The 57,671-nt window shown below is 38.4% G+C and carries 54 protein-coding genes and 2 tRNA genes (2 of these 56 cut by a window edge); 19 read left to right on the top strand and 37 right to left on the bottom strand.

The genetic code is table 11. The features are described from left to right. The 8 genes from murI to P1K33_RS04055 form a co-directional block, all read right to left on the bottom strand. A protein-coding gene (gene murI / locus P1K33_RS04090) for a glutamate racemase (RefSeq protein WP_284651609.1) crosses the window boundary here: on the bottom strand, positions 1-142 show its beginning. Its footprint begins 638 nt before the window's first position; 142 of the gene's 780 nt are visible here — the first part of the coding sequence; its start codon is at positions 140-142; the stop codon falls past the left edge of the window. 65 nt (positions 143-207) lie between these two features. Beyond that, the gene (locus tag P1K33_RS04085; RefSeq protein ID WP_284651608.1) at positions 208-708 is read right to left on the bottom strand and encodes an OmpH/Skp family outer membrane protein; all 501 of its coding nucleotides are present in this window, start codon (positions 706-708) and stop codon (positions 208-210) included. Positions 709-737: 29 nt separating this feature from the next. Continuing rightward, on the bottom strand, positions 738-1,739 hold the full coding sequence (locus P1K33_RS04080; protein ID WP_284651607.1) for an OmpH/Skp family outer membrane protein: 1,002 nt from the start codon (positions 1,737-1,739) through the stop codon (positions 738-740). 34 nt (positions 1,740-1,773) lie between these two features. Next, positions 1,774-4,545 (bottom strand): outer membrane protein assembly factor BamA, encoded by a 2,772-nt coding sequence (gene bamA / locus P1K33_RS04075; protein WP_284651606.1) that lies wholly within the window; start codon positions 4,543-4,545, stop codon positions 1,774-1,776. Then, positions 4,478-5,218 (bottom strand): undecaprenyl pyrophosphate synthase, encoded by a 741-nt coding sequence (uppS, locus tag P1K33_RS04070; RefSeq protein WP_284651605.1) that lies wholly within the window; start codon positions 5,216-5,218, stop codon positions 4,478-4,480. Before uppS ends, bamA begins: the two co-directional genes overlap by 68 nt. Positions 5,219-5,221: 3 nt before the next feature. Continuing rightward, entirely contained in the window at positions 5,222-5,908 is a 687-nt protein-coding gene (porG, locus tag P1K33_RS04065) for a type IX secretion system protein PorG (protein WP_284651604.1), read from the bottom strand. 164 nt (positions 5,909-6,072) lie between these two features. Then, positions 6,073-6,954 (bottom strand): NAD kinase, encoded by an 882-nt coding sequence (locus tag P1K33_RS04060; RefSeq protein WP_284651603.1) that lies wholly within the window; start codon positions 6,952-6,954, stop codon positions 6,073-6,075. 97 nt (positions 6,955-7,051) lie between these two features. After that, on the bottom strand, positions 7,052-7,711 hold the full coding sequence (locus P1K33_RS04055; RefSeq protein ID WP_284651602.1) for a CBS domain-containing protein: 660 nt from the start codon (positions 7,709-7,711) through the stop codon (positions 7,052-7,054). Positions 7,712-7,826: 115 nt separating this feature from the next. On the opposite strand from P1K33_RS04055, the gene P1K33_RS04050 reads away from it, so the two are divergent. The 6 genes from P1K33_RS04050 (at position 7,827) to clpX (ending at position 13,361) form a co-directional block, all read left to right on the top strand. Further along, positions 7,827-8,540, top strand: a complete 714-nt coding sequence (locus P1K33_RS04050; RefSeq protein ID WP_284651601.1) for a pyridoxine 5'-phosphate synthase — start codon at positions 7,827-7,829, stop codon at positions 8,538-8,540. Then, entirely contained in the window at positions 8,540-9,301 is a 762-nt protein-coding gene (locus P1K33_RS04045) for an alpha/beta fold hydrolase (RefSeq protein ID WP_284651600.1), read from the top strand. Before P1K33_RS04050 ends, P1K33_RS04045 begins: the two co-directional genes overlap by 1 nt. A gap of 5 nt (positions 9,302-9,306) precedes the next feature. Further along, positions 9,307-9,651 (top strand): phage holin family protein, encoded by a 345-nt coding sequence (locus P1K33_RS04040; RefSeq protein ID WP_284651620.1) that lies wholly within the window; start codon positions 9,307-9,309, stop codon positions 9,649-9,651. Between the two features lie 89 nt (positions 9,652-9,740). Then, the gene (gene tig / locus P1K33_RS04035) at positions 9,741-11,075 is read left to right on the top strand and encodes a trigger factor (protein WP_284651599.1); all 1,335 of its coding nucleotides are present in this window, start codon (positions 9,741-9,743) and stop codon (positions 11,073-11,075) included. 295 nt (positions 11,076-11,370) lie between these two features. Then, on the top strand, positions 11,371-12,057 hold the full coding sequence (gene clpP / locus P1K33_RS04030) for an ATP-dependent Clp endopeptidase proteolytic subunit ClpP (RefSeq protein WP_284651598.1): 687 nt from the start codon (positions 11,371-11,373) through the stop codon (positions 12,055-12,057). Between the two features lie 71 nt (positions 12,058-12,128). Beyond that, positions 12,129-13,361, top strand: coding sequence for an ATP-dependent Clp protease ATP-binding subunit ClpX (gene clpX / locus P1K33_RS04025; RefSeq protein ID WP_284651597.1), 1,233 nt, complete (start codon positions 12,129-12,131; stop codon positions 13,359-13,361). A 46-nt stretch (positions 13,362-13,407) separates the two neighbouring features. Here clpX and P1K33_RS04020 read toward each other — a convergent pair whose 3' ends face one another. Continuing rightward, positions 13,408-15,612, bottom strand: coding sequence for a TonB-dependent receptor domain-containing protein (locus tag P1K33_RS04020; RefSeq protein WP_284651596.1), 2,205 nt, complete (start codon positions 15,610-15,612; stop codon positions 13,408-13,410). Between the two features lie 279 nt (positions 15,613-15,891). Then, positions 15,892-17,418 carry a GH3 auxin-responsive promoter family protein gene (locus P1K33_RS04015; RefSeq protein ID WP_284651595.1) on the bottom strand — a complete coding sequence of 509 codons (1,527 nt, stop codon included), beginning with the start codon at positions 17,416-17,418 and terminating at the stop codon, positions 15,892-15,894. A 78-nt stretch (positions 17,419-17,496) separates the two neighbouring features. Here P1K33_RS04015 and P1K33_RS04010 point away from each other — a divergent pair, with 78 nt between their 5' ends. Continuing rightward, positions 17,497-18,312 carry a DUF2797 domain-containing protein gene (locus tag P1K33_RS04010; protein ID WP_284651594.1) on the top strand — a complete coding sequence of 272 codons (816 nt, stop codon included), beginning with the start codon at positions 17,497-17,499 and terminating at the stop codon, positions 18,310-18,312. A 41-nt stretch (positions 18,313-18,353) separates the two neighbouring features. Here P1K33_RS04010 and P1K33_RS04005 read toward each other — a convergent pair whose 3' ends face one another. Further along, on the bottom strand, positions 18,354-20,975 hold the full coding sequence (locus P1K33_RS04005) for an AsmA-like C-terminal region-containing protein (RefSeq protein WP_284651593.1): 2,622 nt from the start codon (positions 20,973-20,975) through the stop codon (positions 18,354-18,356). 177 nt (positions 20,976-21,152) lie between these two features. Between P1K33_RS04005 and folK the strand changes: the two genes are divergently transcribed. Next, complete coding sequence (folK, locus tag P1K33_RS04000) at positions 21,153-22,286, top strand: 2-amino-4-hydroxy-6-hydroxymethyldihydropteridine diphosphokinase (RefSeq protein ID WP_284651592.1); 1,134 nt, start codon at positions 21,153-21,155, stop codon at positions 22,284-22,286. Here the strand turns inward: folK and P1K33_RS03995 are convergent, their stop codons facing one another. The 3 genes from P1K33_RS03995 to P1K33_RS03985 form a co-directional block, all read right to left on the bottom strand. Beyond that, positions 22,287-24,404, bottom strand: a complete 2,118-nt coding sequence (locus tag P1K33_RS03995; protein ID WP_284651591.1) for a T9SS type B sorting domain-containing protein — start codon at positions 24,402-24,404, stop codon at positions 22,287-22,289. Between the two features lie 66 nt (positions 24,405-24,470). Further along, positions 24,471-25,001, bottom strand: coding sequence for an RNA methyltransferase (locus P1K33_RS03990; protein WP_284651590.1), 531 nt, complete (start codon positions 24,999-25,001; stop codon positions 24,471-24,473). A 97-nt stretch (positions 25,002-25,098) separates the two neighbouring features. Continuing rightward, positions 25,099-25,563 (bottom strand): DUF1573 domain-containing protein, encoded by a 465-nt coding sequence (locus tag P1K33_RS03985; protein ID WP_284651589.1) that lies wholly within the window; start codon positions 25,561-25,563, stop codon positions 25,099-25,101. 151 nt (positions 25,564-25,714) lie between these two features. On the opposite strand from P1K33_RS03985, the gene mutS reads away from it, so the two are divergent. The 4 genes from mutS (at position 25,715) to P1K33_RS03965 (ending at position 29,043) form a co-directional block, all read left to right on the top strand. Beyond that, positions 25,715-28,321, top strand: coding sequence for a DNA mismatch repair protein MutS (gene mutS, locus P1K33_RS03980; RefSeq protein WP_284651588.1), 2,607 nt, complete (start codon positions 25,715-25,717; stop codon positions 28,319-28,321). 144 nt (positions 28,322-28,465) lie between these two features. Next, positions 28,466-28,538, top strand: a tRNA-Gly gene (locus P1K33_RS03975). A gap of 12 nt (positions 28,539-28,550) precedes the next feature. Beyond that, a tRNA-Leu gene (locus P1K33_RS03970) sits at positions 28,551-28,636 on the top strand. Between the two features lie 56 nt (positions 28,637-28,692). Next, entirely contained in the window at positions 28,693-29,043 is a 351-nt protein-coding gene (locus P1K33_RS03965; RefSeq protein ID WP_284651587.1) for a YegP family protein, read from the top strand. Positions 29,044-29,120: 77 nt separating this feature from the next. Here the strand turns inward: P1K33_RS03965 and P1K33_RS03960 are convergent, their stop codons facing one another. The 3 genes from P1K33_RS03960 to P1K33_RS03950 all read right to left on the bottom strand — a co-directional run bounded on the left by P1K33_RS03960 (position 29,121) and on the right by P1K33_RS03950 (position 32,910). Beyond that, positions 29,121-29,327: a hypothetical protein gene (locus P1K33_RS03960; RefSeq protein WP_284651586.1), complete on the bottom strand. Its 207-nt coding sequence runs from the start codon at positions 29,325-29,327 to the stop codon at positions 29,121-29,123. Positions 29,328-29,485: 158 nt separating this feature from the next. Continuing rightward, complete coding sequence (locus P1K33_RS03955) at positions 29,486-31,630, bottom strand: S46 family peptidase (protein ID WP_284651585.1); 2,145 nt, start codon at positions 31,628-31,630, stop codon at positions 29,486-29,488. Between the two features lie 44 nt (positions 31,631-31,674). Then, positions 31,675-32,910 (bottom strand): 3-deoxy-D-manno-octulosonic acid transferase, encoded by a 1,236-nt coding sequence (locus tag P1K33_RS03950; RefSeq protein ID WP_284651584.1) that lies wholly within the window; start codon positions 32,908-32,910, stop codon positions 31,675-31,677. A 95-nt stretch (positions 32,911-33,005) separates the two neighbouring features. Between P1K33_RS03950 and P1K33_RS03945 the strand changes: the two genes are divergently transcribed. Genes P1K33_RS03945 through P1K33_RS03930 form a run of 4 tightly spaced genes read left to right on the top strand, consistent with a single transcriptional unit; the run spans position 33,006 to position 36,559 of the window. Then, positions 33,006-34,136 carry a DegT/DnrJ/EryC1/StrS family aminotransferase gene (locus tag P1K33_RS03945; RefSeq protein ID WP_284651583.1) on the top strand — a complete coding sequence of 377 codons (1,131 nt, stop codon included), beginning with the start codon at positions 33,006-33,008 and terminating at the stop codon, positions 34,134-34,136. Beyond that, entirely contained in the window at positions 34,137-34,577 is a 441-nt protein-coding gene (locus tag P1K33_RS03940) for a DUF8479 domain-containing protein (RefSeq protein ID WP_284651582.1), read from the top strand. Then, complete coding sequence (gene galE, locus P1K33_RS03935) at positions 34,578-35,591, top strand: UDP-glucose 4-epimerase GalE (RefSeq protein ID WP_284651581.1); 1,014 nt, start codon at positions 34,578-34,580, stop codon at positions 35,589-35,591. It begins immediately after the preceding gene. A gap of 47 nt (positions 35,592-35,638) precedes the next feature. Continuing rightward, positions 35,639-36,559 carry a DMT family transporter gene (locus P1K33_RS03930; protein ID WP_284651580.1) on the top strand — a complete coding sequence of 307 codons (921 nt, stop codon included), beginning with the start codon at positions 35,639-35,641 and terminating at the stop codon, positions 36,557-36,559. Positions 36,560-36,591: 32 nt separating this feature from the next. On the opposite strand, the gene P1K33_RS03925 is transcribed toward P1K33_RS03930, so the two are convergent. The 11 genes from P1K33_RS03925 to P1K33_RS03875 form a co-directional block, all read right to left on the bottom strand. Further along, positions 36,592-36,849, bottom strand: coding sequence for a hypothetical protein (locus P1K33_RS03925; protein ID WP_284651579.1), 258 nt, complete (start codon positions 36,847-36,849; stop codon positions 36,592-36,594). A 5-nt stretch (positions 36,850-36,854) separates the two neighbouring features. Further along, positions 36,855-37,535 (bottom strand): peptidoglycan DD-metalloendopeptidase family protein, encoded by a 681-nt coding sequence (locus tag P1K33_RS03920; RefSeq protein WP_284651578.1) that lies wholly within the window; start codon positions 37,533-37,535, stop codon positions 36,855-36,857. A gap of 9 nt (positions 37,536-37,544) precedes the next feature. Continuing rightward, entirely contained in the window at positions 37,545-37,928 is a 384-nt protein-coding gene (locus P1K33_RS03915; RefSeq protein WP_284651577.1) for a DUF3037 domain-containing protein, read from the bottom strand. Next, a complete protein-coding gene (locus P1K33_RS03910; protein WP_284651576.1) occupies positions 37,906-38,694 on the bottom strand; it encodes a HipA family kinase in 789 nt (262 codons plus the stop codon). The genes P1K33_RS03915 and P1K33_RS03910 overlap by 23 nt, the downstream gene beginning before the upstream one ends. A 77-nt stretch (positions 38,695-38,771) precedes the next feature. Beyond that, the gene (gene fabD, locus P1K33_RS03905) at positions 38,772-39,644 is read right to left on the bottom strand and encodes an ACP S-malonyltransferase (RefSeq protein ID WP_284651575.1); all 873 of its coding nucleotides are present in this window, start codon (positions 39,642-39,644) and stop codon (positions 38,772-38,774) included. A gap of 39 nt (positions 39,645-39,683) precedes the next feature. After that, positions 39,684-40,079, bottom strand: a complete 396-nt coding sequence (locus P1K33_RS03900; protein ID WP_284651574.1) for a hypothetical protein — start codon at positions 40,077-40,079, stop codon at positions 39,684-39,686. Positions 40,080-40,180: 101 nt separating this feature from the next. Further along, entirely contained in the window at positions 40,181-40,714 is a 534-nt protein-coding gene (locus P1K33_RS03895; RefSeq protein WP_284651573.1) for an NADPH-dependent FMN reductase, read from the bottom strand. Beyond that, entirely contained in the window at positions 40,711-40,941 is a 231-nt protein-coding gene (locus P1K33_RS03890) for a (4Fe-4S)-binding protein (protein ID WP_284651572.1), read from the bottom strand. Before P1K33_RS03890 ends, P1K33_RS03895 begins: the two co-directional genes overlap by 4 nt. Before the next feature lie 2 nt (positions 40,942-40,943). Next, positions 40,944-41,351, bottom strand: coding sequence for an OsmC family protein (locus tag P1K33_RS03885; RefSeq protein WP_284651571.1), 408 nt, complete (start codon positions 41,349-41,351; stop codon positions 40,944-40,946). Positions 41,352-41,353: 2 nt separating this feature from the next. Continuing rightward, positions 41,354-41,638, bottom strand: a complete 285-nt coding sequence (locus P1K33_RS03880) for a GNAT family N-acetyltransferase (protein WP_284651567.1) — start codon at positions 41,636-41,638, stop codon at positions 41,354-41,356. Positions 41,639-41,649: 11 nt separating this feature from the next. After that, positions 41,650-42,366: a pirin family protein gene (locus tag P1K33_RS03875; protein ID WP_284651564.1), complete on the bottom strand. Its 717-nt coding sequence runs from the start codon at positions 42,364-42,366 to the stop codon at positions 41,650-41,652. Positions 42,367-42,504: 138 nt separating this feature from the next. Here P1K33_RS03875 and P1K33_RS03870 point away from each other — a divergent pair, with 138 nt between their 5' ends. After that, positions 42,505-44,043: a T9SS type A sorting domain-containing protein gene (locus P1K33_RS03870; RefSeq protein WP_284651562.1), complete on the top strand. Its 1,539-nt coding sequence runs from the start codon at positions 42,505-42,507 to the stop codon at positions 44,041-44,043. A gap of 2 nt (positions 44,044-44,045) precedes the next feature. On the opposite strand, the gene P1K33_RS03865 is transcribed toward P1K33_RS03870, so the two are convergent. Genes P1K33_RS03865 through P1K33_RS03845 form a run of 5 tightly spaced genes read right to left on the bottom strand, consistent with a single transcriptional unit; the run spans position 44,046 to position 48,518 of the window. After that, on the bottom strand, positions 44,046-44,621 hold the full coding sequence (locus tag P1K33_RS03865) for a Crp/Fnr family transcriptional regulator (protein WP_284651560.1): 576 nt from the start codon (positions 44,619-44,621) through the stop codon (positions 44,046-44,048). A gap of 10 nt (positions 44,622-44,631) precedes the next feature. After that, the gene (locus P1K33_RS03860) at positions 44,632-44,958 is read right to left on the bottom strand and encodes a DUF6370 family protein (RefSeq protein WP_284651558.1); all 327 of its coding nucleotides are present in this window, start codon (positions 44,956-44,958) and stop codon (positions 44,632-44,634) included. A 3-nt stretch (positions 44,959-44,961) separates the two neighbouring features. Further along, positions 44,962-46,125 (bottom strand): formate-dependent phosphoribosylglycinamide formyltransferase, encoded by a 1,164-nt coding sequence (gene purT / locus P1K33_RS03855; RefSeq protein ID WP_284651557.1) that lies wholly within the window; start codon positions 46,123-46,125, stop codon positions 44,962-44,964. Between the two features lie 56 nt (positions 46,126-46,181). Further along, positions 46,182-47,366, bottom strand: a complete 1,185-nt coding sequence (locus tag P1K33_RS03850) for a pyridoxal phosphate-dependent aminotransferase (protein WP_284651555.1) — start codon at positions 47,364-47,366, stop codon at positions 46,182-46,184. A gap of 57 nt (positions 47,367-47,423) precedes the next feature. Beyond that, positions 47,424-48,518, bottom strand: a complete 1,095-nt coding sequence (locus P1K33_RS03845) for a fatty acid desaturase family protein (protein ID WP_284651553.1) — start codon at positions 48,516-48,518, stop codon at positions 47,424-47,426. A gap of 107 nt (positions 48,519-48,625) precedes the next feature. Here P1K33_RS03845 and rsmG point away from each other — a divergent pair, with 107 nt between their 5' ends. Further along, positions 48,626-49,255: a 16S rRNA (guanine(527)-N(7))-methyltransferase RsmG gene (gene rsmG / locus P1K33_RS03840; RefSeq protein ID WP_284651551.1), complete on the top strand. Its 630-nt coding sequence runs from the start codon at positions 48,626-48,628 to the stop codon at positions 49,253-49,255. A 31-nt stretch (positions 49,256-49,286) separates the two neighbouring features. Here the strand turns inward: rsmG and P1K33_RS03835 are convergent, their stop codons facing one another. From P1K33_RS03835 to P1K33_RS03820, 4 genes are all read right to left on the bottom strand, one after another. Beyond that, positions 49,287-51,581, bottom strand: a complete 2,295-nt coding sequence (locus P1K33_RS03835; protein ID WP_284651549.1) for a T9SS type A sorting domain-containing protein — start codon at positions 51,579-51,581, stop codon at positions 49,287-49,289. Positions 51,582-51,705: 124 nt separating this feature from the next. Then, entirely contained in the window at positions 51,706-53,334 is a 1,629-nt protein-coding gene (gene pruA, locus P1K33_RS03830) for an L-glutamate gamma-semialdehyde dehydrogenase (protein WP_284651548.1), read from the bottom strand. Between the two features lie 143 nt (positions 53,335-53,477). Next, complete coding sequence (gene apaG / locus P1K33_RS03825) at positions 53,478-53,864, bottom strand: Co2+/Mg2+ efflux facilitator ApaG/CorD (protein WP_283239450.1); 387 nt, start codon at positions 53,862-53,864, stop codon at positions 53,478-53,480. A 73-nt stretch (positions 53,865-53,937) separates the two neighbouring features. Next, positions 53,938-55,191, bottom strand: coding sequence for a type IX secretion system plug protein (locus P1K33_RS03820; RefSeq protein WP_284651547.1), 1,254 nt, complete (start codon positions 55,189-55,191; stop codon positions 53,938-53,940). Between the two features lie 189 nt (positions 55,192-55,380). On the opposite strand from P1K33_RS03820, the gene P1K33_RS03815 reads away from it, so the two are divergent. Then, positions 55,381-57,671 carry the 5' portion of a M16 family metallopeptidase gene (locus P1K33_RS03815; RefSeq protein ID WP_284651545.1) on the top strand. It continues 514 nt past the right edge of the window, so the window shows 2,291 of its 2,805 coding nt (coding positions 1-2,291); the start codon lies at positions 55,381-55,383; its stop codon lies beyond the right edge, outside the window.

The following is a 57,671-nucleotide window of genomic DNA, read 5'->3' as shown; positions in this document are numbered from 1 at the left end:
TTGACCTTTGACCGTAAGGCGCATTTTTGCTATCCGCGAGGTATATGGTATCTTCATGGGGAAGTAATTCGTGAATTTCTCTCCAAATGGAAGTACCGCCAACGCCGGAATCAAAAAGGCCTATAGGATTATTATTCGTCATAGAAGCAAAAGTAAAAAAAAACTGCTCAATATATTGAGCAGTTTTTAAAGTATATTTTTTAGATTTTAGAAACCTAAGTCTTTCTTAATATCAGCAGTCAAATCCGGACCATCAGCCAATAAAAGGTCAGCTACGTTTAATACGTATTGGTATCCTTTTGCTTTACCGATTTTAGTGATTGAAGCTTTAATTTTGTCCATTAAAGGTTTTACCAAATCAGATTCTTTCTTTTGTAATTCTTTTTGAGCATTATCTCTGTACTCAGTAATACGTTTTACCAAGTCTTGTACTTCTGTTTGACGAGTTGCGTTAACAGCATCTCCAACAGTTGAAGCTTCCTGGTCGTATTTTTTTATTTTATTTTGATATTCTTCAGCCATTGTTTTGTATTCCGCATCATAAGTGGCGCTCAATTTTTCCAATTGCTTTTGAGCATCTAACATCGCCGGCATTTTAGAAATAATTTCATTTACATCTACATGTGCAGTTTTAGCTTGAGCATTCATCGTGTAACTTGTTCCTAAAAACAATACAGTAGCTATTAGTAATGATTTCAATCTTTTCATTTTTTAAAGTGTTAATTAATATTTGTTATTTATTCTTCTTTTTTAGGTTCCCCTGTTTTTTCTTCTTTGGCTTTTTTAGCAGCTTCTCTGTCTGCGATAGCCTTTTTCTTTTTCTCTTCTAAAGCTTTTTTTCTGTCCTCTGTTGCTTTGGCTCTTGCGGCCGCTTTGGCTTCCTTAGAATTAGGGTCAAGTGCAGCGGTTGAGTCAGTTGCTTTTTTATCGGTTTCAGGAGTTTTTTTATCACCTGATGTTTTATCGTTAGCAGGAACCGTGCCATTCTTTTTGGCTTCTTTTTCGGCAGCCAATTGTTTGCGTTTTTCATCAGCAGCTAATTTCTTTTCTTCCGCCGCCGCTTTTTTATCAGCAATTAATTTTTCACGAGCTGCTTTCTTATCTTCCAGAACTTTTTTTCTGGCCGCTAATGCAGGATTGTCATCAACAGCATCTTCCAGCGCTTCTTTGGCTTCTTGAGCTTTGATTTGTTTTTCACTCATTTGCTCTCTTTTTTCAGCTCTGGTAATTGTTCTGACTACCTGATCGCTGATGTCATGTCTTTTGGCCGAAAACAACATGGTCAAATCGGATGACTTGTCAAAAACGAAATCATATTTTTTAAGCTCTGCAATATCCTGAACCGCATTGAAAACCTGATCTTGTATCGGTTTAACTAAAACTGCTTTTTGGGTCATCAAATCACCATTTGGGCCAAATTTCTTTTGTTGAAAATCTAACAATTCGTCTTCCTGAAACTTGATTTCTTCTTCACGCTCGTCGATTAACTCTTTGGTTAATAAAGTTCTTTCTGTCTTTAAAGCGTCTTTTAATTTTGCAATTTCAACTTTTTTAGCTTCAATGTCCTGCTTCCATTTTTGAGCTTTTTGCTCTAATTGGCTATTGGCTTCAGTATAATCGGGTACATTTTGCAGAATATATTCCATGTCAATGTAGCCAATTTTGATGCCTCTTGATTGTGCATTTGCTTGAAAAACAAAGGATAAAAGTAATATTGATATTGCAAAATATTTTTTCATACGATTATGATTTAGAAATATGTATCAAATATAATTAAAATTGTTGACCAATTATAAAATGTGTTTCCCAACCATTCTTTTCCGTTAAACCGGGAACAGCATCAAAACCATGCGCAAAATCTATGCCTAATAGACCAAATGCAGGCATGAAAATTCTAATTCCAAATCCCGCTGAACGTTGTAATACAAATGGATTGTATTCTTTGAACGTATTATATGATGATCCGGCTTCCACAAAAGTCAAGGCATAAATTGAAGCTGCAGCCTTAAGTGTTAACGGATATCTTAATTCTAAGGAGAATTTGTTATAAATTGTTGCACCGTCCTGATCTGACAACGACTGATTCGGATAACCTCTTAACTGAACTACTTCACGACCATCTAATGAAAAGTTGGCCAAACCATCTCCACCTAAAAAGAATCTTTCAAAAGGAACCAATCCACGACCACTGTTGTAAGCACCTAAATAACCAAACTCACCCAAAGCCCTTAATACTAAAGCTTTTGATTGTGTTCCGGCTAATCGGGTGTACCAGTCGGCTTTGAATTTCAATTTGTAATATTCTAACCAGTTGAATTTTTTCTGATCTACTTTTCCGCGATTTACATCCGCATCGTGATAATCGTCAACTCTTGCAATCCCGGTTGTGCTTGTTCCATCACTGTTTTGGACTGTAGTGGTTGCAATATAATCATCATTATTAATAAATACACCATCAACGCCAAAGTTATCATCAGTGTTTTCTGGAGTAGTATCAACATATTTCTTTTTGTAGGCTGCCTGATTTTCCAAATCGCTATAATTTATCCCGTTGAAAAGAGAGTATGGTAAAGTAAATTTGGCAGAGAAACTAAATTCAGAACCCGATGTTGGGTAAATAGGGTTTACCCCTTTATTATTTCTGCTTAATCCCAGTGTGAATGCTAAGTTACGGGATGAACCGTCACCAAAAGTAAATAAACCAGTGTTGTAATTGTTCAAATCATAGTATTGGAAACTAACAGAGTTTGAAAACACGAAGAAGTCATCCGGCACCGTTAATCTTTTGGCATAACCTACAGATAGCGAAGTAATGTTAAAGCTTTTGCTTCTGTCTACGTTAGAAGAACTTCCCGAGTATAAAAATTGCTTACTGTGTGATAATGAGGTCGAAAACTGGATTGGTTTTTTACCACCTAACCATGGTTCAGAAAATGACAAACTATACGTCTGGAAGAATGAACTGGCTTGTAAACGCAAGGATACTTTTTGCCCGTCACCCATTGGTAAAGGTTTGTATGCTTCCTTTTTAAACATGTTTCTGGCAGAGAAATTATTAAAGGATAAACCTAATGTTCCGATAAATCCACCACCGCCATAACCACCTTGGAGTTCAATCTGGCTTGATCCTTTTTCAACTACGTTGTATTCTATATCAACAGTTCCTGCTGCAGGATCTACGTTTTTGAATTTAGGTTCAATGGCCTCAGGATCAAAGAAACCTAATTGTCCAATCTCACGAATGGTTCTAACCAAATCTTCTTTGCTGTATTTTTGTCCGGGTTGTGTTCTTAATTCGCGGTAGATTACCCTATCGTTTGTTTTATCATTTCCAACTACAGTAATGTTATTGAAATAGGCAATTGGTCCTTCCAATATTCTGATTTCAAAATCAATCGTGTCATTGGCTGTTTTTACTTCCACCGCGTTGATGTTGGAGAACAAATAACCATTGTTTTGGTACAAATTGGTAATGTCATTTCCATCCGGTTTTGTTTTGTCGGCAATTCTTTTTTCCAATAAGACACCATTGTAAACTTCTCCCTTTTTGATTCCCAATATTCTGGCTAAAGCCTGATCTGAATAAACAGAGTTTCCTAAGAATTTGATATTACCGAAATAATATTTTCTTCCTTCTTCCACTTTAATATTAATGGCCAGTTTGGTCTTTTTGGCATTTAAGAATACCGAGTCAGATACAATTCGGGCATCTCTGTAACCTTTCTCTTTGTATTTGTCTACAATAGACGTTAAATCTTCCTTGTATTTATCCTTGATGAATTTGGATTTTTTAAACAGCCTGACAATATTAATCTGTTTGGTGTTTTTCATGGCACGTCTCAGTTTAGTATCCGAGAATTTTTCATTGCCTTCAAAAGTGATTTTTGAGATTTTCAGTTTGTCACCTTTGTCAATATTCACCAACATTTTCACCTGATTGCCTTCGGTAGTATCTGGCGTTGTAGTGATAAAGACTTTGGTTTTGTAGTAACCGTCTTTTTTATATTTGTTTTCGATATAATTTTTAGTGGTAGTAATCAGGTTTTCATTGACAATCTTACCTTTTGTTAAGCTGTTTTCTTTGATTAAATCTTCAGATTTGGCTTTTTTAACCCCTTGAATTTTTACATCGCTTAGTTTTGGAAGCTCGGCAATGTCAAGATCAAGCCAGATGCTGTCTCCTTCAGTTTTGTTTACATAAAAATCGATATCACTGAACAGTCCTAGTTTGCCTAATTTTTTGATGGCATTGCTGATTTCTTCTCCGGGTACGGTAATCTGCTGTCCTTTTTCCAAACCGGTAAAAGTAACTACGGTTTGCTCATTGTAACTAATTTTGCCATGTACTTTAACTTCTGCTAAAATGTATTTTCTGCCTTGTTCAAAAGGAACTCTGTCTTGGGCTTGTAATTGAAAAATACTTCCAAAAAACAAAAGAATTAGAAATATTTTTGATGTTTTAATCTGCACTGAAATTTTATTTAATTTGTTCACTTGTTTTTCCGAATCTTCGTTCTCTTTTTTGATAGCTGATGATGGCTTCATATAAATCGTCTTCTTTAAAATCGGGCCACAGTACGTCTGTAAAATAAAATTCTGCATAAGCTATTTGCCAAAGCAGAAAGTTACTAATCCTGTGTTCGCCACTGGTTCTAATCACTAAATCTACATCAGGTAGATTGTGCGTGTAAAGATGCTGATTAATAATTGATTCATCAAGTGAGTCTATCGAAATTATATTATTTTTAACTTTATCACTAATAATTTTAACAGCATTTAACAATTCCTCTCTCGAACCATAGCTCAGGGCCAGTGTCAGCGTCATTCGGGTATTGTTTTTGGTCTTTTCAATAACAGCTAAAAGTTCTTTTTTTGCAGTTGAAGGAAGCAAATCGATGTTTCCGATGCAGTTCAGTCTGATGTTGTTTTTCTGAAGTGTTTCAAACTCTTTCTTTAAGGAAGAAATCAGCAATTTCATCAAAGTGTCAACTTCCAATTTAGGACGGTTCCAGTTTTCAGTAGAAAAAGCATACAACGTAAGGTTTTCAATGCCAAGTTTGGCACAGGTTTCAACAGTTATTCTAACTGATTTGGTTCCGTTTTCATGGCCAAAAGCCCTTAGGAAACCTTTTTGTTTCGCCCAGCGACCATTCCCGTCCATAATGATGGCGAGATGTTTGGGTAAATTGTCCTTGTTTATTTTTTCTAGTAAATTCATTCTTTATTCTGCGCAATAACATGGTTTTTCGGTAAAGGTATACGTTAACGTAAGTCCTGTGAAAACATACCAGTCTTTGCTGTTTACATTGCCAAATTTCAATGGCGCTAAATTTTCATTCTTTGGAAAACTTCCATCCAAATTATCAGTGAAAGTATACCTTGCACCAACTTCCAAACCCAGTACAAAATGAGATGCGACATTGGTTTTAACACCAACAATCATCGGAATGGCAAAGGTACTTTCGGTATAATCCTTTTTGGTTTCTCCATTCACTACATACAATTCGTCGTAAGCGAAATAAGAAAGTCCGGTAAATACATATGGCGTAAATTTCCTTTTCAATATTTCATGCAGGTTGAAATCAAAAAAATTGAATTCCATACCGGCTGTAAACTCTTTGATATTATTTTTAAAGCTGTAACCTCTTAAATTCCTGGCCGGAACTTCTGAGTCTAAATCGTTTCCTGAAATGCTCGATTGCATATAGGAAAACCTATATGAATGTCTCGGGCTTTTGTTCCATTTATATAAAATCCCGAAGGCTGGTTCATTCGGAGAGATGTAATTCGTTTTACCGACATCTCCAATGAAGTTGCTCCCGCCAAGAAAAACGCCAATCTCATTGATTTGCGCATTCAAAATATTCTGGAAAACCAAACAAAAAAATAATACTAAAATCTTTTTCATTAAATTGAAAATAGCGTGCAAATATAATAATTCTCAGTACTTATATAGCATGAATTTCGGATTTCTGCCAAATAAAATAAAGTGCTGATAATTACTATTGTTAGCAAGGTTCTATTCTAAAACGATTTTTTTAGAATTGTAGTATAAAATGAAGTGAATTTTTTCTAATTTCTCTTGTCTTCTCCCCAAAGTAATTTGCTGCGAAGTGTCTTGAAAAATGTTTCTTCCGGGATTTCCACCATGTTAATGTGAAAAGGTGTTTTTTTGATTTTAATAACTGAATGATTGCTGACTAAAGTGATTCTGGAATCCAGGGAAACCAGGTATTGCTCTTCTCTTCCCGAAACTTTCAAAGTGATTTCGGTATCATCGGGAATGACCAATGGTCGTGCATTGAGATTGTGTGGCGCTATTGGAGTTATAACCAATCCTTTTACTTCAGGCGTTAAAATCGGTCCGCCACAACTCAAGGAATAACCGGTCGAACCCGTTGGTGTGGCAATAATCAATCCGTCTGCCCAATAAGAACTCAGGTATTCTCCATTCAGGGAAGTTTCAATAGTAATCATCGAAGTGGTGTCTTTTCGACTCACCGCTACTTCATTCATTGCAAAATTGATGTCGATTTCACCCCAATCAGGTGAATTTTCCATCGAGAGCAAAGCTCTTTCCGAAATGGTGTATTTTTTTTCTAAAACAATCTGTAAAAAGGATTCGATGTTTTCTTTTTGAACTTTGGCCAAAAATCCCAGTCTTCCGGCATTGACGCCCAAAATCGGAATCCCCGAATCGCGCACAAAAGTAACCGCTCTCAAAATGGTTCCGTCACCACCAATACTGATGAGAATGTCAAAACTCTTGTCTAAATCCTTGTGCGAAGAGAAAGTGTTGTATTGCTTTTCGACAATTTTTTCTTCATGTAATATTTTCAAAAACTTTTCTTCAATGACCAATTCCACATTGTTTCTGTTGAAAAAAACAAAAATATCCTTGATAATCGGTCGGGTGTCGTTTTGATAATATTGTCCGAAGATGGCAACTTTCATAGTAATAAGAATTAAGAATTAAGAATTAAGACTTCAGAACTGCAATTTCGATTTTTCAACCTTCTGCTTTCTGTCTTCTGCTTTCTGCCTTCTATTTTTACATATTTAAATATTTATCCAAGTATTCAGAACGCTCTTTCAGTGTATTCATATAATCATCTTCGTGGTGTTCCGAAACAATTTCATAATTATAGCGTCTGAACGACTGGATGATTTCATTCATGCCGCCCAAAGTAATTTTAATCGTTACCTGTACTTTTTCGGCATTGGCTTCCGAAACAAAAACACCCAATAACTTACCGTTGTTGCTTTCCACAATCTGTGTAATCTGACTCATCGAATAATCATTGGTCGATTTCTCCACGATAATGATGCCGCCGGTTTCTTTTAGGAATGGTGTTTCGTTTAAAAACTTAATCACGTCGGTGATTTCATAATAGCCGACATATTTATTGGTATCATCCAAAATCGGAACCAAATTGGCATTGTTACGGGCAAAAACCTCTAAAACATCCAGCCAAATCATTCCGTTTCTCACAAAAAAACCTTCCAGCGCATAGCGGTATTCGGAAATGGTTTTTTTGGATTCAAAAGTTTCAGCATCAACACCCGAAATGCAACCTAAATAAACGCCATGGTCCAAAACCGGAAAATGGGAATAAGTGCCTTCGGCAAAAAAATCCTGAATGTCCGCTACGGTTTCAGTACTCTTAAATGGTTTAAAATCGTTATTGATGTATTCCGAAAGTTCTCTCATGTATTCTTTTCTTTTAGCGACTGCAAAATAATCAAATTTTAGGACATTCGAACTTAGTTTTACTTTGTATTTTTGTAATCACATTTTTAAAAGATAAGTTTTATCAAAAATTGCCATGACAAAATTAAGCGTAAACATTAATAAAATAGCCACTTTGCGAAATGCACGCGGTGGAAATGTGCCAGATTTGCTGCAAGTAGCCAAAGACATTCAGCAATTCGGAGCCCAAGGAATTACCATTCATCCAAGACCCGATGAAAGACATATCCGTTATCAGGATGCGCGCGATTTAAAACCGATTGTCTATACCGAATTCAACATCGAAGGCAATCCGCAACACAATTTTATCGATTTGGTGCTCGAATGCAAACCCGAACAAGTGACTTTGGTGCCCGATGCAATTGGCGCGATTACGTCTTCTGCGGGTTGGGATACTATAAAATTTCAGGATTATCTAACCGAAGTAATCGCCGAATTCAAACGCAACGGTATCCGAACATCTATCTTTGTGGATCCGGTTTTAAATATGATTGAAGGTGCCAAAAAAACAGGAACCGACAGAATCGAATTGTACACCGAAGAGTTCGCTCATCAATATGGTTTGGGCAACAAAGCCGGAATCGAGCCTTATGTAAAAGCCGCCGTTTTGGCCAATGAATTGGAATTAGGCATCAACGCCGGACATGATTTGAGTTTGGACAATATCCAATTCTTCAAAGAAAATATACCGGGATTATTGGAAGTTTCTATCGGCCATGCCTTGATTTCAGAAGCATTGTATCTTGGTTTGGATAATGTTGTTAATATGTATTTAAACAAACTCAAATAATGTTGCACTCCAGAATAGAAGGCGAAGGCCAGCCGCTTTTAATCATTCATGGTTTTTTGGGAATGAGTGATAATTGGAAATCATTTGGTTCGCTTTATGCCGCCGAAGGATTCCAGACACACATGATTGATTTGCGCAATCACGGCAAAAGTTTTCATTCCGATGATTTCAATTATACGATTATGGCGAATGATATTTTGGAGTATTGCCAAGACCATAATTTGTCCAATATTTCCATCATAGGTCATTCTATGGGTGGCAAAGTAGCGATGCTTTTTGCTACAACTTATCCCGAAATGTTAGAAAAGCTAATCGTCGCCGATATCGGTCCGAAATATTATGCGCCGCACCATCAGGATATTTTAGCCGGATTGAATGCGGTAGATTTTTCCACAAAACCCGACAGAGCAACAGTAGAAGAAACCTTGTATCCGTTTATACCCGATTTTGGCACACGCCAATTCTTAATGAAAAACCTGTATTGGATAGAACCCGGACAACTCGCTTTCCGATTCAATCTGCCGGTTTTTAATGCCAAAATTGAAGTCATAGGAGAAGCGTTGCCAGCTGAAAATCATTTTGACAAACCCACAATGTTTATCCGTGGCGGCAATTCAAAATACATTTTAGACAGTGATGTGCCCGAAATCCAAAAACATTTTCCTAATTTTAAATTAGCAACAATTCCGAATGTTGGCCATTGGCTTCATGCCGAGAATCCGAAGTTGTTTTTTGAAGAGACTATTAAATTTTTAAAATAAAAATGATGAAACTACTCCTTAGAATATTTATCACTGCTGGTTTGGTAATGGCCATTGCCTACTTAATGAAGGGCGTAAGGGTTGATGAATTCACCACAGCCTTAACCGTAGCCATTGTTCTCGGGCTATTGAACTTTTTTGTAAAACCGATATTGGTATTGTTGACTTTGCCGGTGACGTTTTTTACACTTGGTTTATTTTTACTGGTCATTAACGCCATTATCATCTTGCTTTGTGACGAATTTGTCGACGGATTTGAAGTCAGTTCGTTCTGGACAGCGATGTTGTTCAGTGTTATTTTATCGCTTTCACAATCATTGGTTTTCCAAATTACAGGCGAGTCGAAATAAGACAGTTAAAATCAACAAAATAAACTTGGTTGGGTTGTAGAAATGTTATAATTTTGCAACCCAATTTTAGTATGTAAAAAACACAAGAAATGAACATCACAAGAAATAATGTAGACGCATTAAATGCTGTAGTTACTGTTGAAGTATCAAAATCGGATTACGCAGAAAAAGTAGAGAAAGTATTAGCAGATTATAGAAAAAATGCTGCTATTCCCGGTTTCAGAAAAGGAGCAGTGCCGATGAGTTTAATCCAAAAACAATACGGGAAAGCCGTTTTATTGGATGAAGTAAACAAATTGTTGCAAGATAATCTGAACAATTATTTAGTAGAAGAAAAATTAGATATCCTTGGAAATCCGCTACCAAAAGTAACCGAAGATTTCAACTGGGATTTAGAAGACTATAAATTTGAATTCGAATTAGGTTTAGCTCCTGAATTCAATGTGGATTTGACTGCGAAAAACAATGTTGTACAATACAAAATCGTTGCCGACGACAAAATGTTGAACGACCAGGTTGCCCGTATCCAAAAACAATACGGAAAACTAATCGCTAAAGATACAGTAGAAGAAGGAAATGACGTTTCGGGTGTTTTTGCCAACGAAGAAAAAGGCATCAACAACAGAACGACTTTGGCGTTAGACGTTTTTGCAGACAAGAAAACTGCAAAAGCTTTCATCGGTAAAAAAGTAGGTGATATAGTTACCTTAAAAACCAAAGGTTTATTTGATGATGATCACAAATTGATGGATTATTTAGCCGTTGGTCACGATGACGTTCACGGATTAGATGTTGAAGTAACTTTCACTATCGACGAAGTAACCACTCACGAACCGGCAACTTTAGACCAAGAATTATTTGATAAATTATTCGGGCCAAAAGTGGTAACTTCTGTAGCTGAATTAAAAGCCAAAATCAAGGAAGACGCCGAAAAGCAATTCGCGCAACAAGCAGACCAAAAATTCTTAAACGATGTGACTGAGTCATTAATCGCCAACACGAAGTTTGATTTGCCTGCAGGTTTCTTGAAAAAATGGATCCAATCAGCTGGTGAAAACCCATTAAGCGCTGAAGAAGCAGAAGCAGAATATGCCAAATCAGAAAACGGGTTGCGTTACCAACTAATCGAAGGAAAAATCATCACCGAAAATGGATTGCAAATCACTTTCGATGACTTGAAAGCGTACACTTCTGAAGTGATCAAAAAACAAATGGCACAATTCGGTCAAATGGATCCGTCTGACGAAGATGTTCAGGGAATCGTGGCACGTGTAATGTCAAACCAGGACGAAGTTCGTCGTTTGTCAGAACAGGTAATGAATGAAAAAATGCTAAATCTTTTCAAAGACAAAGTAAAAGCCAAGTCAAAAGAAGTAAGCTACGATGAGTTCATCAAAGCAATGTATGGTGAATTAAAACACTAATAATATATTTTACTATATTTGAGCGTCAAAGTAATTTGGCGCTTTTTTATTTACTGACGTCAGTTCGCTTTGCTCGTGTGAAGCTTTTTCCGGCTGTCCGCTATATCTTTTTATTGTTTGTCACCCTGAGCGCAGTCGAAGGGCTTTTCAACAAACAATAAAAAGGATGCCGCTTCCATCCGGGCTAGGGTTTTTAAGTTAAAGCGACACATTGTCACTTTTAAAAGAAGGCACGAACTTTGACTAACCAAAAGAAGAATTCATAACTTATAACTCTTAATTCATAACTAATAAAATGGACTACGGAAAAGACACGAGAGCTACGCTCGAACTGGCGAAGCAATTTAAAAAATTTGCTACCAAAAAACATGGCGTAAACAGTATGTATTACGATAAAATCGTAAGTAGCATGACACCTTATATTATTGAAGAACGCCAAATGAATATCTCGCAACTCGACGTATTCTCCCGTTTGATGATGGACAGAATCATCTTTATGGGAACAGGAGTTGATGATTATATGGCCAACATCATCCAAGCGCAATTGTTGTTTTTGGAAAGTGTTGATGCTTCAAAAGACATCCAAATCTATATTAATTCTCCGGGCGGAAGCGTTTACGCAGGTCTTGGGATTTATGATACCATGCAATACATCAAACCCGATGTGGCAACCATCTGTACCGGAATGGCAGCATCAATGGGTGCGGTTTTATTGTGTGCCGGTGCCGCCGGAAAACGGTCAGCATTACCACATTCAAGAGTGATGATTCACCAACCGTCAGGTGGCGCACAAGGTGTGGCAACCGATATGGAAATCAACTTAAAGGAAATGTTGAAACTGAAAGATGAATTATACCAAATCATTTCGCACCATTCAGGACAGCCTTTTGATAAAGTACACAAAGACTCCGAACGCGATTACTGGATGATTGCCGATGAAGCGAAGACCTACGGAATGATTGATGAAGTGTTAAGAAGATAAATTCAGAACGCAGAAAATAGAACGCAGAAAACATCTGCCTTCTTAAATCTGCCTTCTGCTAACTAAAAAAAATGGCAAAACAAGTTTTAGAATGTTCCTTTTGTGGACGAAAAAAGCCGGAGACCAATTTATTGATCGCCGGAATAAATGCGCATGTTTGTGATCGATGTATTGAGCAGGCACACGGAATAGTTTTAGAAGAATTAAAAGGATCGAGCGCCGCAAAGCAATCAGCCGATTTGGTTTTGAAAAAGCCAAAGGAAATCCGCGCATTTCTTGACCAATACGTGATTGGGCAGGATCAAACCAAAAAAGTAATGTCGGTGGCCGTTTACAATCACTACAAAAGATTGATGCAGCTCCAACATGAAGAAGATGTAGAGATTGAAAAATCCAATATCATTATGGTTGGCCAAACCGGTACCGGAAAAACATTGGTGGCCAAAACCATCGCCCGAATGTTGGACGTTCCATTGGCTATCGTTGATGCCACCGTATTGACAGAAGCCGGTTATGTGGGTGAAGATGTGGAAAGTATTTTGACACGTTTGCTACAGGCAGCCGATTATGATGTGCCAAAAGCAGAAAGAGGAATTGTATTCATTGATGAAATTGATAAGATTGCCCGCAAAAGCGACAATCCATCCATCACACGTGATGTTTCGGGTGAAGGTGTACAACAGGCCTTATTGAAATTATTGGAAGGAACAATGGTAAACGTACCGCCAAAAGGTGGCAGAAAACATCCCGACCAAAAATTCGTTGAAGTCAATACCAAAGATATCTTGTTTATTGCCGGTGGTGCTTTTGACGGTATTGAAAGAATCATTTCGAAAAGATTGAACCGTCAGGCGATTGGTTATTCCACTTCAAAAAATGCGGAAGGCATCGACAAAAACAATTTGTTGCAATATGTAATCCCGAAAGACATCAAAGATTTTGGTTTAATTCCTGAAATCATTGGTCGTTTACCGGTGTTGACGCACATGAATCCGCTAGACAAGGAAACGTTGAGAGCGATTTTGACCGAGCCAAAAAATGCGTTAATCAAGCAATATGAAAAGCTATTCGCGATGGATGATGTGAAATTCACCATTACCAATGAAGCTTTAGATTATATCGTGGAAAAAGCATTGGAATACAAACTCGGCGCCCGTGGATTGCGTTCGTTATGCGAAGCAATTCTAACCGATGCGATGTATGACTTGCCAAGTTCAGACGAAAAAGAACTCCACATCGATTTGGATTATACGCACGATGCGTTGACCAAAAACTTATTAAAGCGTTTAGAAATAGCATCATAAAAAAATCCCTCAACTGAGGGATTTTTTATTTTTATACATGCATTCCTTATTTCATAAAACCGCCACCGGATTGGTTTTTCTCGATGTTGATTTCGGTGTTCTCCTTTTTCAGGCTCAAATCACCAAAGTTGTAGGTCAATGATAATCTAAAGGTTCTTGAATCCTGCTTCTGATAGAATTTGGTCTCTAAATTGGTCGAAGAAACCAAAGCATTGACTTCGTTGGAATTGAAAACATCAAAACAATGCAATCCTATTTTCAGGTTTTTGTTCATGAAATCCTTGTTGAACGAAATGTCAAACTGCTGAATCGGTTTGGTGATTTGGTAAATTTCCCAAGTGCCTTTTGGCAAAATAAAATAGGACATCGAGTTTTTGATTCCCCATGGCAAAATGAATTGTGCCTGCGCTGAATAATTCAGGATAGGTTTGCTCTCAAACGAGAAATCATATCCTTCTGTGGTCGTTTTGATATAATTGACATTGAAGAAAATATAATTCATATTGTCCATGTTCGCCATACGCTTTTGGAATTCCTCTTTGCTTTTGAAGAAATAATCCAATGGAACCGGGAATGAGGCAAACAAACTCATCGTTTTTACTTTGTCAAACTGTTGGAAAGTTTGATTGCTCACCAATTCTCCCGGTTCTGCGGTGAAAATAAAATTGTTCCTGTCGCGTGCAATAGTGTAATTTCCACCCAAACTCACAAACTGAAAAGCCGTAAATTTTACCTCGAAATTGTCAAAAAAGGCCGGTTTTAGAAACGGATTTCCCTGCGACGAGTTGTATTGATCAAAGTTGGCAAAGTTATTCGGATCCAAAACATTGTAATCGGCTTGCTGTATTTTCTTCGAATAGGAAGCCGTGATGTTCATGTTCTCATTGAATTCATACATCGCACTGGCATTCGGGAAAAAGTTGGTATTCTTGAAATTCACTTCGGTTTCATCGCCTTCCTGAACGGCTGTTCGGTCTACATTATAATCCTCAAAACGAAGACCGGCGGTGAAATTGAACTTCTTGATTTTCTTTCTGGCTTCGACATAAAAAGCCAAATTGGATTCGGTATAATCAAAGTCAATTATGGAAGCAGCTGTTGTGTTCAGATTGTAAATCCCTTTGTCATCCACTTTGATGTAGTTGAACTTTCCACCGGTATTAACGGAGAAATTGGCTTTGTTAAACGGAATGGCAAAATCATATTTCAGGTAATAATTGGCCATATTAAAATCGACATCTCCGCTGTAAAACGCCGGAGTGCCATTATTTTCCCCAATGGAATTGGTCTTAGGTGAACGGCTGAAAAAGTTGCTGTAGGCTGTAATGTCTAAAGTTCGGCCAATCGTATCCAATTTGGTTTTGTATTGCAAACTCAACTCGTTGACGCTGTTTTTCATTTTGGACAAACTGGCATTCGAATAGTCAATTCCGGTGCCAACGGTTGTTCCGTCAGCAACAATGCGGTCATTCCCTAAATTGAGATTGTAATTGAACAACAAATTGGATTTTTCATTCAGTTTGTAATTCGTACCGGTTCTGAAATAGAAATTTCGATTGGTAAATTTGACTAAGTTTTTTTGCAGTAGGTGTTCATCTGGGTCAAAAGAGGTGAAGGTTTGATCGTTTTTGTTGTTGCTTTCACTATCGATATAATTGTAGCCAATCATCGTTTGCCAACTCAATTCCTTTACTTTTCCGTTCAATAAAATCTGCGGACTTGGCTTTTGGTATTGATTGAAATTATAGTTGATATTGAAACTGGCATTAATGCCTTTTTTGCGTTTGGTACTGGTAACAATATTGATGATCGATCCGCTGGAATCGGCATCATAAGAAGCGCCGGGATTGTATATCAACTCCACTTTTTCAATGGCATTGGCCGGAAGTGTGGCCAAATAATTTTGCAAATCGGTTCCGCTCAGCGAACTCGGAGCGCCATCTATATAAATGGTAACACCTTTACTGTTTAAAGTAATGGTTCCGGTTGGCGAAGTAATCACACCGGGAATTTTTTTCACCGCTTCGAGGCTGCTGCCGCTGTTTAGCATGGCATTGTCTCTGACGCTGATCGTCGTTTTATCGGATTCTACTTTGAGATACTGTTTTTTGTTGCCGTAAATGGTAACTTCTTTCAGTTCGTTTGTTTTTTCTGAAGTCGGCTTTGGAGTTTCAGTCGACTGACTTGGCGCTTCCTGCGCAAAAAGCATACTCGTGACGAGTAAGCATAGGGTAATGCTTATTGATTTCATTTTTGATTGATTTATGAACATCAGTAAAACTGATATCCGATTGATTGATGATGATTTTCTCCGATGCGCTCCGAACAATTCGGCTTCGCCTCGGGTGTCTCATAAGACTTTCAACCCAACCAAATGTTACAACAAAAAATAAAATTTAGCAGATATTTTTAAAAGCAGTGTTGTTCTTAGGCATTTCAATATTACATCTTCCCGGACCACATCTCAATCGGCGTGGGCCACAAGAAGTGAGAAAGCCTAGAACGAGTAATATAACAAGGAGTTTTTTCATTAGGAATTTACATTGTGTTGCATATTCATCAACTGTTCCAAATAATCTCGTTGATTCGAAAGCCGCGGAATCTTGTGTTGGCCGCCCAATTTGTTGTTCTCTTTGAGCCAATCGTAGAATAGGTTTTCCCGGGCAACATTGATTTTGAGTTCATTCAACGTCATATTATTGTAGCGTTTGGCTTCGTAATCGGAGTTGACCGATTGGATGTTTTCGTCCAATACTTTTTGAAATAAAGCGATATCTTCCGGATGTTTTTTGAATTCAATGATCCATTCGTGTGCGCCTTTTTCGCGGTCGTGCATAAAAATGGGCGCCACGGTATAATCTTTTACTTCACATTGTAAGGCCGAACAGGTTTTGGCCAAAGCCAAATCAGTGTTTTCGACCATTAACTCTTCGCCAAAAACATTGATATGGTGTTTGGTTCTTCCCGAAACCCTGATTCGGTATGGATCTAAGGAAGTAAAACGAACGGTGTCGCCAATCATATAACGCCACAAGCCGGCATTGGTGGTAATCACCATAGCGTAATTCTTGAACAATTCCACTTCGGAAAGTCGGACGATTTTTTGATTCGGTGTGCCAAAAGTATCCATCGGAATAAATTCGTAGAAAATGCCATAATCCAGCATCAATAATAAATCATTCGAATAATTCAAATCCTGAATGGCGAAAAAACCTTCAGAGGCATTGTAGATTTCATAATATTTGAAATCTGCTTTTGGCAAAATCTTTTTGTATTGCTCGCGATAAGGTTCAAAACTCACACCACCGTGAAAATACACTTCCAGGTTCGGCCAAAGTTCCATCATGTTTTCCTTACCCGATTCGGTTAAAATTCTATTGAGCAAAACCAGCATCCAGGAAGGAACTCCGGCAAAACTGGTTACATTTTCGGTTTTGGTTTCGTTGATGATTGCAGTGAGTTTGGTTTCCCATTCGCTCATCAAAGAGACTTTATTGCTTGGCGTACTGCTGAATTCGGCCCACATGGGCATATTTTCAATCAAAATGGCCGATAAATCGCCAAAAAAAGTATTGTTGTTTTCGTAAATCTGTGAACTGCCGCCCAAGCGCAAACTTTTGCCCAAAAACATCTCTGAGTTTTCGTTGTTGTTCAGATACATACACAGCAAATCCTTGCTGGCTTTGTAATGACAATCTTCGAGCGCTTCGTTACTCACCGGGATAAACTTGCTTTTGGCATTGGTGGTTCCGCTCGATTTGGCAAACCATTTGATAGGTGTGTTCCAAAAAATATTCTGATAACCTTGACGTGTTTCTTCAATCATCGGTTCCAAATCTTCATAGGAAGAAACCGGAATTCGTTCGGCAAAGGTTTGGTAGGATTTGATACTTTCGAAGTCATATTTTTTGCCCAAAACCGTTTCGTCACAATTCCGGATCAAATTCATTAACAGCTCATCCTGAACTTCATGCGGATATTTGAGAAACAACTCAATCTGGTGAATGCGCTGTTTCAAAACCCAGGAGGCGATAGAATTGATTATTGGAAAAGGCATTTTTTCAGTTAGGTGTTTGAGTTGTGGTTTATGAGTTATAACTTTACCAAATATAGGAAATAATTTTAAGAATAAAAGATGACTTACGAAGGCGTACTGACCAAAATGCAAACCGAATTCTCCAATCCTATCCAATATTATCTGGTGTTTGAGAATAGTTTTTTGAGCCTGAACCAATTATTGGACAAATCTTTGGAAATCTCTTTTCAGGGTTACCAATGTTTGAATTGTGGTAAAAAGAAAAAAATTTTCCGTCAGGGATTTTGTTATGATTGCTTCATGAGCAGCGCTGCAGCAGGCGATTGGATTATGAAACCCGAATTGAGTACGGCACATCTCGACATAGAAGACCGCGATTTGGAATACGAAAAGAAAGTCCAATTGCAACCACATATCGTTTATCTGGCATTGTCTAGCGAAATCAAAGTTGGCGTGACCAGAAAAACCCAAGTGCCAACGCGTTGGATTGACCAAGGCGCTGTTCAGGCGCTTCCGATTGTGGAAGTTCCGAATCGTTATTTGGCCGGAATTACCGAAGTAGCTTTGAAAAATCATTATGCCGATAAAACCAATTGGCAAAAAATGCTCAAAAACGAAATGCCTGAAGTTGATCTAATGGCTGAAAGATTAAAATTAGAAAATCTGATTCCGGGAGAAGTAAAGGAATTTTTTAACCCGAATAAGGATGATTTATATGAATTGCATTATCCGGTGTTGCATTATCTGAGCAAAGTCAATAGCCTAAATCTGGATAAATCACCTAATTTCTGCGGGAAACTCATCGGAGTGAAAGGACAATACCTGATGTTTGAAGACGGAACGGTTTTCAATGTCCGGACTTTTGAAGGTTATGTTGTGAAAATACATGTTTCAATAAAAAACCCTTTCTGTTGAGAAAGGGTTTACCTCGTCAGTTCACTTCGCTAGTGTCTTTTTTATTTCGTTGGCGCCGGTGTTGGCGTTGTCGTAGCCGGTTTTGGTTCTTCTTTTTTCTTTTTATTCCACAAGCCTTTTATCAAATCATTGGCTTTGGCTTTTACATCTTTTTTGACATCCGTTTTAGTCGTGTCAGATTTTGGTTTGGTCGCATTGGAAATCACATTCGTTAAGGCATCTTTTCCGCCGGAAACCAATTTGTCTTTCTGTTGTTTGACCAAATTATTGACCAACGACGTTGTGGCTTGTTTGACATCCGTTGTGATTTTTGGGTTTTTGAAATTACCGCCAAGAATAGCATTTACCGGAACATTTTCCACTTTTTTGGCATCCGCCGGAGACAATTTGGTAATCAAATTATTGGCTTCGGTTCCTAAATATTTCGCCGGAACATCAAATTTCAGATTGTAATTCATGTTTTGGTCAAAACCGTGCGTTCCGCCAATGGTTACTTTGATGTCCTGGTATTTTAAATCGAATGGTTTTACATTTACTTTTCCGTCTTTGAAAGTCAGTGCCGCTTTCAAATCGTTGAGGTTTAATTTTTTCAAATCAATAAAAGCCAATTTGCCGTCCAAGGCAGTCAATAAGTCGGAATTGCTTGAATTGACTGTTGTTGAAAGCAATTGTCCCAATAAATCACCCGAAACGCTGCCCAAATCCGGCGTCATTTCTTTGTCATCTAAATTTCCGGACAATTTGATGGTAGAGTTGAGTTTACCGTTAATCACACCGGCAATCGGAGCGATTTTTTTCATCATGTCCAATTGCGTAAAGGTTTTAGCAATATCCACTTTATTTAATCCTAAATTCATGTTGAACTTTGGCGTTTTTTCTTTGGTGGAGACATCGCCGTTAAACGCAATAGAACCGTCAAAAATATCGGTTTTACCATTTTCCAAAGTTGCTTTTTGATCCTTGATGATAATTTTTCCTGAAACGTTTTTCATCACCAGATTGTCATACAAAACCGTGTTGGCTTTGGCAGTCAAAGAGCAATTCAAAAACGCCGGAATCTTCATAGGTTCGCTGGCTTTGGTGTCTTTTTTCGCGGTGGTTTCGGTGGTCATAAAATCATTAACCGCCAATTGATTTGAATTCAGGTTGAAGTTTCCTTTCAATTCCTGGTTTTTGAATACAAAGCCATAGAAATTTTCCAATACACCATTCACGGCCAAATCACTTTTGCCGGTTGTTGCATTAAATTGTTTCAGGTTGACACGGCTTGGATCAAAGGAAACCAAAGCGCGACTGATTTTCATCGTCTTGCCATTTTCATCGGTATAGTTGAAACCGGTTAAGTCAATTGTACCCGCATTTTTGATTCGGGCATAATCGCTTTTTTCCACCGATTGCATGTCAAATTCTGTCGTTACATCGGCTTTTAAAATTCCGCTCAAAGGTTTGTTCAGTTTCACCGGATACGCTTTGGTCAGATTGCCCAAATTGATGGTTCCTTTCAAAGCGGCATTCACCAAGGCATTTTCGGATACATTTCTAATATTGGCCTTCGCATTAAATACGTCCTGATCAATTTGGAAAGACAATTTATCCAGATTGACATAAGTGTCGTTCATCAAACCGGTTTCATTGATGATTTTGGTATCGATGACAATGTTGCGAACCGATTTCGGCAGATTCGGATATTGGAACGAAGCGTTATTTGATGCAATTTCAATGTTGAATTTAGGAACCGTCGTATCGGTTAGTTTTCCTTTGGCAAAACCGATAACGGTAAAATCACCGCTGGTTTTTACATCTTTTAAACTCGCGGCATATTGCGCCGGAATTAAGCCCAGGAAGTTCTTAAACGAAGAAGTCGGCGTTTTAAAAGTCAGGTCATAAATTTGTCCGTCATCGGCAATTTGGAGAAAACCATCAAATTCCAAAGGCAATTCGTTGATTTTTGCTTTGTTTTGTTTGAAGGAATATTTGCTTTGGTCCATGTCAATCCCAAGAATCGCATCCAAAGACAACGACACATTTTTCATATAATTGACTTTGTCCATATCGAGTGAAACTTTGGTCGTAGTTTTGGTCACCAAATCCAATTTAGACGCGGCAAAATCTCCGGTTCCTTCATGATTGATGCTGTCTAAAACCAATTTGACCTTAGAGCGTTCATCATAATATTTAAACCTGAAATTTTCAACAGAATATTCTTTTATTTTTAGCGAAAGCGGTTTGCTTTTGCTGTCATCGGCTTTGCTTTCTTCTTTCAAAGCAATGTCAAAATTCCCTAATCCGTCTTTGTTGAACAGGATATTTACCAAACCGTTTTTTGAATCAATTCCATCAATCTGCATAGGTTCGTTCTCATCGTTGAACAATTGTCCGATAGACATTTTGAGGTTCAATTCGTCAAATGCTACTAAAGTATCGCCTTCAAACGGCGCTTTGTTGATTACCGAAAGCTTTTCAATGTTCACACTGGCATTGGGAAAATTTCTGAACAAACTCAAATCGGCATCAGCAAAAGTCACTTTGGCATCTACTTTTTCATTGATAGCGGTTAAGATTTTGGCTTTGATTTGATCCTTGAAGAAATAAGGTATCGCAAAAGCAGAAACGACTAATAGCAATAAAACAATTCCAACTATTTTCAGGATTTTCTTTAACATGATGTGATAGATTTAGTTACGTATTGGCTTAACAAAAATAATGCCTTTTAGTCATAAAACGGTTACTATTTAATGAAGTTTTATGATTTTAGTGCTGTTGAATTGTTGAGAAATTGTTATTAACAGTCGGCCTTTTTTACTGTAACTCTGAAATAGTTTTAGTTAATTTGTGCTTCTATGAACAAGCAGCATCAAGTCATTCTATCATTGGGCACCAATCAGGGCAATCGTCTCGAAAACATTGAGCGTTGCATCAATGATTTGCACAAGGAAATTGGGACGATAATCAGGATTTCCAAACTTTATGAAACACCATCCTGGGGTTTTGAAAGCGAGAAATTTTACAATTGTGCCGTTGTGATGAATACGCACAAATCGGCACACCAAATCCTGGAAGAAGTTTTATTGCTTGAAGAAGCTTTGGGAAGAGTTCGTGAAGACGCAGCAGGTTATCAAGCTCGAATTATTGATATTGATGTAATTGCTTTTGACGAAGAAATCATTGCTTCCGAAAAGTTGCAGGTTCCGCATCCTCAAATGCAGAACCGTTTGTTTGTCTTGTTGCCGATGCGCGATTTGAATTTGGATTGGCGTCATCCGATTTTACAGAAATATTTGCATGAATTGTTGGTGTTGTCAGAAGACAAAAGCAATTGTAAAGTGGTGCAAAACCTCGAAATTCCGATTGCCAAAATCAAGCTCGACCATTTCAATTATATCGCCATTGAAGGAAACATTGGTGCAGGAAAAACCACTTTGACCAATAAACTGGCGGAAGATTTTAATGCGAAAACCGTTTTGGAACGTTTTGCAGACAATCCGTTTTTACCCAAGTTTTACGAAGACCAAAGCCGTTATGCGTTTCCGTTGGAGATGTCATTTTTGGCGGATCGATACCAACAAATATCTGATGATTTGGCACAGTTTGATTTGTTCAAGGACTTTATCGTAGCCGATTATCATATTTTCAAATCATTGATTTTTGCCAAAGTGACTTTGGCGGAAGATGAATTCCGTTTGTATAAAACGATGTTTGACATCATCTACAAGGAAATGCCAAAGCCTGATTTGTATATTTATTTGTACCAAAGCACCGAAAGGCTTTTGTCTAATATCAAAACCCGGGGCAGAAGTTATGAGCAGGAAATTCCGGCGGAATATTTAGAAAAAATCAACAATGGTTATTTGGATTATATCAAATCGCAAACTGGTTTGAATGTCTTAATCATCGATGTGACCAAAAGGGATTTTCTGAACAATCAGGAAGACTATGTTTTTATTTTGGAAGAAATCAGGAATAAAATCCTGTAGTTATCTCAACATGGCAAAATGCCCTTTAATTTCGGGTGTGTTGTCATCCATTTTAGCTACAAACCAATAATCTGTTGAAGGCAATTGCCTTCCGTTATAAGTACCGTCCCAAAAAGGATTGGAATGGTTCAGAACCGCAATCAGTTTTCCGTAACGGTCAAAAATCTTTACTTCTGCATTGGCAAAAAAAGCGGCGCCTTTGATCGTCCAAGTATCATTGATGTTGTCGCCGTTAGGCGTAAAAAAATCTGGTATGGAGACTACAATAAAAGGCTTATCGTCGAAACCACAATTGTTTTTTTCTCTGACATAAGCCATATACATTCCGCCTTCCGGAACCGTAAAAACATTAGAATTCTGATAATTGACTCCATCAAGCGAATATTCAAAATCACCATTTTGAGTGGTGTTAATCGTGATTTGTAAATCAGCAGTATCAACACTTGAAATCACCGGTTCGGTATTATAGCTAATAGTAAAATTTTTTGTTTTAGAACAGTTTTCCGGTGCTGGTGTTGTTACCGTTACGGAGTAATTCGGAAGTCCGGTAGTGGTAATGGTTTGGGTGGTTTCTCCGGTTGACCAAAGATAACTCATGCCCGGATTTCCGGCACTTAAGGTAATGACATCACTTTGACAAAGGTCAATGGTTTCATCTGAAACTATTGGAGAAGCAAAGACATGTACTTCAACTGCAGCTCTGTCTGAAAGGCAATTGTTAAAGTTTGATTCTGCATAAAAAACAGTGTTCTGGTGAATGTTAGGAACAATAAAATGAGTTCCTAAAAAAATGCTGTTAGCACTGGTAGGGCTGTCGTACCAAAACACAAGTCCTGAGGTTGTATTCACCTCTATGATTGTATAAACTTCATCACACATATAGAAAGGAGAAGTATAGGTCAGTATTGGTTTTGGAGTAACATTTGCAACAACAGGAATCCGGGAAATATCCGGACAACCGCTAAAATTAGCCGCGGCATAATAGGTTGTCGTTGAACTTATACTCGGTGTGGTAAAATTGTTTCCGGTGGCGATTGGAGTTCCTCCGGATGATGAAGTGTACCAGTTTACCGTTCCGGTATTGGAAACCGCTTGTAAGTTCAGCGTTCCGGTTCCACAACGAGTAGCGGTAGCGGTAGAAGTAATAGTGGCGATTGTTATGGTCGAACTCGAGGCAATATGCAAAATTGGATCACCCGGTGTTCCGCCATATTCTACGATATAACCTTTGGGCTGGTAATTACCACTGGCAGCACCGGTATTGGATAAATCATTCCACGAACCCGGAATTCCAACACCTGGGGCAGTTACGTGAGCATAATCTTCATCGCCGGAACTATTGGGTTCCCCGTTATTCCAAAAAGCATAATTGGTTGTAAAACCGGTAAAGTTGCCGGTCCAAAAAACAGTGCCTATTTCCGGTCCGGTCATCCACTTCCAGGTACCTTCGGTTTCTTCATCGCTGCCGCCAATCCATCCGGCGCCGGTGGTTTGTTCTCCGGCAATTTGTGCTTCTTCGGCTGAAGTTATCGTGGCCAAATAGCCCTGTAATCCATAATAAGTGCTGGCTTGTGCTGCAACTTTTGCCGCAGACCAAGTGATGCCAACATCGGGAATATAAAGATAATAATGACCATTCGAAGGAAGATAATTGGCTTGCCCAACCGAAATGGAAAAATTTCTTGTGCCCGAAGGATTTACAGCGGCTGAAGAAAATTCAATGTCTTTGATGGCGGCAACTAAATCGATATAAGTGGGTTGTCCTGTGCTTCCGGTTAAGGTTAAAGTTCCGGTTATGGCATTCCAGGCGTTACTGATATTGGGATGACTCCCGGTAAGAACCAAAGTATCATTGCCAAAATCATATCCTGAAGAAATTTGTATGTAAACAGCATCTATTCCGGTGTCATCAGGATCAGTGATGGTCATATCGGTCACTATCTTCATGGATGTTCCGGGACAATACATTTGGTTTCCGGTTGCGGTTAATGTCGGAGCAATATTGGTTGTCTGAAATTTAGAAAAGAGATTTGCATTCAAAGAAAGCACCGTATTACCAAAAGCAAATTGTGAAGCGGCTGACAGGAGTAATAAAAGTACAATGCAATTCTTTTTCATGGTCATAAAAATAAGCAAATACCAGCCTTTTTTTGATAAAATTATATTAAAAAGCAGGATGCTCTTTTAAAACTTCATCTTTTGAAATAAATCCCAAACGACAATTCCGGTACTCACAGAAATATTTAAGGAATGTTTGGTGCCAATTTGCGGTATCTCAATCGAACCATCACAAAGCTCAATCGCTTTTTGTGAAACACCATACACTTCATTACCAAAAACCAAAGCAAATCGGTTGTCTTTTTCGACTTTAAAATCCTGTAGGAAAACTGCATTTTCAACTTGTTCAATGGCGAAAACTTTAATATTCTCTTTTTTTAGGGTTTCAATGACAGTAGTTACTTCTTTTTGGTATTCCCAGGTAACGGTTTCGGTGGCGCCCAAAGCGGTTTTGTGGATTTCTTTGTTGGGCGGAATCGCGGTAATGCCGCACAAATAAATTTTTTCAATCAAAAATGCATCAGCAGTCCTAAAAACCGAGCCAATATTGTGAAGACTTCGGATATCATCAAGGATAATGACAATAGGCGTTTTTTCCGCTTCCTTAAAGTCGGCAACCGATTTTCTTTCTAATTCTTTATTCTCGAGCTTTCGCATCTTTTTTATTTTATAAAATTGCTTTGCAATAGGGCAAAGATATTCAAAAAAAAAGTCCCGAGAATCGGGACTTTTTCGAATTTATAATTAAGTGCAATTAACTTTTTGTTGGCTCAACTTTAGTTTCAGCTGGAGCTACAGTTCCTTTAATAGTAAGAACTTTAGTTTCCTGACCTACTGCGTTTGATTTTACAGTTACTGTTTTAGTAAAAGGTTGTCCTGCTCTTGAAGTATCATATTTAACTCCAATAACCCCTTTTTCTCCCGGTTGGATTGGTTTTTCAGGTTTTGTTGGAACTGTACATCCACAAGAACCTTGAGTGCTTTCGATGATTAATGGTTTGTTACCATTGTTAACGAATACAAATTCTCTTTTACCATCAGAATTAGCCGGAACAGTTCCGTAATCGATAGTTTCATTTTCGAATAACATTCCTGCACCGTCTACTTTTGGAGTTTCAGTTTTTGCAGCTGGTTTTGTAGCTACTTTTTTTGCTGTTTGAGCGTTAGACGTTGTAACACCAAAAGCAACTAAGGCAGCAAGTAAAATTATTTTTTTCATTTTATAAAGTTTTTAAGTTTCTGAAGCAAATCTATCCAAAATATAAAACCGAGTCTTTTTTTTTGCCTTAATATTAAATTAATTTTTTTTGCATCAGCTATTCGACCTAAAATATTTAAATTCGCTTTCTCATAAATTTAAATCAAATCCATTGTCAGCCAAAGAGACTCAAGCCAAGGAAACGCCTTTAATGAAACAATACAACGAGATAAAAAGAAAATATCCCGATGCGTGTTTGTTGTTCAGGGTAGGTGATTTTTATGAAACCTTTGGTGAAGATGCGATTCGCGCTTCTAAAATATTAGGGATTGTTTTGACCAAACGGGGCGCAGGTTCTGAAACCGAAACGGCTCTGGCCGGATTTCCGCACCATTCCTTAAATACCTATTTGCCAAAATTGGTCAAAGCCGGATTGCGTGTGGCGATTTGTGACCAACTCGAAGATCCTAAAATGACCAAAACTATCGTAAAGCGTGGCGTAACCGAATTGGTAACACCAGGTGTTTCGATGAATGATGAGGTTTTGAATTCGAGGTCGAATAATTTCCTGGCTTCGATTTATTTTAGCAAAAGACAATTGGGTGTTGCTTTCCTTGATGTTTCAACGGGTGAATTCCTGACTTCACAAGGGAATGAAGAATATATAGACAAACTGTTGCAAAACTTCAGTCCAAGCGAGATTCTGATTCAGAAGAACAATAAAGGGCAATTCAAGGAAGCTTTTGGCGAAGATTTTAATGTGTTTTATCTAGAAGATTGGGTTTATAAGGAAGATTATGCGGTGGAAACTTTGCAAAATCATTTTCAGACCAATTCCTTAAAAGGGTTTGGTGTCGAAGAATTACCCGATGGCATCATTGCTTCAGGCGCGATTTTGTATTATTTATCAGAAACGCAACATAACAAAGTCCAGCACATCACCAATATTCAACGTATCGCCGAAGATGCTTATGTTTGGATGGATCGGTTTACGATTCGAAATTTAGAATTATACCACAGTCATTCGCAAAATGCCGTAACGCTTTTGGATGTGATTGACCGAACGCTTTCGCCAATGGGTTCGCGATTATTGAAACGTTGGTTGGCTTTGCCTTTGAAAGACATTAATAAGATAAGAAGCCGTCACGAAGTGGTTTCTTATTTGAAAGAAAACCAAGAAATACTTCAGAAAATACAATACCAAATCAAACAGATTTCCGATTTGGAGCGTTTGATTTCAAAAGTAGCCACTGGAAAAATTTCGCCTCGGGAAGTGATTTATCTGAAGGAATCCTTAGATGCCATTATTCCGATAAAGGAAATTGCCTTGGCGAGTAAGCAGGAAGCCGTTCGTGTAATTGGCGACAGTTTACATGCCTGTGATTTGCTGCGCGAAAAAATAAAAACGACACTGAATCAAGATGCGCCGGTAGCGATTGCCAAAGGAAATGCGATTGCAACAGGAATTCATGCCGAATTGGATGAGTTGCGAAACATTGCGTTTTCGGGAAAAGAATACTTGGAAGGCATCGAAGCTAGAGAATCGGAACGCACCGGAATTACCTCACTGAAGATTTCGTTTAATAATGTGTTTGGTTATTATATTGAGGTCAGAAATACACATAAAGATAAAGTTCCGGCGGAATGGATCAGAAAGCAGACTTTGGTCAATGCAGAAAGATACATCACCGAAGAACTAAAGGAATACGAAACCAAAATTCTCGGTGCCGAAGAAAAAATCCACCAAATCGAAAGCCATTTGTTTGAGCAGCTGGTGATTTGGATTGGGACATATATCAAGCAGGTTCAGTTGAATGCTAATTTAGTTGCCCAATTGGATTGCCTGACTTCCTTTGCGCAATTGGCGATTGAGAACGATTATATCTGCCCGGTTTTGGATGAAACTTTCGAGTTGGAAATTACCAATGGCCGTCATCCGGTGATTGAAAAGCAATTACCCGTTGGTGTTCCTTATGTCGCCAATGATGTTTTCCTCGATAGGGAAACCCAACAATTGATTATGATTACCGGTCCAAACATGTCGGGTAAGTCGGCTATTTTAAGACAAACCGCTTTAATAGTATTGTTAGCCCAAATGGGAAGTTTTGTTCCGGCGGAAAAGGTGAGAATGGGCGTAGTCGATAAAATCTTTACCAGAGTTGGCGCCAGCGATAATATTTCGATGGGCGAATCTACGTTTATGGTGGAGATGAATGAAACGGCTTCGATTCTAAATAATATATCAGACCGAAGTTTGGTGTTGTTGGATGAGATTGGTCGTGGAACCAGTACGTATGACGGAATTTCGATAGCCTGGGCGATTGCGGAGTTTTTACACGAAAATCCGGCAAGGCCAAAAACACTATTTGCCACACATTATCATGAGCTGAATGAAATGAGTGAGTTGTTACCGAGAATCCAGAATTATAACGTTTCGGTTAAAGAATTAAAAGACACTGTGCTTTTCATCAGAAAGTTGGTGAAAGGCGGAAGCGCTCACAGTTTTGGTATTCACGTGGCAAAAATGGCCGGAATGCCACAAATGGTGATTCAAAAAGCGCAAAAGCTTTTGAAGAAACTCGAGAAAAACCATTCGAGTGAGGCACTCAATACGATTAAATCTTCCAAAGACGATATGCAACTCAATATTTTCAGTATGGATGATCCTTTGTTGGAAGAAATCAGGGAAGATATTCTGAATTTAGACATCAATACTTTGACCCCGGTAGAAGCCTTAATGAAGCTAAATGAGTTGAAAAGAATGTTATTGAAAAAATAAAGCCCATCGCTTGATTTTGCTAATCAGGGAATTATATTTTCGGCAACGTTTTTTTCAAAAAAAGGTTTGTATAATTCAATTTTAGTATTACATTTGCATCCGCAATACAGTACAAGTGTTGACGTTCTTATAAAAAATGATAATGCGAAAATAGCTCAGTTGGTAGAGCGCGACCTTGCCAAGGTCGAGGTCGCGGGTTCGAGCCCCGTTTTTCGCTCAGCATCTATACGCTCGGATGGTGAAATTGGTAGACACGCTGGACTTAAAATCCAGTGAACAGCAATGTTCGTGCGGGTTCAAGTCCCGCTCTGAGTACAAAGCCTCTAACATAAAGTTAGAGGCTTTTTTGTTTTAATTACTTAAAATACTGCATGGGAACTTTTGTTATCAGTAAAAGATTAAATGACTTCTATAAATTTGAGTTTGTCTCCAGAAAAGGGAAGACCATTTTTACCAGTGCCGATTATGAGCTTCGTTTTGAATGTGAAGAAGCGATTGAAACCTTTAGGGTAGGAATAGAAACATATCACTTCCTTAGGTTTAAAACCGCTAAAGGAAAATGCTTTTTTAAGTTGATGCAGGATGAAAAGGTTTTGGCAACCAGCCGAAAATATTCAACGGAGTTGATGATGCAAAAAGGAATAAACGAAATAATAAAATATGGTTCAAAGGCAGAAATCCTTGATTTCTCAGCAGGGGATTCTATTTTTTCGGACGTATAATTAAAGCCTTTTTCAGAACTTTATATAAAAAAGAAAGCCACGCATTGCGTGGCTTAATTTCTTACAGTAATTTAAAATTACTTAGTTTCAGCTGGAGCTTCAGCAGGAGCAGCAGCAGTTGTGTCAGCTGGAGCAGCAGTAGTGTCAGCAGGAGCAGCAGTAGCAGTGTCCTCAGCTACAACAGCAGTTGTATCAGCAGCAGCAGCGTCAGTAGCCTCAGCTTGTTTACAAGATACTACAGTTAATGCAGCAACAACAGCTAAACTTAAAAATACTTTTTTCATCTTACTTAATTATAAAAGGTTAATTATTAATTCGGAGCAAAGATATAAATTTTTTTATTTCGAAAAACTTTTATTTAACTTTTTTTAAAAATCTCTATTTTGCTTCGATTTTTACTTTACAACAATCGTGCCAAAACTTAAGAATTGCTTAATTTCTTTTATTTTTTCTTTGGCGCAATAATTTTCATCTCCTTAATCAGGTTTTCAGCGCCGGCGAATTTATCCACCACAAACAATACATATCGGATGTCAACCATTATGTTTCGGCATATTTCAGGAGAATAATAAATATCACTCATGGTTCCTTCCCAGACACGGTCAAAATTCAAGCCAATTAAATTTCCCTTAGCATCCAGTGCCGGACTTCCCGAATTTCCTCCGGTAGTATGATTGGTAGCAATAAACGCTAATGGCATCTTGCCTTTCACTCCATAATTCCCATAATCTTTGGCATTGTACAAATCAATCAGTTTTTTAGGAACATCGAATTCATAATCCCCGGGAATGTATTTTTCGATTACACCATCTAAATACGTAAATGGCTCGTAGATTACGCCGTCACTAGGTTTGTATCCTTTAACTTTGCCATAGGTGATGCGGAAAGTGCTGTTGGCATCCGGGAAAATGCGATCTGATTTTTGACTCAATTCCAAAATGGCTTTCATATAGGTTCTTTGCGTAGCGGCAATTCTCAAATTGATTTCGTCATATTTGGGTTTTACGGTTTTGATATAACTGTCCGCTATGGTTTTAACCACTTGATAACCTCTGTCGCTGTTGAGGTTCTCCAATACAGTTTTAGGGTCTCCGGTCAATAAGACTTTGATTTTGTCATAACTAACCAATTGTGATTTGGTGAAAACTTCAGACGCTAAATTGGCTGCATTTACGTTTTCAAAATCAGCAGGCAAAAATTGTTTCGGATAACTTTTAGCATAGACTCCGATGGTCTTTTCAAAAACTTTTTGGTCCACATCAGCATTAAACTCGTTGTAGAAATCGCCCAAGCCACTGATTAATGTATTTCTTCTGTCGTTGAAAGCCTGTTCTCCTTTATTTTTGTAAAGCTGCTCTAAATCATACAGCTTGTTTCCTAAAATAAGAATATCTGTCGTTCTTAAATACACTTCGGTAAACAAATCTCTGGCTAAGGCATAATCTTTAATTTCGGCATAATTCTTTTCAAAATCAGCCAATAAACTACCATATTCTGCCTGCTTTCCGGCCGCGATTACTTTCTCCTGGAAGTTTTTTTCAAATTTTCTTTTTGCGTCAACGGCATTGGCTTTTTTCAAGCCTTTGGATTCTCCAATCCATTTTTTCCAGGCATTTGATATAGAGCTGTTCTTAGCGGCATATTGAATCTTAATCGCTTTGTCTTTTCGCATGAATTCATTTTGCACTTTCAAAGTCGCATCGCGAATTTCAATTTTAACCGGATTTAAAGTGCTAACGATTTGCTCAACAGCCACCGCAGGCAAATATTCTCTTGTGGTTCCCGGATAGCCCAAAACCATGGTGAAATCATTTTCTTTGACACCGTTAATAGAAATCGGGAAGAAGTATTTTGGTTTGTATGGTACATTTTCAGGAGAATAAGTTGCCGGACGATTATTCTTGTCAGCATAAATACGGAACAAAGAGAAATCACCGGTATGACGTGGCCAAACCCAGTTATCGGTATCTGAACCAAATTTTCCAATCGAACTCGGCGGTGTGCCGGTCAATCTCACATCTTTAAAGGTTTCGGTCACAAACAGGATGTATTGGTTTCCGTCATAAAAGGTCTTGATGAGGTTTTCCTGCCAGGATTCCTTAGGCAATGTTTTGGTCAATTCAGCAATATTGGTCTTGATTTTTGCCTGTTTTTCAGCTTCTGATGTAAGCGATGCGGTGCCTTCAAGTACTTTTGCAGTGATGTCTTCAATGCTGACGATAAAAGTCACGTACAAATCTTTACAAGGCAATTCGTCTTCCATTTTGTAAGCCCAAAAACCATCGGTTAAATAATCGTGTTGTACCGAAGAATGGTTTTGAATCGCATCAAATCCGCAGTGGTGATTGGTTAGAATTAATCCTTTATCCGAAATAACTTCGGAAGTACAGCCGCCATTAAATTGTGGTACAGCATCTTTTAAACTGGATTTGTTTACCGAGTAAATGTCATCAGCGGTGATTTTCATCCCCAGATTTTTCATTTCGCTTTCATTCATTCCTTTCAAAAGCGAAGGAATCCACATGCCGCCTTGCTGGGCTTGAACCTGAATTACAAAAAGTAACAGCAGTAATCTTAAAAATCTCATAAGTCTAGTTTGTTTGAAGTATAGTAATTGGTTTGTTATTAGTCTTATTTGTTACAGATGTGTCTCAAAATCACATCGGTTGCACCTTTGTTCATTTGGACAAAAGTTTCGCAAATATGTCCTTTTTCGTGCCGAATGTCTTCATTCGAAATCAAATTATGGAAAGTATCATTCAATTCATTTTGATTCGCAATCGAAAGGCAGCCGTTCATATTGACCAAAGCGGTTGCCTCTGCAAAATGGGAATAATTAGGGCCAACAACTATCGGGATCCCGAAAGTAGCCGGTTCCAAAATGTTGTGAACGCCCGGATTTCCAAAGCCACCGCCAACATAGGCAATATCGGCATAGCTGTAAATTTTAGTCAGAATGCCTATGGTGTCAATGATAAAAACGGGGTATTCGGCCAAGTTCTGATGCTCTTTTTCAGAAAACAAAACGGTTTTCTTGGTAATCGATTTTTTCAATTCCTGAATTTGCTCCGTTTTGATATTGTGTGGTGCAATTATGAATTTTACATTAGTGTTCGATTGATTGATAAAATTCACCAGCAAATTTTCATCTTTTGGCCACGAACTTCCAATGACAATCGTTGTGGTGTTGTTTTTAAATTGGGCAATAAAATCCAATGAATTGTCTCTGTCCAAAATAGAAATGACACGGTCAAATCGGGTATCGCCTGATATTTTTACATTTTGGTAACCCAAAGACTGTATCAGTTTTTTCGAACCTTCATTTTGCACAAAAAAGTATTCAAAGGTTTTCAGTGCATTGCGGTAAAATCCACCATACCATTTGAAAAAAGCTTGGTTTTCCCGGAAGATTCCCGAAATCAAATAGGTTTCTACTTTTGCTTTTTTGAGTTCGTTCAGATAATTAGGCCAATATTCATATTTGATAAAGAAAACCAAATCGGGATGAACCAATTTTAGGAATTGTTTCGCATTTGAATTGGTATCCAAAGGCAAATAGACCGTAACATCAGCAACGATGTTGTTTTTTCGGACTTCATAACCCGAAGGCGAAAAGAAAGTTAGCACTATTTTATGGTTGGGAAACTCCTGTTTTATTTTTTCCATCACCGGCAAACCTTGCTCATATTCGCCAAGCGAAGCAGCGTGAAACCAAATCGTTTGGTCTTCCGGATTGATTTTGGAAGCCAAAGTTTCAAAAACAGTCTTTCTTCCGTCAACAAACAGTTTTATTTTGGGACTAAAAAGCGCCGCTACTTTCACGATTTGTGAAGCCAAAACCAACAATACATTGTATAGAAAAAACATCCCAAAAATTTTGATGCGCTAAAATACGTTTCTTTTGCGGAATAGGATATTCTACTTCAGAATTTCTTACTTTTGCTACTCATAATTTTTATAGCATGAGAAAAATACAAATGGTTGACTTAAAAAGTCAATACGAAAAAATAAAAGACACTGTTAATGCTTCAATTCAGGAAGTTTTAGATACCACAACATACATCAACGGACCATTGGTTCACGAATTTCAAAAGAATCTAGAGCAATATTTAGATGTGAAACATGTGATTCCATGTGCCAACGGTACCGATGCTTTGCAGATTGCGATGATGGGATTGGATTTAAAACCGGGCGACGAAGTGATTACTGCCGATTTTACTTTTGCTGCAACCGTAGAAGTAATTGCCTTGTTACAATTGACACCGGTTTTGGTTGATGTTGACGTCGTGAATATGAATATTTCTATTGATGCGATTAAGAAAGCAATTACCCCAAAAACTAAAGCGATTGTACCGGTACACTTGTTTGGCCGTGCGGCTAATATGGAAGCCATTATGGCCATTGCGGCAGCGCACAATTTATATGTAATTGAAGATAATGCCCAGGCGATTGGTGCCAATTGTAAATTCTCTAACGGCACCAAAAAGAAAGCCGGAACCATCGGGCATGTTTCGTCAACGTCATTTTTCCCGTCTAAAAACTTAGGTTGTTATGGCGATGGCGGTGCGATTTTCACCAATGATGATGCTTTGGCACACAAAATCAGAGGTATTGTTAATCACGGAATGTATGTGCGTTATCATCATGATGTTGTTGGCGTGAATTCTCGTTTGGATAGTATTCAGGCCGGAGTTTTAAATGCCAAATTACCTTTTTTAGATGCTTACGGAAAAGCGCGTCAAGATGCGGCTCGTAAATATTCGGCAGCTTTTGAAGGGCATAAAAATATCATTGCACCAACCATTTGTGACAATTGTGATTGCCATGTATTCCACCAATATACTTTGAGAATTATTGATGCCGACAGAAACGCATTAATGGAACATTTATTGGCCAAAGGAATTCCTTGCGCTATTTATTATCCAATTCCGTTGCATTCACAAAAAGCCTATCTCGATCCGCGTTACAAAGAGGAAGATTTCCCGGTAACCAACCAGTTGGTGAAAGAAGTGATTTCGTTGCCAATGCACACCGAATTAGACGATGAGCAAATCAAATTTATTACAGACAGCGTTTTAGAATTTTTGAAATAAATGGATGGAGATATCAATAGAAAGCCCCCATTATTTGTCAGAATAATATCTTTTGTCCTTTTTTTTAGTTTTGGAATTTTTATCAAAAGTTACTTTTTTGGGAATAAGGAGAGTGAAAAGGACTTGGTTTTAAAGCAAATAGACAGCATCAATAAAACCATGCCGGTTGTATTTGATGATTTTGCTAAAGCAGATAGTGTTTCTCTGTTGAAAAATGAACAGCTAAAATACAGTTTCACTCTTATCAAAATTGATGATTCTTCCTCAAAACTTTATGTTGATGCTTTGAAGTATAAAATGAAAAATCAGAGTCAGATTTATTATGAAACGAATGAAGGAATGAAGGCATTTAGAGATAATAGCATTGTAGTTAATTATTTTTATTACGATAAAAACGGAAAGTATCTTTTCGATTTCAGCATTAAACCCAACAAAAAATAAATGAAAGTAGTAGTAACCGGCGGATTAGGTTTTATAGGTTCGCACACCGTTGTTGAATTGCAAAATCAAGGTTTTGAAGTAGTGGCTATCGACAATTTGTCCAATGCTTCTATTTCGGTTTTGGATGGTATCGAAAAGATTACCGGGAAGAAACCCATTTTTGAAAACATTGATTTAAGAGAAAAAACCGCTGTTCAGAATTTCTTTAAAAAGCACAATGATACAGTTGGCGTAATCCATTTTGCAGCGTCTAAAGCTGTTGGAGAGAGCGTTGAAAACCCTTTGTTGTATTACGAAAACAACATCAATACTTTGGTGTATGTTTTACAGGAAATGACCCTGATGCCTCAGGCTAATTTTATTTTCAGTTCGTCTTGTACCGTTTATGGCCAGGCCGAAACCATGCCGATTACCGAAGATGCTTCGGTGCAACCGGCAATGTCGCCTTATGGAAATACAAAGCAGGTTGGGGAAGAAATCATCCATGACGTGGCCAGGGTGACCAATTTAAATTCGATTTTGTTGCGTTATTTTAACCCAATCGGAGCACATCCTACCGCCGAAATCGGGGAATTACCCATTGGAGTTCCGCAAAACTTAGTGCCATTCATTACACAAACGGCCATGGGCTTGCGCAAAGAATTATCTGTTTTCGGGAATGATTATCCAACCATTGACGGAACCTGTATCCGCGATTATATTCATGTTGTTGACTTGGCGAAAGCACATGTTGTAGCATTGCAACGTTTGCTAGACAAACAAAACACAGAGAAAGTGGAAACCTTCAACTTAGGAACCGGAACCGGAAGTTCTGTTTTGGAAGTGATTCACGCGTTCGAAAAAATTTCAGGGCAAAAATTACCTTATAAAATAGTGGCCCGAAGAGATGGCGATGTGGTTCAGGCTTACGCCAATACCGACAAAGCTAGAGAAATTTTGGGATGGAGTACCGAATTGTCTTTGGAGGATGCATTGGCTTCCGCCTGGAAATGGGAGCAAAAAGTTAGAAGTTAAGATTTTAAAAATACGGATTGCCTTAGGCAATTAAAGATATCTGCCTCATGAATGAAAAAACCGATTTCAAATTACTGCTCTGTCTTTTTATTGTAGCAATTGTTTGGGGCACAACCTATTTAGGAATCAGGGTTGCGGTCGAAACCATGCAGCCCTGGTATATTACCTCCGCCCGTCAGGGATTAGCCGCTTTGATTATATTGGCGATTTTATTGTATAAAAAAGAATTGGCCTGGATAGGATGGGAGAATTTCAAACTCCAGTTCATACCATCGATTCTGATGATAGTTTTGGCCAATGGTTTTACTACAATTGCCGAACAAAGTGTTCCCAGCGGATTGACTTCAATATTGAGTGCTTTGTCACCGTTGGTGGTTTTCTTGGGCGGAACAATGATTGGTCAGCAAAAGGCAACTTTTAAAGGTTTTATCGGCGTTATTATTGGATTCCTGGGAGTCGTTTTTATTTTTAGGGATGGTTTGGGTGATATTTTGGATCCCAATTACAAGACGGGAATTTTCTATTTGAGTATCGCGATTTTAGCTTGGTCGGCCGGAACGGTTTACACCAAATTCCACACGCACAAATCGAATAATATAGCCCTGAATTTATTTTACCAGTTTTCAATTGCCGCCATCATTCAATTTATTTTGGCACTCATCATCAATCCCGATGTTGATTTCAATGCCTGGAGCACCAGAAGTATTTTGGCCACTTTATACCTTTCTGTTTTTGGCTCTGTGATTGCTTTCTTTGCCTATCATTATGCCTTGAAAAGAGTTACGGCAATACAGGTTTCGGTGTTGAATTATATCAATACCATTATCGCGGTATTCCTGGGCTGGCTGTTGCTTGATGAAGTCATTAAGCTCGACTTCCTGATTGCAACTGTGTTGATTATCCTGGGTGTATTCATCACCAATTACAAGCGAACTAAAGATGTTGTCGAACGAAACGGAGACAAATAAAAAATCCTCACTTTTGATGAGGATTTAGTTTTTTATTTTGCAGATTCTTTTAATTTTTTGGCGGCTTCTTCCAGTTTTTCAGCGCTTTTTATTTTGGCGGTGTCTATTTTAGCTTTGGCTTTGGCTTTAACAGTATCCAATTCAGCTTCCACCTTTACTTTGGCTGTGTCAATGGATTCTTTTACTTCTTCGGTTACAGCGTCTGAAGCTGCGTCGATTTTTTCTTTGGTCTCGTCTTTACAAGATGCTAATAAAGCTGCTAAAGCGAACGATAAGATTATTTTCTTCATGATATTTAAGGTTTAATTTTTAATAACAAATTTGGATCAGGGCAATTCTGCAAATAATAGGCCAGTGTTTTTGAACTGCAAACACCGGGATAATCACCACTTTTATTTTCCATATCGATGATAACCTGGAAATGCAAATGCGGCGCATAATCACCATTTATTGGAGGCAAACCCAAATTGGCGATTTGTTGTCCTTTGGTCACCAAATCACCCACTTTTTTGCCGTTCAAACTTTCCAGACTCAAATGGCCATATAAGGTATGGAACTTGTAACCTTCGATGGTATGTTCCAAAATAACCGTTGGGCCATAATCTCCCAAAGCGTCATTGTTTTGAAAGCTGTGAATTTTTCCATCCAACGCTGCATAAATCGGTGCCGATTCATTGATCCACAAATCCAAACCAATATGAATATTGCGCTCGTCTGAATTAAGGTCGTTGAAAACCGTACTTCTCTTATACAAATTTCGGATTTCCTGGTAACCTCCGAAAGCAATTTGGGCATTATTTTTATCTAAATACTGCTGAATATATTTTTCGTAATCGGAAGCCTTATTTAAATTTTGATTCGCCAGGGTTTCATTGGCCACCGACAAATCCAAAGCCACATAATTATCATAAGCAATATCAGCGGAGATGACTTTGACATCCTGAATGTCTTCAAATAAGGCAATTAATTTTTCCATAGCATCAATTTACAACACCAATTCAGAATACAGTTTTTCAAAAGTAGCATCCAAATCAGCACTGAAACCGGAATGTGGTCTCGAAGTTTGTATGCTCGAACTTTTAACAGCCGTCAGCCATCGGAAGCGTTCCGAAATTTCGAAAGCGCCAATGGGTCCGCTGTCTTTTTTGCCTTGACCGATTTTTACAAATGACTCTAAATTTTCTTTTAATTGAGCAATGTCAAATTCAGCACAAATCGACTGTATTTTTTCGGGTACGATATGGTATTCAATTCGCAGGTATTTTTGCCTTTTACAAAAAAGCAGCAATCCGATATTGATAAATTCTTCGCGCTCTACCTTAGGCACAACACGAATAACGGCGTATTCATATAAGTGTTTTTCGTGCATCTTGCGCTTGTTTTAAAAACAGATCAGCATTCGCCAATCGGAGGATTAAAAATTGAAAATAGACTTCTTTTATTTCGTCAGGAGTTATTGTTCTGTCTTCCCAAAGTAACCAGTCCTCTGGAATTTGATTTACAATTTCTTTCAGAATACTTTCGTTTAATTTAGTTGTGAACTCGGTATTGACTTCCTCCAATCGGGCTGCTTTTGGCAACAAAACATGGTCTTTGATTAGAGCAAAGGGCGAAACGGCATTGGTTTTCCAATTGTCCCAGGAATGGTGAAAATAAAAAGCCGCACCGTGATCAATTAACCAAAGTTCTTTTTTCCAAATCAGTAAATTAGTGTTTTTGAAAGTTCGGTCAACATTGGTAATAAACGCATCCAACCAAACAATTTTTGAAGCCAATAATGCCTCACAATCATTACTCGCAGCGTCATAAGTAATAGCGCCTGAAAGATAATGCAAACCCAAATTCAACCCTTGACTGAATTGCAGCAAATCCTGAATCTCTTCATCGGCTTCGGTTCGGCCAAAAGCTTCGTCCAAATTGGCAAAAACCAATTCGGGAACCGGTAAACCAAGATATTTAGCGATTTGACCACCAAGAAACTCAGCAATCAACGCTTTGACACCATGACCGGCACCGCGAAATTTTAAAACATATTTAAAATCGTCATCCGCTTCAGCCAATGCCGGAAGCGAACCGCCTTCGCGAAGCGGTGTAATATATCGGGTTACGTTTACGGTTCGTAAATCTAAGTTCATGAATTTGGAATTCTTTAAAACAAAGATAGCATAAAAAAACTCCGATGTTTTTATCGGAGTTTTCAATTTTTTTGAAGTTATGCAGAATATGTTTCTACTTCTCTGTCGATTTTGTTCACCAATCCAACCAGTACTTTTCCGGGACCAACTTCAGTAAAACTAGTGGCGCCGTCTTTAATCATTTGTTGAACCGATTGGGTCCATTTTACCGGAGCCGTCAATTGGATGATTAAGTTTTTCTTGATTTCATTGGCATCAGAAACCGCGCTTGCCGTTACATTTTGATATACCGGGCAACTTGGAGTGTTAAAGTTTGTAGCTTCAATCGCTGCAGCCAATTCTTCTCTGGCCGGTTCCATCATAGGCGAGTGGAATGCGCCGCCAACAGGCAACAACAAAGCTCTTTTCGCTCCAGCCTCTTTCATCGCTTCGCAAGCTTTTTCCACGGCTGAAAATTCACCTGAAATGACCAATTGTCCAGGACAGTTGTAATTAGCCGCTACGACAATTCCGTCAATGGAAGCACAAACGTCTTCCACGATTTTATCCTCCAAACCTAAAACCGCAGCCATAGTAGATGGTGTAATTTCACAAGCTTTTTGCATCGCCATCGCACGTTGGGAAACCAATTTTAATCCGTCTTCAAAAGACAAAGTACCATTGGCAACCAAGGCTGAAAATTCGCCAAGTGAATGTCCGGCTACCATGTCAGGGTTGAAATTGTCTAAAGTTTTGGCCAAAATTACCGAGTGTAAAAAAACCGCCGGTTGTGTTACTTTGGTTTCTTTTAATTCTTCGGCTGTTCCCTCAAACATAATGTCTGTGATGCGGAAACCTAAAATTTCATTGGCTTTTTCAAATAAGGCTGCCGCTAAAGCCGAATTCTCATATAACTCTTTACCCATTCCGGTAAATTGTGCTCCTTGTCCTGGAAAAACGTATGCTTTCATTTAGTATTTTTTATTGTTTCGAACAACAAAAATACTATTTTATTCTGTTTCAATCACAAAGTCTACAACAGCTGTTGCAGTTGAGTTGGCAGGAACAACCAGCGGCGTAAAATCTTCAGGCACACCATTAACAGTAATTGCTAGTGTATACGTTTTAGTGGAAGACGATGTGTTGTTTGCCGTTACTTCTAAATTTGCTGTAAATGGATAATCAGAAACCGATACTGTTTTGGAACTATTACCACCGGCAAAATCCTCAAAATTATTAAGGGTTACAACAGAGCCATTGCCTTTTTTGTATTTTATTTCAGTAACTGAACTGTCAAGTCCGACAATTTCATACTTGACTTTGGTTGAATTATCGTCATCGCTGCTACATGAAGTAACAAAGACCGATAAAAGCAAAACGGAGAATAAGATTTTTAAAGTTTTCATAATAGATTGTTTTAATGGTTAATTTTAGTTAGACCTGTATTGGGTTTTGACAAATTTAACTAATAACCACAGCAACTATTTTTCATAATTATGAGAAATCCTTACACAATCTCAATCGAATCTATTATCCCTAAAAGTTGATTTTTCAACTCTTCATTGCTGATTATTCCTTTTTCCCTGTCAAAATTCTCGTTGAAACTTGGTAATGAAAAGCTTCCTTTTACCACACCGCCCTGAAATGGCATTCGTTTAACGGCAATGTCCAAAACCGTTCCACCACCACGTGCTCCGGGCGAAGTAGCCAATAAAAGCATTGGTTTTCCTTGAAATGTTTTGCCATCAATGCGTGAAGTCCAATCGAGGATGTTTTTGAATGCGGTAGTATAGTTGCCATTGTTTTCGGCAAACGAAATCAGGATAAAATCGGCATCGCCAATTTTTTTGTAAAAATCCTGCGCCAATTGCGGAAATCCGGTTGCTTTTTCGCGGTCTTTGGAATAGATAGGCATTTCGTAATCATTCAAATCCACCAAATCAACGGTTACATTTTTAAACTGTTTGGAAGCATAAGTTGCCAATTGTTTGTTGATGGAATCACTGCTGTTTGAAGCGCCGAAGGCTAGTATTTTTTTCATTTTTTACTATTTAAGTAATAGGTTAGAGCGCCTGACGGGCATTTTTTCACGGTTTCGATGATTTTCTCAGTGGTTGAACCTTCTGGTGTTATCCAAGGTTTTTCCTTTGGTTTGAAAACATCAGGATTGTTGCGAACGCAATTGGCAGAATGTATGCATTTTCCTGATTGCCACACTATGGTCACTTCGCCATTGGTGTATTCTTTGGTTAGGTCTTTAGGATCCATAATTAAAGTGTTGTATTGATGATTACTTTGTTTTTCAGGATTTTTGATATCGGACATTTATCGGCAATTACCAGTAAGCGCTCGCGTTGTTCGTTACTGATATTTGTCGAAAATGTAATGTCTCGTGTAATGGTCGTTTCTAAGTCGGGATTACTCTCCTGAGACATATTCAGTGAAATATAAATCTCCGGAATATCCCAGCCTTTGCGATCGATATACATTCGCAAGGTTACTAATACACAACTTCCCAACGAAGCTAAAAGGGTTGAGAATGGGTCGGGCCCAATGTCATTTCCACCAACTCTTTCGGGTTCGTCCATCAGTAAAGTGCCATTACGCCAGGAAATGGTGCACAAATACTTTTGTGCACCAATCTTTCCTTCAACGTTATTTTCTAAAATATTGGCCATGATTACAAAACGTCTCTAAACGCTTCAACTTTATCGAAAACGCTTTTGGCAAACGGACAAAGCGGAATGATCTTGATGCCATTCTCACGGGCATATTCTACCGCTTTGGTGACCATTTTTTTGCCAAAACCTTTGCCTTCATTTCCGGGTTTAACTTCGGTGTGGTCGATAATTATTTGTTTTTCGCCAGCGAAAACAAAAGTCATCATGGCTTCGTGTTTGCCATCGACATCAATGTAAAAAAAACCTTTTTTGCCATCGATTTTTAACTGTACTTCAGTGCTCATAGTGTTATGATTTATTGTACCATTGGTACTTCCATTAATAAAATTTCGGCATCTTCAGTAGCTTCAAAAGTTACTTTGTCAAAGTCGGTTATACCTAAACCATCGCGTTGCGCTAATTCTTGTCCGTCTACTTTTACGCCCCCTTTGATTACGAAAACATATAAACCATTGCCTTCTTTTTTACGGTCATAGTCCAAAGTAATTCCTTTGTCCAGATTGCCCATATGAAACCAGGCGTCCTGGTGAATCCAAACTCCGGCATCGTCTGCATTTGGAGAAAGGATTTGTTGCAATTTATTATGACGATCAGTCGTGTCTAAGGTAATTTGTTGGTAACGAGGTCCAACATTTCTGTATTTTGGGAATACCCAAATTTGCAACAGATTGGTTCTTTTATCCGCATTCGGATTGAACTCAGAGTGTTGGATTCCGGTTCCGGCGCTCATAACCTGAACATCACCAAATTTGATGATTTCAGTATTACCCATGCTGTCTTTGTGGGCCAAATCACCTTCTAAAGGAATCGTGATAATTTCCATGTTATCGTGAGGATGTGTTCCAAAACCCATACCAGATGCTACGATGTCATCGTTTAAAACCCTCAAGACACCAAACTGAACTCTTTCAGGGTTGTAATAACTGGCAAAACTAAAAGTATGGTGTGCATTTAACCAACCGTGATCAGCATGACCGCGAGTATTGGCTTTGTGTAAAACTGTATTTTTCATGATGTATAAATGTATTAATTATTATGATACAAATTTACAATCATACAGCCCGTTGGGTACTTAATGTAGATTAAGAAATCATATATGACGAAATATAAGATTAATGCATTAAATTTGACTTTTAGATAACTCTTTACTATGAAAAAATATTACTTCTTTGTTTTACTATTAACCCAGATTGTTTTTTCCCAAGCACCAATCGTTGAATGGCAAAAAACACTTGGAGGTACTAGTGGCGAGTATGTTAGAGCAATCAGGAATACTCCCGATGGAGGTTATATAGTTGCAGGACAAACAGATTCATATAATGCGGAGTTTTCAAGTAATCATGGGAGTACTGATGCGTTGATAGTAAAACTTTCTTCAGCCGGAACTATTGAATGGCAAAAAACACTTGGAGGTTCATCCATAGATGTTGCTTTTAACATACAACTTACCTTAGACGGAGGATATATTTTGGTAGGATACTCTACCTCAAACAACGGAGATGTTTCAGGAAATCATGGAGGTGAAGATGTGTGGGTCGCCAAGCTTTCTTCAGTTGGAATTATTGAATGGCAAAAATCATACGGAGGAACACAATATGACTATGGATTTGATATTAAAGTTACATCAGATGGCGGTTATGTTTTTGTAGGACATGCAGGTTCAAATAATGGAGATGTTTCAGGAAATCATGGAAATTATGATGTTTGGGTTGTGAAAATTTCGAGTATAGGTGTTATTCAGTGGCAAAAAGCTTTAGGCGGTACAAATGTAGATTATGCAGAGAGTATCCAGGTTACCGCTGATGGAGGATATATTTTAGCAGGACATGCTTTTTCTAATAATGGTGATGTGTCAGGTAATCACCAACCAGGAACTCCTGACTTATGGGTTGTTAAGCTTTCACCAACAGGTAGTGTTGAATGGCAAAAATCACTTGGAGGAACGGGTAGCGAATATGGTAAAAATATAGAGCTTACTTCTGATGGAGGTTATATTGTGGGTGCCTATACAAGTTCTAACAATGGTGATGTTAGCGGTCTTCATGGGAGTTTTTACGATTTTTGGGTAGTAAAATTATCTGAAAACGGAACGATTCAATGGCAAAGAGCATTGGGAGGAAGTTATCATGATAATTTAAGAAATGTAAAAACTACTTCTGATGGAGGTTATATAGCTATCGGGATGGTTGGTTCGAGTGATGGCGATGTCGAAGGAGATCATCCTACAGGAGAAGTTTGGATAGTGAAACTTTCGAACACGGGGATAATTCAGTGGCAAAAAAGCTTAGGTGGTTCCAATGTTGATGATGGAATAAATATCCTTGCAAATCCGGATGGGAGTTACACTATGATTGGATGGACAAATTCTACTGATGGAGATGTTATTGGTGCTCATGGAGATTTTGATGGATGGGTGGTAAAACTTGGCCCTGATGCTTTAGCAACATCAAATTTTAACCCTCAAAATATAAAATTGTATCCCAATCCAACGGCTTCTTTTCTGACACTCCAAAGTGCCGGCAACATATTATTTGATAAAATAGTGGTCACCGATTTAGCCGGTAAAACGATTTTAGAACAATACCAAAACAGCAATCAAATAAACGTTGAAAAGTTAGCCGGTGGCATATATATACTACAAGCTTTCTCAGGAGAAGAAAAACTAATGGCGAAGTTTATAAAAGAGTAAAATTATTTCTTTAACATTCGCGCTTTCATTTTGCTAAAGAACTCGGGCGTGACACCAATAAAAGAAGCGATTTGTTTTTGAGGTACTTTTTGAATGAGTGTTGGGTATTTTTTGCAGAATTTTTCAAAGCGTTCTTCCGCGGTTAAGCTCAGGTTGTCCATGAGTCTTTCCTGGTTGGCAACCAAAGAATTTTCAATCAGGATTCTGAAAAAGCGCTCCAGTTTTGGGATTTCGAGATACAGTTGGTCTTGGTTTTCTTTAGACAATACAACCACTTCAGCATCTTCCAATACTTCGATAAAAAGATTACCCGGTTTTTGCGACAACAAGCTGTACATATCACTAATCCACCAACCTTCGCAGGCAAAGCTCAACACGTGTTCGACGATATTGTCATTGATATTAAAACTTCGAAGCAAACCCGAATTCACAAAATAACCTTCTTTGCACACCTGACCGGCGTTTTGCAAGATGGTTTTGGCCTTGACCTGTCTGGTTTCGGTTTTAGACAAAAAAAGCAACTCTTCCTCGGGAGAAAGAGTTACTATTTTTGAAATATTTTCAAGGATTTTAGCCAAGAGGATTATTTTATTTTCTTGGAAGTAGTTTGAATGAAGTTACGACAAATTTGTCTCCTTTTATTTCACCTACTACTTCAGCTTTGCTAACAGCATTGCAGAAACCTTCAGCACCGTGGGCATCGCCATGGTCATCCAGTTTTGTTCCTTCAACAAAATAGGCTTTTCCATCAACTATTGCTGCCAGATCGCATCCTTTTTTGATTTCTTTCATTCCAAATTGGCATTGCCCGCAAGCCACTTCGACAATTCTTGGTTCTGTTGTTGCTTTCTTTTCCTGAGCATTCATGCTTGTTATTCCTAACGCAAAAAATGCTACCAATAATGCTTTTTTCATCATTTATAAATTTACGGTTATTAATCTTGCTGTTTTTTTGGCCGTTTCCACTATTTCAGAGATTGGTGTTTCGAGTTGGTCATTGACTAAAACTACACCCATTCTTCTATAAGGTCTCGACGTTGGCTTTCCAAATATACGAAAATCTGTTTTAGGTAATGATGCTACGGCTGAAATTCCTGAATATGTTGGATTTAAAGATTCCCCGGAGGCTAAAATTACGGCACTGGCTCCGGCTTTTTCCAATGTAATCTCAAAAATTGGCAAACTCAAAACTGCACGCAAATGCAATTCGAATTCGTTAAAGTTTTGGGTTCCGGCTAAGGTCACCATTCCGGTGTCGTGTGGTCTTGGTGATAATTCAGAGAAATAAACACCTTCATCCGTCAGGAAGAATTCTACGCCGAATAATCCTGCACCGCCGAGTGCTTCGGTTACTTTTCGGGCCATTTCCTGTGCTTCGGCAATGTCCTTATCGGAAACAATTGCAGGTTGCCAACTTTCCTGATAATCACCGCGTTCCTGTCGGTGACCGATTGGCGCACAGAATAATGTTGGATTATTATTTTGAGTTACAGTCAACAAAGTAATTTCTGAATTGAAATTGACAAAAGCTTCCACAATCACCTCAATGATATCGCCACGGGAACCTTCTTCGGCATATTGCCAGGCTTTTATGATATCGGCTTCGGTTTTGATGGTCGATTGCCCTTTACCCGAAGAACTCATCAATGGCTTTACAACACAAGGAATTCCGACTTCAGCAACGGCTTTCTGTAATTCTTCGGCAGAAGTAGCATAACGATAATTCGCTGTTCTTAAACCTAAATCTTTAGCCGCCAAATCACGGATTGCTTTTCGGTTCATGGTAAAATTGGCCGCTTTCGCCGAGGGTACCACAGTGATGCCTTGTTTTTCGTAATCGTAAAAACGTTCGGTGCGGATGGCTTCAATTTCAGGGATGATAAAATCGGGTTGGTGTTTGGCCACAATACGGTCCAATTCGGCTCCATCCAGCATATTGATGGCTTCAAATCCATGAGCAACCTGCATTGCCGGAGCATTTTCATAACTGTCGACAGCGATAACGGTTTGCCCGATTCTTTGGGCGGCGATAACAAATTCTTTTCCTAATTCTCCTGAACCGAGTAATAATATTTTTGACATTGGATTTAATTTTTTGGAATAAAAAAGCCCCAAGTTTCCTTGAGGCATGAACTATTTTAAGCTAGTGCTGCTGCGATTCTTTTGAAAGCTTCTGCCAGCAATTCTTCGCTGGTCGCGTAAGAGATTCTGATGCAGTTTGGATTTCCGAAAGCGTCTCCGGTAACCGTTGCCACATTGGCTTCTGATAGCAAATACATGGAGAAATCATCGGCATTGTTGATTAATTTGCCACGTAAGGTTTTGCCAAAGAAAGACGAAACGTCAGGGAAAACGTAGAATGCACCTTCAGGAACATTTACCTTTAATCCCGGAATGGCTTTGGTCAAACCAACGACTAAATCACGACGGTTTTTGAATGCGGAAACCATGTCGTTTAACACACTTGGGTCAGCATCAACAGCGGTAATGGTAGCTCTTTGCGCAATCGAATTGGCGCCTGAAGTGACTTGGCCCTGCATTTTGGTACAGGCTTTAGCAATAAATTCAGGAGCACCGATATAACCGATTCTCCAGCCGGTCATCGCGAAAGCTTTCGCCACACCGTTTACGGTAATCGTTCTGTCGAACAAGCCCGGAATCGTTCCGATGCTGCAGAAAGTTCCCGAGAAATTGATGTGTTCGTAGATTTCGTCAGAAACGATATAGATGTTTGGGTATTTTTCCAATACTTTTCCAATAGCGGTCAATTCTTCACGGTTGTACACCGAACCACTTGGGTTACACGGTGAACTGAACCACATCATTTTTGTTTTTGGTGTGATGGCTTTTTCCAATTCGGCTGCCGTCATCTTGAAATCGCTTTCTACAGAAGTTGGAACTTCCACAGGAACACCGCCTGATAATTTGATGATTTCGTAATAAGAAACCCAGTATGGCGCCGGAAGAATTACTTCGTCACCATCGTTCAACATGACTTGGGCCACGTTGTATAAAGATTGTTTCGCTCCGGTAGACACTACAATGTTGGCCGGTTTGTAATCAAGGTTATTGTCTCTTTTGAATTTTCTGCAAATGGCATCTTTCAGTTCTCCATAACCGTCAACCGGTGTGTAGGTGCTGTAATTTTCATCGATCGCTTTTTTGGCAGCTTCTTTGATAAAATCGGGTGTGTTGAAATCGGGTTCACCTAAACTAAGGCTGATAATATCTTTTCCCTGGGCTTTTAATTCTCTCGCCAAGGCGGCCATGGCAAGGGTTTGTGAGGTTGATAAATTGTTGATTCTGTCCGATAAAATGCTCATTGTGTTGTTGTTATGATGTTAAATAAAGAGACGCCAATAAAGGCGTCTTGTTTTATGTTATGCTAATTGAGGTTGTCTGCCCAATTCCCTTAAGTGCTTGAAATGCGAAGCGATAGCCGCTCGGGTAGTTTTGAATTCGTAGTATGGCAACTCACATTCTTTCGCGGTTTGCTTTACGATTTCGGCAATTTTGCCATAATGGATGTGGCTGATGTTTGGAAACAAATGGTGTTCAACCTGATGATTTAATCCACCGGTATAGTAGTTCACCAACCAGTTTTTTGGCGCGAAGTTAGCGGTTGTAAACAATTGGTGAATGGCCCAGGTGTTTTCGATTTCGCCATTGTCATCCGGAATCGGATTTTCGGTTTCCTCTACTACGTGCGCCAATTGGAATACGACACTCAGGATTACTCCGGCAGTGTAATGCATTACCAAAAAGCCCAGAACCACTTTCCACCATGAAACGCCTAAAACCATTGGGAGTACTAACCAGATGGAGAAATAAATGATTTTGGTGATAATTAAGGTTGTCCAGCGAATCACCGGTTTTTTGAATTCACCGTATGACAAGTTTCTTTTCAGATAACGTTTCATCTGAAGAAAATCGGTAGTGATGGCCCAGTTGAAAGTCAGTAATCCGTACAAAAAAACAGAATAATAATGTTGGAATTTGTGGAAACGGTACCATTTCGCTTCTTTGGTGAAACGCATGATTCTTCCGGCTTCCAGGTCTTCGTCGTGACCTAAAATATTGGTGTAAGTATGGTGCAAAACATTGTGCTGTACCTGCCAGTTGTAAACATTTCCGGCTAAGATATAGATGCTTCCGCCCATGATTTTATTGACCCATGATTTGTTGGAATAAGCACCGTGATTACCATCGTGCATTACGTTCATTCCAACGCCTGCCATACCAACGCCAATGACTACGTTAAGCAAAAGATAAGCCCAAATCGGCATGTGCATCGCCAATAAAATAAAGTATGGTGTTAAGAAAATGGAAAACATCACAATAGTTTTCAAATGCAGTTTCCAATTTCCGGTTCTGTCGAGGTTGTTTTCTTTAAAATAGCTGTTAACTCTTGAATTTAATGTTCTGAAGAATTTTAAACTATCGGTTTTAGAGAAAATGGGTGTTGTGTTATTCATTTATGTATTTCAAATTTTGCCCAAAGATAATTATTATAATTTTTTAAAGATTATAAACAAATCATAATTATTAACCAAAAGCACTATTTTTGTTGAAAATTCAATTTATGGAAGAAATTATCAAACAATTTCCTAATCTTACTGATAATCAAATACTACAGTTTCAAAAATTGGAGGCGTTATATCAGGATTGGAATGCGAAAATCAATGTAATTTCCCGCAAAGATATAGACGAATTATACAACAAACACGTTTTGCATTCACTGGCGATTGCCAAAATCCAGCCTTTTGAACCCGGAACATATATTCTGGACGTTGGAACCGGTGGTGGATTTCCCGGAATTCCGTTGGCGATATTATTTCCCGAAACGCGTTTTTACCTGATTGATGTGATCGCCAAAAAAATAAAAGTCGTACAGGCCGTTGCCGATGGATTGGGATTGAAAAATGTCAAAGCCGAGCAAATGCGCGCCGAAAACGTCAAAGGCGATTATGATTTTATCGTCAGCCGTGCCGTGACCAACATGCCCGATTTTGTATCCTGGATCAAAGATAAAATCAAAAAGCAAAACAAACATGAGTTGAAAAACGGTATTCTTTACCTCAAAGGCGGCGATTTGACCGAAGAGTTAAAGGATTTTCCAAAAGCCACAGAATACAGCATCGCCGAGTTCTTTAAAGACGAATTCTTCGAAACCAAAAAAGTGGTTCATCTACCGCTAAAGTTCAAAGTATAAAAAAAGCCTCTCGATTGAGAGGCTTTTCTTTTTAATCTTTTACGATTTTCTTAGTGATTTTTCCGTTTTCATTGCCAATAGTGATTAAATAAACGCCTTTGGTTAATGATACCGGAATCTCAAAAGTTCCACTGATAGTTTGATTTTGTGATGTATATATTGTTTTTCCTAACATATCTGTGATGGCAATTTTTGCATTATCGATAGTGTAAGAAGTATTGATTTCAATATAGTTTTCCACCGGATTTTTGATCCAAAGGGTTTCAAATGCCGGATTGGTTGTCGCCAAAGAACCGGTTATGATTTCGTTCAAAGCAAAAGTCACATTGGTATCATTCAAGGTAACGTGATTTTCATTCACGGTCGGAATGGAAGAAGCCACAAAAGGTGTTGTTGCGCCGGTTACAGGTGTGTATAAATTATTGGTGCTGGAAATGGCCATTGAACTCCAAGTTGGAATAAAGGTAAAATAATCCGCGTTCAGGTTGTCGAAAAATTCGGTTAGCAACGGATCAGTTCCGGCGTCGGCACCAAATCCGCTCATATCAAATCTTCCACCCGGTGCAGTGTCTAATCCATCGGTGTAGGTTGGCGCTTTTGAATTGGCCAAACTTTCAAATCCGGTTACCCAAACCACTACGACAAACTGTTGCGCTCTGAAACGGCTTACCTGATTGGTCTGATTGGCGGCAGGCGTAAAGCGCAAATTGATAATAGCGCGCTGTGTAGCACTGATGTTAAACGTATGGTTCATCACTTCAAAATTTGGCGAATAGTTCATCGTTCCGTTACTTGCGCCATTAGCAATAGCCACATTTCGAACGGTTGTTGGAAAGCCCATCGTGTTTAACTCATTTTGAAATGCGGTTCTGAAATTTGGTGAACCGGCGGGCAATAAACTCGCAGCGTCAGTATTAAATTCAAAAGTACTTCCGGTTTGCAAATGTCCTTCCAAGTGGTCAATGAGCATTTGTCTGGCAGCCGGACTTTTAATCATGCCGTCTACAAGAGGCTGAACAGCCGCATTCCCTAGTGGGCCATAGGCCATATAGTTGAACAAATGTTGGAAACCAATAGGAATATTAGCGCCTTGATGTGGTGAATCAAATGAAATATACAATCGGGTGTCGTGCGTCAATGAATTCATCTCCATATAACGCAAAGCATAACGCGAAATCAATCCGCCCATACTTGGACCAACGATTACATTTTTTTGAGTGCCTACTTTTTGGGCATTGATCTGATTGATTACTTCTACTAAAACAAAAGCATTTCTTTGGATAAAATCAACACCGCCATCCACTACGGTTGTTGTATTTGGTCTGGTGTAGGTTGGGAAATTCACCAGGACAATATCAAATCCTAAAGTTCTCAGATAATCAGCCATATTTTGACTTGTCCCATAAGCTAAACCACCATACATTGTAGTAATAGTATTGGTATCACCAGGATCAAAACCATCAACCACAAAAACCGGCTTGTCTAAAATTCCATCAACGGTATCAGGAAAAATCTCGTATTCACCCTGACCAAAATACCCTTCTGTTTCACCATAACCCTGATAAGGAATCGTGGCAGTGACAGACGTTATGGCATTTGGCTGGTAATTGTTTGAAGAGTTTCTATTGGCAACAGTATTGTTTGGAGTGTCAATGTTAATTACAAATGATTGTATGATTGTTTCTCCATTAGCAAATTGAATTTTGCAACTTACAGTCTGTTTTCCATTCGCATCAAAATTGATGCTGAATGGATTGTTTCTTGAAATCGTTTTCCAGTTTTCCTCGCCATTGGCTTGAATGGCTATGCTTTGGATTGTTCTGCTCGTAGTATTGAAAATTAATTCGTCGCTTAATATAAAACTCACCTGATTGCTTTTGGATTTGGAAAGCAAAGGCGAAATCAAATTCAGCGAATGCTTTTCAAAAACATTTATTGCATTTGGTTTAACCTCGAATTGGTTGTTGGTGCCCAAAAATAAATCGCCATTTTCTGAAGCGGCCGGATTTATTTTTTCAAAATCAGCAATTAAAATACTCAATGGAATTTGTTTTTTCGCAAAACCAAGATTGGCAGCTTCGCGTAGTTTCTCCAATTTTGGCAAGCGTTGCAGAAAATCGGCACGTTGTATTTCGTGATAAACCTGCAAAAAATAATTGGGGTTTACATCCCATTTTCTTTGTTCCGAAGCATTGGAAATTCCGTAAACCTGATCGTAGAGAATCTTGGTCTCTGTTCTGTCCCTTAGTAAATCATAAGATTTGTCCTGGGCAAAAGCTGAAAAGAACGGAAAGCAAAATAATAGCAGCGTAATTTTTATTTTCATAATTGGGTGGTTTGTTGGTTTTTGACATCCGAAGATACAAAAAATTCATTTTCAACGTAATAAAAAAAGCCCAAGTAAAAACTTGGGCTTTTTGATTTTTTCCTTGTCAAAATGACAAAAGGGATTATTCTCCTAAAAATGGATAACGATAGTCTTCCGGAGTTACCATTGTTTCTTTGATAGTTCTTGGTGAAACCCAACGCAAAAGGTTTTGCATTGAACCTGCTTTGTCATTGGTTCCCGAAGCTCTGGCGCCGCCAAATGGCTGCATTCCAACAACCGCTCCGGTTGGTTTGTCATTGATATAGAAGTTTCCTGCGCTGTTTTGCAAAGCCAATGTCGCTTCCTGAATTGCATAACGATCCTGACTGAAAATGGCTCCGGTCAAAGCATATTCAGAAGTGCTGTCCACTAAGGCTAAAGTTTCAGCCCATTTTTTGTCATCATAAACATAAATCGTCATCACCGGCCCGAAAAGTTCGGTTTCCATCGTGGCATATTTTGGATTCGTAGTTACGATAACCGTTGGTTCAATAAAGTAACCTTTTGATTTGTCATAGTTTCCACCAACAATGATTTCGGCATCGCTGTCTTTTTTTGCCTGATCGATAAAACCCGCCAATTTGTCAAAAGAACCTTCGTGAATTACGGCTGTAATAAAGTTGCCAAAATCCTCTGGCGAACCCATTTTCATAGATTTTACATCAGTGATTAATTGCTCTTTTACCGCCGGCCACAAACTTTGCGGAATATAACCTCTTGAAGCAGCTGAACATTTTTGTCCTTGGAATTCAAAAGCACCACGGGTGATTCCGGTCACAACTTGTTTTACATTCGCACTCGGATGCGCCAAAACAAAATCTTTTCCTCCGGTTTCTCCAACGATTCTTGGGTAAGTTTTATAAGTATGGATGTTGGTTCCGATTTTTTTCCAGATTTCCTTGAATACAAAAGTAGAACCTGTATAATGCACTCCGGCAAAATCAGGACTGGCTAAAACCGTATCGGTAATCATCACAGGATCACCAAAAACTACGTTAATCACGCCATCAGGAACACCGGCTTCTTTGAACACATCAATAATCACTTTGGCTGAAAACACTTGGCTGTCACTTGGTTTCCAAATCACAGTATTGCCCATCAAAGCCGCACTGGCCGGAAGATTAGCTGCAATAGCCGTAAAGTTGAAAGGCGTAATAGCATACACAAATCCTTCCAACGGACGGTATTCCACACGGTTCCAAACATCAGAAACTGATTTGGGTTGGTCGTTATAAATTTGAGTCATGAACTCAACATTGTATCTTAAGAAGTCGATCAACTCGCAAGAAGCGTCAATCTCCGCCTGGAAAATGGTTTTCGATTGCGCAATCATGGTGGCTGCATTGATTTTGGCTCTGTATGGTCCGGCGATTAGCTCAGCTGCTTTCAAAAAGATAGCGGCGCGTTGTTCCCAAGCCATGTTGGCCCATTTTTTTCTGGCTTCCAAAGCAGCGGCAATCGCTTTTTCGACATGTGCTTTTTCGGCTAAATGATAAGTACCTACAACATGTTGGTGGTCGTGAGGCGCCGTCATATTTCTGGTGTTTCCGGTACGAATTTCTTCGCTGCCAATATAATTCGGAACATCAATTGTCTCGTTCCACATTTTTTTGTAAGCCGCTAAAACAGCTGCTTTTTCAGGAGAATTTGGTGCGTATGATTTTACGGGTTCATTAACCGCTTTTGGGACATGAAAAAAACCTTTAGGCATGATATGAAAAGATTAAAAATTTGACAATTGAATAACTTAAGAGATTCTTTTTTAAGAATTTCTAAATGCGACACAAAAGTACAAAGGAAAATTTGAATTTTTAATAAGAGAAGACAAAGATTAATTTGTCTTTAACAGGACTTTTAGTTCAAGGCAAATGGCGCACTCAATTTGAAGGTTGGCACAATGACTTTAAACGTTTTGGTGGTCGTAAAATTAATCATATTGAAATAACCGCTCATGGCTCCGAATGGAGAAGAAAGCAGGCAACCCGAATTATAAGTGTGCTTTTCGCCTGGTTTTAATACCGGTTTTTTGCCAATCACGCCTTCGCCGTCAACAATTTCTTTGTCATTAAGGGAATCTAAAATTTCCCAATGACGTGAATTTAACTGAACAGAATCTTTGCTGTGATTTTCGATGGTGATTTCATAACTAAAGGCAAAATGAATCTTGTAGTTTTTGAAGTAAGTACCTTCAAAACTAGTCAAGACTGATATCTTAATGCCTCGTGTTATTTGTGAAACCATATAGTATTCATTATATTACGTTGCCAAATTTACGAAAAATACAAATCCGTACGTCAATAAGATGTTAAATTTTCTAATTGGTAATGTCAACTGAACTCGCAATTCCTTTACCGATAATCCTGTCGTAACGCTGGTTGTTTTCTCTGTAATATACTAAGGCAAAATAATTGTTTTCGGTTTGGTAAAAATTACCATCAATAGCATTTTCCTGATCAACATTGCCATTGGCATCTGAAATCACATATTGGTAATTGGTAAAGCCTTGTTTGATCATAATGGCTTTTTCATAAACTCCCTTTTCGGCATTGTAATCCATTTTGTTTTCTTCACTGATGGCAAAGTTGTTGAACATGCCATTTATGTAAATCGATTTTTTGCCATAATAAGTGGGTGCTGAAAGCGTAAAGAAAACCCAGGAATAATCGGATTCAATCTCGTTGTTTTCCGCCCCGATGTTTTTGATGATAAAATTCCCGTTGATGTCGGGGAAATAGGTGTAAGGCACATTGGCTCTTGCTTCGTTCCGATATAAATGGGCATTATAAACGCCACCTCTCGAATCTACCGTGGCTATGCTGTTATTGGCTGCCCGGATATCTTTGTTCTCAAAAAACAAATATTCATTACCGGCCCAAAACTGGGTTTCGGTATCGTATTTATATATCAAATCGTTCCCAATTGTATATTGAGGTTTGATATCTGTAATGGCATTGTCAAATCTGCCGTTTTGCATCAGCAGAACTTTAACATTTTTTAATGGGCTTTGAAAATTAATGTTAGCCGATTTTATGGAAAAATCAAGATTGTGTTTCTGATTGGCAACAGATAAATTTCGGGCTCTTCTGACCTGCATAGGAACATTTACCAATTCTTCATAAAGGATGAATTTTTTGGTAAAAACCACTTCTTTGTCATCGTTTAGGATTTTGATAATATAATTGCCACTCACCCTGAACTGTGTGTATCGGTTGGGGAAAGACAATCGGTAATGGGAATACAATTGCAGTGTGTTGAGTGAATTGGTATAATCCTGAATTCTTTGGTCATCAAAACCGTTGAGATATTCAGCTTTGGCCAATTGTGATGGTCTCCAGTCGTAATCACAATGGGTTATGGTATAAAAATAATTGGCTTCGTTACCATATAAATCATCAAATTGAACTTGAAAACTATCGCCCAACTGGAATATCGGAACTGCATTTTGTCCGTTTTGAACAAAACTTACGGTTTTGATATTATAAGGTGGCGCGATTTCTTTTTCGACCTGAGAAAAAATATTTCCCGAAAGAAGTACAAATACAAAAGTGAATATGCTCTTTTTAAACATAGTTTTAATTTTTCGAATGGTAAATATAATAATTATTATGCAGGAATTATGCCGTTTATTTGTGCTAAGATATAGTAACGCTAATTTTTCGTTAAATATATTTTTGTAAGTGTTTATTTTATTAGTTTCACAATAAATGTAATCTTTATCCGTTATTATTTCTCTAAACACAAAACCTAAATTTTTATTATGAAACAAATTTTAAAATCGGCACTAGTCCTTTTATTGTTCCCGGCGGCAAGCTTTGCACAGGAATTAAAAGGAACAGACGCTATCCCTTTTGATCCGAATGTGAGAAAAGGAACCCTGAAAAATGGATTAACCTACTACATCAGAAAGAATGCCAAACCCGAGAACAAAGTTGATTTACGACTTGTTGTCAATGCGGGTTCAGTTCTTGAAAATGATGACCAACAAGGATTGGCGCATTTTATGGAACATATGTGTTTCAACGGAACCAAACGCTTTCCTAAAAATCAATTGGTAGATTACCTGCAAAGCATCGGGGTAAAATTTGGACAGCATTTAAATGCGTATACCAGTTTCGATGAAACGGTTTATTTCCTTCCGATTCCTTCCGACAATCCGGAAAAACTGGAAAAAGGATTCCAGATTATTGAAGATTGGGCATTCAATGCCAATTTAACGCCGGAAGAAATTGACAAGGAAAGAGGTGTTGTTCTAGAAGAATATCGTCTTGGTCTTGGTGCCGATAAAAGAATGGAAGATAAATACATTCCTAAAATGATGTACAAATCGCAATACGCCAATCGTCTTCCTATCGGTAAGAAAGAAGTTTTAGAAAATTTCACCTATGATAAAGTAGTCAGCTTTTACAAAGATTGGTACCGTCCAAATCTGATGTGTGTGATTGTTGTCGGGGATATTGATGTAAACGCGATGGAGCAAAAAATCAAAGACCATTTCGAAGCGTATCAAAATCCAAAAAACGAAAAGCCAAGAAAAACTTTTGAAGTGCCTAACCACAAAGAAACTTTCGTAGCTATTGAAAGCGATAAAGAAGCAGCCCAAACTCAAGTGCAGTTGCTTTATAAAGATTATGGTGTGAGAAAGCCTAAAAAAACCATCAATGATTTGAATGAATACACTGTTGAAGCTTTATTTTCAACCATGTTGAATAATCGTTTGAATGAATTAACCAATTCATCGAATCCGCCGTTTACTTATGGTTTTACCTATCACGGAGGAACTTTTGCCCGTGACAAGGAAGCATTCCAGTCTTTTGCCATGATAGACGAAAAGAAACAACTGGAAGCCTTGAAAGTATTGGTTTCGGAAAATGAAAGAGTAAAAAAATACGGTTTCACTGCCGGAGAATTTGAAAGAGCCAAAAGCGAAATTCTATCCAGATCAGAAAATCAATTCAAGGATAAGGACAAAACCAATTCGGAAAATTTCGTTTGGGAATGCCAGTCCAACTTCCTGGAACAAATGCCAATGCCGGGAATAGAATGGGAATATGCCAACATTCAAAAAATATTGCAAAGTATCAAATTAGAGCAAGTGAATGCCTTCATCAAAGATTTTATCAAAGATGATAACAGGGTAGTGGTCATTACTTCGCCTGAAAAAGAAGGGTTGAAAAAAGTAACCGAAAAAGAAGTTTTAGCCGCAATTACTGTTAATACGAATGATTTGAAACCTTACGAAGACAAAGCGGTTGCTTCAAGTTTGTTGCGCAATCCTGTAAAAGCAGGAACGATTGTGAAAAAGGAAACCAATGACAAAATCGAGGCAACAACGTTGACTTTATCCAACGGAGCCAAAGTAACCTACAAGAAAACTGATTTCAAAAACGACGAAATTTTGTTGGAAGCGGTTAGTTTTGGGGGTACCAATTTGTACTCCAATGACGAAATGAAGAAAACGCAATTTGCCAATGGAGGTTTATTCGAAGCCGGTTTTTCAGGATTGGACCAAAATGACATAGACAAGTTTATGGCTGGAAAAATTGCGAATGTAACACCTTATATCTTCAATACAACCGAAGGTTTCAGAGGAAGTACCACGCCAAAGGATTTGGAGTATGCTTTTCAGATGTTGCATGCTTATTTTACCGATTTGAATTTTGACAAGGACGCCTTTGAAGGTTACAAGCAAAAACAATCCAACTTTACGGATAATATGATTTCGCAGCCGAATTTCTATTTCCAACAGGAATTTTACACTTATTTGAACAAAGAAAATCCAAGATGGAACGGTATTGTGCCAACTCCTGAAAAATGGGCTCAAACCGATTATCAGTTGGCTTACAACAAATACAAAGAGCGTTTTGCCAATGCAGGAGATTTCGAATTCTTCTTCGTAGGAAATGTTGATGATGCCACGATGGAAGATTTTGCCAAAAAATATATTGCGTCGTTGCCTTCAAACGGTACAAAAGAAAGCACTAAGGATTTGGGTTACCGATTGCTGAAAGGTGACATTAAGAAAGTAGTCAACAAAGGGAAAGATCCGAA

Source organism: Flavobacterium terrisoli (assembly GCF_030167905.1).
GTDB classification, from domain to species: Bacteria; Bacteroidota; Bacteroidia; order Flavobacteriales; family Flavobacteriaceae; genus Flavobacterium; species Flavobacterium terrisoli.
Note: the sequence above shows the minus strand (reverse complement) of the source record. Positions and strands in the feature narration are given on the sequence as shown.

What these genes read in the sequence shown, in the direction of transcription:
- P1K33_RS04060 (WP_284651603.1), bottom strand. Translation starts at nt 6,954, where the DNA reads ATGAAAGTTGCCATCTTCGGACAATATTATCAAAACGACACCCGACCG.
- P1K33_RS04085 (WP_284651608.1), bottom strand. Translation starts at nt 708, where the DNA reads ATGAAAAGATTGAAATCATTACTAATAGCTACTGTATTGTTTTTAGGA.
- clpX (WP_284651597.1), top strand. Translation starts at nt 12,129, where the DNA reads ATGGCAAAACAAGTTTTAGAATGTTCCTTTTGTGGACGAAAAAAGCCG.
- P1K33_RS04010 (WP_284651594.1), top strand. Translation starts at nt 17,497, where the DNA reads ATGACTTACGAAGGCGTACTGACCAAAATGCAAACCGAATTCTCCAAT.
- P1K33_RS04080 (WP_284651607.1), bottom strand. Translation starts at nt 1,739, where the DNA reads ATGAAAAAATATTTTGCAATATCAATATTACTTTTATCCTTTGTTTTT.
- galE (WP_284651581.1), top strand. Translation starts at nt 34,578, where the DNA reads ATGAAAGTAGTAGTAACCGGCGGATTAGGTTTTATAGGTTCGCACACC.
- porG (WP_284651604.1), bottom strand. Translation starts at nt 5,908, where the DNA reads ATGAAAAAGATTTTAGTATTATTTTTTTGTTTGGTTTTCCAGAATATT.
- clpP (WP_284651598.1), top strand. Translation starts at nt 11,371, where the DNA reads ATGGACTACGGAAAAGACACGAGAGCTACGCTCGAACTGGCGAAGCAA.
- P1K33_RS03845 (WP_284651553.1), bottom strand. Translation starts at nt 48,518, where the DNA reads ATGAATAACACAACACCCATTTTCTCTAAAACCGATAGTTTAAAATTC.
- P1K33_RS03960 (WP_284651586.1), bottom strand. Translation starts at nt 29,327, where the DNA reads ATGAAAAAAGTATTTTTAAGTTTAGCTGTTGTTGCTGCATTAACTGTA.
- bamA (WP_284651606.1), bottom strand. Translation starts at nt 4,545, where the DNA reads ATGAAGCCATCATCAGCTATCAAAAAAGAGAACGAAGATTCGGAAAAA.
- P1K33_RS03895 (WP_284651573.1), bottom strand. Translation starts at nt 40,714, where the DNA reads ATGAAAAAAATACTAGCCTTCGGCGCTTCAAACAGCAGTGATTCCATC.
- P1K33_RS03985 (WP_284651589.1), bottom strand. Translation starts at nt 25,563, where the DNA reads ATGAAAAAAATAATTTTACTTGCTGCCTTAGTTGCTTTTGGTGTTACA.
- P1K33_RS03860 (WP_284651558.1), bottom strand. Translation starts at nt 44,958, where the DNA reads ATGAAAAAAGCATTATTGGTAGCATTTTTTGCGTTAGGAATAACAAGC.
- P1K33_RS03910 (WP_284651576.1), bottom strand. Translation starts at nt 38,694, where the DNA reads ATGAACTTAGATTTACGAACCGTAAACGTAACCCGATATATTACACCG.
- P1K33_RS03995 (WP_284651591.1), bottom strand. Translation starts at nt 24,404, where the DNA reads ATGAAAAAGAATTGCATTGTACTTTTATTACTCCTGTCAGCCGCTTCA.
- P1K33_RS03965 (WP_284651587.1), top strand. Translation starts at nt 28,693, where the DNA reads ATGGGAACTTTTGTTATCAGTAAAAGATTAAATGACTTCTATAAATTT.
- P1K33_RS04050 (WP_284651601.1), top strand. Translation starts at nt 7,827, where the DNA reads ATGACAAAATTAAGCGTAAACATTAATAAAATAGCCACTTTGCGAAAT.
- P1K33_RS04040 (WP_284651620.1), top strand. Translation starts at nt 9,307, where the DNA reads ATGAAACTACTCCTTAGAATATTTATCACTGCTGGTTTGGTAATGGCC.
- P1K33_RS03945 (WP_284651583.1), top strand. Translation starts at nt 33,006, where the DNA reads ATGAGAAAAATACAAATGGTTGACTTAAAAAGTCAATACGAAAAAATA.
- P1K33_RS03940 (WP_284651582.1), top strand. Translation starts at nt 34,137, where the DNA reads ATGGATGGAGATATCAATAGAAAGCCCCCATTATTTGTCAGAATAATA.
- P1K33_RS04015 (WP_284651595.1), bottom strand. Translation starts at nt 17,418, where the DNA reads ATGCCTTTTCCAATAATCAATTCTATCGCCTCCTGGGTTTTGAAACAG.
- fabD (WP_284651575.1), bottom strand. Translation starts at nt 39,644, where the DNA reads ATGAAAGCATACGTTTTTCCAGGACAAGGAGCACAATTTACCGGAATG.
- apaG (WP_283239450.1), bottom strand. Translation starts at nt 53,864, where the DNA reads ATGGTTTCACAAATAACACGAGGCATTAAGATATCAGTCTTGACTAGT.
- P1K33_RS04020 (WP_284651596.1), bottom strand. Translation starts at nt 15,612, where the DNA reads ATGAAATCAATAAGCATTACCCTATGCTTACTCGTCACGAGTATGCTT.
- purT (WP_284651557.1), bottom strand. Translation starts at nt 46,125, where the DNA reads ATGTCAAAAATATTATTACTCGGTTCAGGAGAATTAGGAAAAGAATTT.
- P1K33_RS03870 (WP_284651562.1), top strand. Translation starts at nt 42,505, where the DNA reads ATGAAAAAATATTACTTCTTTGTTTTACTATTAACCCAGATTGTTTTT.
- P1K33_RS03955 (WP_284651585.1), bottom strand. Translation starts at nt 31,630, where the DNA reads ATGAGATTTTTAAGATTACTGCTGTTACTTTTTGTAATTCAGGTTCAA.
- P1K33_RS03880 (WP_284651567.1), bottom strand. Translation starts at nt 41,638, where the DNA reads ATGAGCACTGAAGTACAGTTAAAAATCGATGGCAAAAAAGGTTTTTTT.
- P1K33_RS03950 (WP_284651584.1), bottom strand. Translation starts at nt 32,910, where the DNA reads ATGTTTTTTCTATACAATGTATTGTTGGTTTTGGCTTCACAAATCGTG.
- P1K33_RS03930 (WP_284651580.1), top strand. Translation starts at nt 35,639, where the DNA reads ATGAATGAAAAAACCGATTTCAAATTACTGCTCTGTCTTTTTATTGTA.
- pruA (WP_284651548.1), bottom strand. Translation starts at nt 53,334, where the DNA reads ATGCCTAAAGGTTTTTTTCATGTCCCAAAAGCGGTTAATGAACCCGTA.
- tig (WP_284651599.1), top strand. Translation starts at nt 9,741, where the DNA reads ATGAACATCACAAGAAATAATGTAGACGCATTAAATGCTGTAGTTACT.
- P1K33_RS03925 (WP_284651579.1), bottom strand. Translation starts at nt 36,849, where the DNA reads ATGAAGAAAATAATCTTATCGTTCGCTTTAGCAGCTTTATTAGCATCT.
- P1K33_RS03850 (WP_284651555.1), bottom strand. Translation starts at nt 47,366, where the DNA reads ATGAGCATTTTATCGGACAGAATCAACAATTTATCAACCTCACAAACC.
- P1K33_RS03915 (WP_284651577.1), bottom strand. Translation starts at nt 37,928, where the DNA reads ATGCACGAAAAACACTTATATGAATACGCCGTTATTCGTGTTGTGCCT.
- P1K33_RS04045 (WP_284651600.1), top strand. Translation starts at nt 8,540, where the DNA reads ATGTTGCACTCCAGAATAGAAGGCGAAGGCCAGCCGCTTTTAATCATT.
- P1K33_RS03920 (WP_284651578.1), bottom strand. Translation starts at nt 37,535, where the DNA reads ATGGAAAAATTAATTGCCTTATTTGAAGACATTCAGGATGTCAAAGTC.
- P1K33_RS04055 (WP_284651602.1), bottom strand. Translation starts at nt 7,711, where the DNA reads ATGAGAGAACTTTCGGAATACATCAATAACGATTTTAAACCATTTAAG.
- P1K33_RS03890 (WP_284651572.1), bottom strand. Translation starts at nt 40,941, where the DNA reads ATGGATCCTAAAGACCTAACCAAAGAATACACCAATGGCGAAGTGACC.
- uppS (WP_284651605.1), bottom strand. Translation starts at nt 5,218, where the DNA reads ATGAATTTACTAGAAAAAATAAACAAGGACAATTTACCCAAACATCTC.
- P1K33_RS03990 (WP_284651590.1), bottom strand. Translation starts at nt 25,001, where the DNA reads ATGCGAAAGCTCGAGAATAAAGAATTAGAAAGAAAATCGGTTGCCGAC.
- folK (WP_284651592.1), top strand. Translation starts at nt 21,153, where the DNA reads ATGAACAAGCAGCATCAAGTCATTCTATCATTGGGCACCAATCAGGGC.
- P1K33_RS03875 (WP_284651564.1), bottom strand. Translation starts at nt 42,366, where the DNA reads ATGAAAAATACAGTTTTACACAAAGCCAATACTCGCGGTCATGCTGAT.
- P1K33_RS03835 (WP_284651549.1), bottom strand. Translation starts at nt 51,581, where the DNA reads ATGAAAATAAAAATTACGCTGCTATTATTTTGCTTTCCGTTCTTTTCA.
- P1K33_RS03820 (WP_284651547.1), bottom strand. Translation starts at nt 55,191, where the DNA reads ATGTTTAAAAAGAGCATATTCACTTTTGTATTTGTACTTCTTTCGGGA.
- P1K33_RS03885 (WP_284651571.1), bottom strand. Translation starts at nt 41,351, where the DNA reads ATGGCCAATATTTTAGAAAATAACGTTGAAGGAAAGATTGGTGCACAA.
- rsmG (WP_284651551.1), top strand. Translation starts at nt 48,626, where the DNA reads ATGGAAGAAATTATCAAACAATTTCCTAATCTTACTGATAATCAAATA.
- P1K33_RS03900 (WP_284651574.1), bottom strand. Translation starts at nt 40,079, where the DNA reads ATGAAAACTTTAAAAATCTTATTCTCCGTTTTGCTTTTATCGGTCTTT.
- P1K33_RS04005 (WP_284651593.1), bottom strand. Translation starts at nt 20,975, where the DNA reads ATGTTAAAGAAAATCCTGAAAATAGTTGGAATTGTTTTATTGCTATTA.